Origin of the sequence: Terrabacter tumescens (assembly GCF_014646815.1) — a bacterium.
Lineage (GTDB): Bacteria > Actinomycetota > Actinomycetes > Actinomycetales > Dermatophilaceae > Terrabacter > Terrabacter tumescens.
Genome location: NZ_BMNZ01000002.1, coordinates 676812 through 726640, shown reverse-complemented (window position 1 = coordinate 726640; position 49829 = coordinate 676812). Strand labels below are relative to the sequence as shown.

Annotated in this window: 50 protein-coding genes (1 of these 50 only partly in view); 24 read left to right on the top strand and 26 right to left on the bottom strand. The window is 72.7% G+C overall.

From position 1 onward, the window contains the following. Positions 1-117 precede the first annotated feature (117 nt). Genes IEY30_RS07390 through IEY30_RS07375 form a run of 4 tightly spaced genes read right to left on the bottom strand, consistent with a single transcriptional unit; the run spans position 118 to position 3266 of the window. Positions 118-1407, bottom strand: a complete 1290-nt coding sequence (locus IEY30_RS07390) for a glycosyltransferase (protein WP_052358852.1) — start codon at positions 1405-1407, stop codon at positions 118-120. A gap of 1 nt (position 1408) precedes the next feature. Then, positions 1409-2443 carry an LLM class flavin-dependent oxidoreductase gene (locus tag IEY30_RS07385; protein ID WP_030201670.1) on the bottom strand — a complete coding sequence of 345 codons (1035 nt, stop codon included), beginning with the start codon at positions 2441-2443 and terminating at the stop codon, positions 1409-1411. Beyond that, positions 2440-2982 carry a 2'-5' RNA ligase family protein gene (locus IEY30_RS07380; RefSeq protein WP_030201666.1) on the bottom strand — a complete coding sequence of 181 codons (543 nt, stop codon included), beginning with the start codon at positions 2980-2982 and terminating at the stop codon, positions 2440-2442. The genes IEY30_RS07385 and IEY30_RS07380 overlap by 4 nt, the downstream gene beginning before the upstream one ends. 2 nt (positions 2983-2984) lie before the next feature. Beyond that, positions 2985-3266, bottom strand: coding sequence for a hypothetical protein (locus IEY30_RS07375; RefSeq protein WP_030201664.1), 282 nt, complete (start codon positions 3264-3266; stop codon positions 2985-2987). Positions 3267-3360: 94 nt separating this feature from the next. Here IEY30_RS07375 and IEY30_RS07370 point away from each other — a divergent pair, with 94 nt between their 5' ends. After that, a complete protein-coding gene (locus IEY30_RS07370) occupies positions 3361-3969 on the top strand; it encodes a hypothetical protein (RefSeq protein WP_030201660.1) in 609 nt (202 codons plus the stop codon). Here IEY30_RS07370 and IEY30_RS07365 read toward each other — a convergent pair. Continuing rightward, positions 3917-4363 (bottom strand): MarR family winged helix-turn-helix transcriptional regulator, encoded by a 447-nt coding sequence (locus IEY30_RS07365; protein ID WP_030201657.1) that lies wholly within the window; start codon positions 4361-4363, stop codon positions 3917-3919. The two genes, IEY30_RS07370 and IEY30_RS07365, sit on opposite strands and share 53 nt — an antisense overlap. 91 nt (positions 4364-4454) lie before the next feature. Here IEY30_RS07365 and IEY30_RS07360 point away from each other — a divergent pair, with 91 nt between their 5' ends. From IEY30_RS07360 to IEY30_RS07350, 3 genes are all read left to right on the top strand, one after another. Beyond that, positions 4455-6323, top strand: coding sequence for an ABC transporter ATP-binding protein (locus tag IEY30_RS07360; RefSeq protein WP_030201654.1), 1869 nt, complete (start codon positions 4455-4457; stop codon positions 6321-6323). Positions 6324-6406: 83 nt separating this feature from the next. Further along, complete coding sequence (locus IEY30_RS07355; protein WP_052358851.1) at positions 6407-6925, top strand: PH domain-containing protein; 519 nt, start codon at positions 6407-6409, stop codon at positions 6923-6925. Continuing rightward, the gene (locus IEY30_RS07350) at positions 6922-8403 is read left to right on the top strand and encodes a PH domain-containing protein (protein ID WP_030201647.1); all 1482 of its coding nucleotides are present in this window, start codon (positions 6922-6924) and stop codon (positions 8401-8403) included. Before IEY30_RS07355 ends, IEY30_RS07350 begins: the two co-directional genes overlap by 4 nt. A 98-nt stretch (positions 8404-8501) precedes the next feature. Here IEY30_RS07350 and IEY30_RS07345 read toward each other — a convergent pair whose 3' ends face one another. Next, on the bottom strand, positions 8502-8879 hold the full coding sequence (locus IEY30_RS07345) for a hypothetical protein (protein ID WP_030201644.1): 378 nt from the start codon (positions 8877-8879) through the stop codon (positions 8502-8504). A gap of 167 nt (positions 8880-9046) precedes the next feature. On the opposite strand from IEY30_RS07345, the gene IEY30_RS07340 reads away from it, so the two are divergent. The 3 genes from IEY30_RS07340 to IEY30_RS07330 are packed head-to-tail and all read left to right on the top strand — an operon-like array spanning position 9047 to position 10882. Then, positions 9047-9580 (top strand): class I SAM-dependent methyltransferase, encoded by a 534-nt coding sequence (locus IEY30_RS07340; protein ID WP_052358850.1) that lies wholly within the window; start codon positions 9047-9049, stop codon positions 9578-9580. A gap of 5 nt (positions 9581-9585) precedes the next feature. Further along, complete coding sequence (locus IEY30_RS07335; protein WP_030201639.1) at positions 9586-10173, top strand: DinB family protein; 588 nt, start codon at positions 9586-9588, stop codon at positions 10171-10173. After that, the gene (locus IEY30_RS07330; protein ID WP_052358849.1) at positions 10166-10882 is read left to right on the top strand and encodes a hypothetical protein; all 717 of its coding nucleotides are present in this window, start codon (positions 10166-10168) and stop codon (positions 10880-10882) included. The genes IEY30_RS07335 and IEY30_RS07330 overlap by 8 nt, the downstream gene beginning before the upstream one ends. An 18-nt stretch (positions 10883-10900) precedes the next feature. Here IEY30_RS07330 and IEY30_RS07325 read toward each other — a convergent pair whose 3' ends face one another. Both IEY30_RS07325 and IEY30_RS07320 read right to left on the bottom strand, forming a co-directional pair. Then, on the bottom strand, positions 10901-12202 hold the full coding sequence (locus tag IEY30_RS07325; protein ID WP_229674883.1) for an ankyrin repeat domain-containing protein: 1302 nt from the start codon (positions 12200-12202) through the stop codon (positions 10901-10903). A 5-nt stretch (positions 12203-12207) separates the two neighbouring features. Beyond that, complete coding sequence (locus IEY30_RS07320) at positions 12208-13164, bottom strand: SMP-30/gluconolactonase/LRE family protein (RefSeq protein ID WP_030201632.1); 957 nt, start codon at positions 13162-13164, stop codon at positions 12208-12210. A 137-nt stretch (positions 13165-13301) separates the two neighbouring features. On the opposite strand from IEY30_RS07320, the gene IEY30_RS07315 reads away from it, so the two are divergent. Together IEY30_RS07315 and IEY30_RS07310 are read left to right on the top strand one after the other, a co-directional pair. Beyond that, the gene (locus tag IEY30_RS07315; protein WP_030201629.1) at positions 13302-14495 is read left to right on the top strand and encodes a sensor histidine kinase; all 1194 of its coding nucleotides are present in this window, start codon (positions 13302-13304) and stop codon (positions 14493-14495) included. Next, a complete protein-coding gene (locus IEY30_RS07310) occupies positions 14488-15132 on the top strand; it encodes a response regulator (RefSeq protein WP_030201626.1) in 645 nt (214 codons plus the stop codon). The genes IEY30_RS07315 and IEY30_RS07310 overlap by 8 nt, the downstream gene beginning before the upstream one ends. 49 nt (positions 15133-15181) lie before the next feature. Here IEY30_RS07310 and IEY30_RS07305 read toward each other — a convergent pair whose 3' ends face one another. Next, complete coding sequence (locus IEY30_RS07305; protein WP_030201623.1) at positions 15182-17017, bottom strand: BCCT family transporter; 1836 nt, start codon at positions 17015-17017, stop codon at positions 15182-15184. 272 nt (positions 17018-17289) lie between these two features. Further along, entirely contained in the window at positions 17290-18696 is a 1407-nt protein-coding gene (locus IEY30_RS07300; RefSeq protein WP_043417168.1) for a cation:dicarboxylate symporter family transporter, read from the bottom strand. A 123-nt stretch (positions 18697-18819) separates the two neighbouring features. On the opposite strand from IEY30_RS07300, the gene IEY30_RS07295 reads away from it, so the two are divergent. Both IEY30_RS07295 and IEY30_RS07290 read left to right on the top strand, forming a co-directional pair. Next, the gene (locus tag IEY30_RS07295) at positions 18820-20460 is read left to right on the top strand and encodes a sensor histidine kinase (protein ID WP_229674882.1); all 1641 of its coding nucleotides are present in this window, start codon (positions 18820-18822) and stop codon (positions 20458-20460) included. Then, positions 20453-21151, top strand: a complete 699-nt coding sequence (locus tag IEY30_RS07290) for a response regulator (RefSeq protein ID WP_030201614.1) — start codon at positions 20453-20455, stop codon at positions 21149-21151. The genes IEY30_RS07295 and IEY30_RS07290 overlap by 8 nt, the downstream gene beginning before the upstream one ends. Before the next feature lie 4 nt (positions 21152-21155). Here IEY30_RS07290 and IEY30_RS07285 read toward each other — a convergent pair whose 3' ends face one another. After that, complete coding sequence (locus IEY30_RS07285) at positions 21156-21740, bottom strand: TIGR03086 family metal-binding protein (RefSeq protein WP_030201611.1); 585 nt, start codon at positions 21738-21740, stop codon at positions 21156-21158. A 51-nt stretch (positions 21741-21791) separates the two neighbouring features. Between IEY30_RS07285 and IEY30_RS07280 the strand changes: the two genes are divergently transcribed. Next, the gene (locus IEY30_RS07280) at positions 21792-22634 is read left to right on the top strand and encodes a helix-turn-helix domain-containing protein (protein WP_030201608.1); all 843 of its coding nucleotides are present in this window, start codon (positions 21792-21794) and stop codon (positions 22632-22634) included. A 208-nt stretch (positions 22635-22842) separates the two neighbouring features. On the opposite strand, the gene IEY30_RS07275 is transcribed toward IEY30_RS07280, so the two are convergent. Genes IEY30_RS07275 through IEY30_RS07265 form a run of 3 tightly spaced genes read right to left on the bottom strand, consistent with a single transcriptional unit; the run spans position 22843 to position 26838 of the window. Then, positions 22843-24294 carry a carboxyl transferase domain-containing protein gene (locus IEY30_RS07275; RefSeq protein WP_030201605.1) on the bottom strand — a complete coding sequence of 484 codons (1452 nt, stop codon included), beginning with the start codon at positions 24292-24294 and terminating at the stop codon, positions 22843-22845. Next, positions 24294-25502 (bottom strand): CaiB/BaiF CoA transferase family protein, encoded by a 1209-nt coding sequence (locus IEY30_RS07270; RefSeq protein ID WP_030201601.1) that lies wholly within the window; start codon positions 25500-25502, stop codon positions 24294-24296. The genes IEY30_RS07275 and IEY30_RS07270 overlap by 1 nt, the downstream gene beginning before the upstream one ends. Before the next feature lie 4 nt (positions 25503-25506). Then, positions 25507-26838: an SLC13 family permease gene (locus IEY30_RS07265; RefSeq protein WP_030201598.1), complete on the bottom strand. Its 1332-nt coding sequence runs from the start codon at positions 26836-26838 to the stop codon at positions 25507-25509. A 119-nt stretch (positions 26839-26957) separates the two neighbouring features. Between IEY30_RS07265 and IEY30_RS07260 the strand changes: the two genes are divergently transcribed. Further along, entirely contained in the window at positions 26958-27656 is a 699-nt protein-coding gene (locus tag IEY30_RS07260; protein ID WP_030201595.1) for a FadR/GntR family transcriptional regulator, read from the top strand. After that, positions 27653-28426 carry a sulfite exporter TauE/SafE family protein gene (locus IEY30_RS07255; RefSeq protein WP_030201592.1) on the top strand — a complete coding sequence of 258 codons (774 nt, stop codon included), beginning with the start codon at positions 27653-27655 and terminating at the stop codon, positions 28424-28426. The genes IEY30_RS07260 and IEY30_RS07255 overlap by 4 nt, the downstream gene beginning before the upstream one ends. Positions 28427-28573: 147 nt before the next feature. Here the strand turns inward: IEY30_RS07255 and IEY30_RS07250 are convergent, their stop codons facing one another. From IEY30_RS07250 to IEY30_RS07235, 4 genes are all read right to left on the bottom strand, one after another. Continuing rightward, the gene (locus IEY30_RS07250) at positions 28574-29059 is read right to left on the bottom strand and encodes a gamma carbonic anhydrase family protein (RefSeq protein WP_052358863.1); all 486 of its coding nucleotides are present in this window, start codon (positions 29057-29059) and stop codon (positions 28574-28576) included. Between the two features lie 31 nt (positions 29060-29090). Continuing rightward, positions 29091-30635: a peptide MFS transporter gene (locus IEY30_RS07245; RefSeq protein WP_030201590.1), complete on the bottom strand. Its 1545-nt coding sequence runs from the start codon at positions 30633-30635 to the stop codon at positions 29091-29093. 78 nt (positions 30636-30713) lie between these two features. Then, positions 30714-32384, bottom strand: coding sequence for a 5,6-dimethylbenzimidazole synthase (gene bluB, locus IEY30_RS07240; RefSeq protein WP_030201583.1), 1671 nt, complete (start codon positions 32382-32384; stop codon positions 30714-30716). 10 nt (positions 32385-32394) lie between these two features. Beyond that, entirely contained in the window at positions 32395-33258 is an 864-nt protein-coding gene (locus IEY30_RS07235) for an SDR family oxidoreductase (RefSeq protein ID WP_030201579.1), read from the bottom strand. Positions 33259-33414: 156 nt separating this feature from the next. Here IEY30_RS07235 and IEY30_RS07230 point away from each other — a divergent pair, with 156 nt between their 5' ends. The 5 genes from IEY30_RS07230 (at position 33415) to IEY30_RS07210 (ending at position 37606) form a co-directional block, all read left to right on the top strand. Beyond that, positions 33415-33990 (top strand): TetR/AcrR family transcriptional regulator, encoded by a 576-nt coding sequence (locus IEY30_RS07230; protein WP_030201577.1) that lies wholly within the window; start codon positions 33415-33417, stop codon positions 33988-33990. 73 nt (positions 33991-34063) lie between these two features. Further along, positions 34064-34906 (top strand): alpha/beta fold hydrolase, encoded by an 843-nt coding sequence (locus tag IEY30_RS07225; protein ID WP_030201574.1) that lies wholly within the window; start codon positions 34064-34066, stop codon positions 34904-34906. Between the two features lie 28 nt (positions 34907-34934). Then, positions 34935-35951, top strand: coding sequence for an NADP-dependent oxidoreductase (locus IEY30_RS07220; RefSeq protein ID WP_030201571.1), 1017 nt, complete (start codon positions 34935-34937; stop codon positions 35949-35951). Between the two features lie 186 nt (positions 35952-36137). Then, entirely contained in the window at positions 36138-36695 is a 558-nt protein-coding gene (locus IEY30_RS07215; protein WP_030201569.1) for a SigE family RNA polymerase sigma factor, read from the top strand. Next, on the top strand, positions 36692-37606 hold the full coding sequence (locus tag IEY30_RS07210; protein WP_030201566.1) for a hypothetical protein: 915 nt from the start codon (positions 36692-36694) through the stop codon (positions 37604-37606). The genes IEY30_RS07215 and IEY30_RS07210 overlap by 4 nt, the downstream gene beginning before the upstream one ends. 25 nt (positions 37607-37631) lie before the next feature. Here the strand turns inward: IEY30_RS07210 and IEY30_RS07205 are convergent, their stop codons facing one another. Further along, positions 37632-38144: a MarR family winged helix-turn-helix transcriptional regulator gene (locus IEY30_RS07205; RefSeq protein WP_030201563.1), complete on the bottom strand. Its 513-nt coding sequence runs from the start codon at positions 38142-38144 to the stop codon at positions 37632-37634. Positions 38145-38277: 133 nt separating this feature from the next. Between IEY30_RS07205 and IEY30_RS07200 the strand changes: the two genes are divergently transcribed. Then, entirely contained in the window at positions 38278-39585 is a 1308-nt protein-coding gene (locus tag IEY30_RS07200; protein WP_229674881.1) for an MFS transporter, read from the top strand. A 51-nt stretch (positions 39586-39636) separates the two neighbouring features. On the opposite strand, the gene IEY30_RS07195 is transcribed toward IEY30_RS07200, so the two are convergent. Next, positions 39637-40446 (bottom strand): DUF5995 family protein, encoded by an 810-nt coding sequence (locus tag IEY30_RS07195; RefSeq protein ID WP_030201557.1) that lies wholly within the window; start codon positions 40444-40446, stop codon positions 39637-39639. 178 nt (positions 40447-40624) lie between these two features. On the opposite strand from IEY30_RS07195, the gene IEY30_RS07190 reads away from it, so the two are divergent. Beyond that, a complete protein-coding gene (locus IEY30_RS07190; protein ID WP_030201554.1) occupies positions 40625-40921 on the top strand; it encodes a hypothetical protein in 297 nt (98 codons plus the stop codon). 77 nt (positions 40922-40998) lie between these two features. Here IEY30_RS07190 and IEY30_RS07185 read toward each other — a convergent pair whose 3' ends face one another. Then, positions 40999-42144, bottom strand: coding sequence for an aminotransferase class I/II-fold pyridoxal phosphate-dependent enzyme (locus tag IEY30_RS07185; protein WP_373286681.1), 1146 nt, complete (start codon positions 42142-42144; stop codon positions 40999-41001). A gap of 144 nt (positions 42145-42288) precedes the next feature. Here IEY30_RS07185 and IEY30_RS07180 point away from each other — a divergent pair, with 144 nt between their 5' ends. The 3 genes from IEY30_RS07180 to IEY30_RS07170 all read left to right on the top strand — a co-directional run bounded on the left by IEY30_RS07180 (position 42289) and on the right by IEY30_RS07170 (position 44881). Further along, positions 42289-42822, top strand: coding sequence for a phosphoribosyltransferase (locus tag IEY30_RS07180; protein WP_030201546.1), 534 nt, complete (start codon positions 42289-42291; stop codon positions 42820-42822). An 89-nt stretch (positions 42823-42911) separates the two neighbouring features. Continuing rightward, a complete protein-coding gene (locus tag IEY30_RS07175) occupies positions 42912-43979 on the top strand; it encodes an alpha/beta hydrolase (protein ID WP_030201543.1) in 1068 nt (355 codons plus the stop codon). Positions 43980-44008: 29 nt separating this feature from the next. After that, positions 44009-44881, top strand: a complete 873-nt coding sequence (locus IEY30_RS07170) for an LLM class F420-dependent oxidoreductase (RefSeq protein WP_030201540.1) — start codon at positions 44009-44011, stop codon at positions 44879-44881. Positions 44882-45053: 172 nt separating this feature from the next. Here IEY30_RS07170 and IEY30_RS07165 read toward each other — a convergent pair whose 3' ends face one another. The 5 genes from IEY30_RS07165 to IEY30_RS07145 form a co-directional block, all read right to left on the bottom strand. Next, a complete protein-coding gene (locus tag IEY30_RS07165; protein ID WP_030201537.1) occupies positions 45054-45980 on the bottom strand; it encodes a DUF2705 family protein in 927 nt (308 codons plus the stop codon). Further along, positions 45977-48838 (bottom strand): alpha/beta fold hydrolase, encoded by a 2862-nt coding sequence (locus tag IEY30_RS07160; RefSeq protein WP_229674880.1) that lies wholly within the window; start codon positions 48836-48838, stop codon positions 45977-45979. The genes IEY30_RS07165 and IEY30_RS07160 overlap by 4 nt, the downstream gene beginning before the upstream one ends. Positions 48839-48911: 73 nt before the next feature. After that, a complete protein-coding gene (locus IEY30_RS07155; protein ID WP_030201532.1) occupies positions 48912-49178 on the bottom strand; it encodes a hypothetical protein in 267 nt (88 codons plus the stop codon). Positions 49179-49180: 2 nt separating this feature from the next. Then, positions 49181-49582 carry an ankyrin repeat domain-containing protein gene (locus IEY30_RS07150; RefSeq protein WP_030201530.1) on the bottom strand — a complete coding sequence of 134 codons (402 nt, stop codon included), beginning with the start codon at positions 49580-49582 and terminating at the stop codon, positions 49181-49183. Beyond that, on the bottom strand, positions 49579-49829 hold the 3' end of the coding sequence (locus tag IEY30_RS07145; protein WP_052358846.1) for a ceramidase domain-containing protein. The gene runs 433 nt beyond the window's last position; 251 of the gene's 684 nt are visible here — the last part of the coding sequence; the start codon falls outside the window, past its right edge; it ends in the stop codon at positions 49579-49581. The genes IEY30_RS07150 and IEY30_RS07145 overlap by 4 nt, the downstream gene beginning before the upstream one ends.

Genomic DNA, 49829 nt, shown 5'->3' with positions numbered 1-49829 from the left:
CCTCCACAAAGCCGTGTTGCGCAGACGATCTGAGACCGCCGACGGGAAGTCGACGTCGAGTGCTCACTTCCGCACGTCGAGAAAATGGGCACTCGACGGGAAGTCGACGTCGAGTGCTCACTTCCGCACGTTGCAGAGGTAGGTGTCGACGAGTCGGGCTGCGTCACCGACGCCGTCCTCGGCGCGCACCCGCTCACCGAGGGCGTATGCCGTCTCGCGGGCTCCCGGGGACAGGGCCACCTCGAGCGCCCGCTCGAACCGCGCCGGCGTCAGGTCCTTGCGGGCGATCGGCGGCGGCGCCACCCCGAGGTCGGCCATCCGCCGCCCCCAGTAGGGCTGGTCGGCGGCGTGCGGCACGACGACCTGTGGCACGCCGGCCCGGACGGCAGCAGCGGTGGTGCCCGCTCCCCCGTGGTGGACGACGACCGCGCACCTGGAGAACAGGGCGTCGTGCGGGGCCGGTCCGACTCCCAGCACCTCTGCTGAGCGCTCGACCCTCAGACCGGCGAGGCCCTCGCTCACGACGCCACGCACGCCGAGGCGTCCGAGCACGCTGACGACGTCGCGCGAGACCCCGGCCGGGTCGGGCGTCGGCATGGATCCGAAGCCGACGTAGACGGGGGCGTCACCGGCCGCGAGGAAGGCCTCGAGGGCGGCGTCCAGCGACCGGTCCGGCGACCCGGTGGCCGCGTCGCGCACCCAGTAGCCCGTCTGCCGCAGCGCGGGCGGCCAGTCGGGGGCCGGCGGCACGATGTGCGGGCTCGCGGCCAGAATCGTCGGAGTGCGCTCCGCTGCGGCGACGTAGTCACGGAAACGCTTGCGCGGCAGTTCCTTCCGCTTGCGGACGAGATCTCCCGCAGGACGGAAGAGGTCGAAGGCGACCCGTCCGGCGGTCCCGCTCCAGGCGCGGTTCACCCACGACGTGGCGCGTGGCCTCAGCGCCAGCGCGACCGAGTCGCCGTGGGCACTGGGCCACACCGGGGCGAAGACGGCGTAGAGGTGCGGCTTGGCAGGTCGACCGCGACGGTCCCCCGAGGCGAGCAGCGCGTCGACGAGGTCGAGGGTCAGCGCGCCGGACACGACCGCGTCAGCCCGGTCGACGAGGCGCGCGACGTCCGCGGCGAGCGCGTCGGCGGTCTGCGCCATGACGTGCCGCATGAGCCGGGCCTCCCGCACCTGGGTGCGGGCCGACCCCCGGAGCGAGTCGCGTCCGAGCCCCTCCCTCAGCGGCGCCTCGAGGTCGAACGACAGGGGCTCGAAGTCGACTCCACTGCCCGCCACGACGTGACCGAGGTCGGCGGGCGCGGCGAGCGACACGGCATACCCCATCCGCCGCAGGCGCTGGCCGAGCGCGACGAGCGGTTGCACGTCGCCGCGGGATCCCATGCCCAGCAGCAGGATCCGCACGTCAGTCCTCGCCGAGCTGCGCGCGGACGCGCGGCACGACCTCCTCGGCGTAGAGCCGGATGCACTCCATCCGCTGGTCGTGCGGGAGGGTGCCGAAGGAGTACTTCAGCTGGAAGCGCGAGAGTCCGAGCACCTGCACGGTGTCGACGATCTTGGCCGCGACGGTGTCGGGCGACCCGCAGTAGACGGCGCCTCCGGGGCCGAGCTGCTGGAGCGCCTGCTCCTTGCCCATGGGAGCCCAGCGCCGCTCGCGGCCGAGCTTGTTCATGTAGGGCAGGAAGTGCGGCATGAACTCCTCGCGGGCCTGCTCGTCGGTGGCGGCGACGTAGCCGGGCGAGTGCACACCGAGGGGCAGCTCCGGCTTGCCCATCTCGGACAGCGCGCGGCGGTAGAGGTCGGCGAGCGGCGCGAACTGGCGGGCCGATCCGCCGATGATGGCGATGACGACGGGGAAGCCGTAGTGCGCGGCCCGCACGACGGACTGGGGCGTGCCACCGACGCCGACCCACACGGGCAGGTGCCCGGACTCCGTCGCGGGCATCACCTTCTCGACCTGGACCGGCGGGCGGATCGAGCCCTCCCACCGCACGGGCTGCTCGGCGACGATGGCTGCGAGCAGGTCGAGCTTCTCCTCGAAGAGGGTCTCGTAGTCGCCGAGGTCGAGCCCGAAGAGCGGGAAGGACTCGATGAACGAGCCTCTGCCGACAGTGATCTCGGCGCGTCCGTGGCTGATCGCGTCGACGGTGGAGAAGCGCTGGAAGACGCGGATCGGATCGTCGCTGGAGAGCACCGTGACCGACGTGCCGAGGCGGATGTGCTCGGTGCGCGCGGCCAACCCGGCGAGCAGCACGTCGGGAGCGCTCACGGCGTAGTCGTCGCGGTGGTGCTCGCCGACGCCGAAGAAGTCGAGGCCCAGCCGGTCGGCGAGCTCGCCCTCGGCGAGGACCTCCCGGATCACCGTCGCGGGATGGAGCGGGGCGCCGTCGGGACCGTTGGCGATGTCGCCGAAGGTGTCGAGGCCGAGTTCGAGGCTCATGACCCCATCGTAGGTTTGCCGCCGACGCGCCACGTGCGGCCGGCGTCGGGGTCCCAGCGGCGGACGGACTCGATGCCCCCGTCGAGCGGGCGAGCGCGACCGAGGACGGCGAGCGCCTCGCCGACCTGCCGCGAGCCGAGGCCGCGCGCGATGGTGACGTGCGGCGTCCACCGTCCGGGGCGGACCTGCTCGGGGACGTCGGGCGCACCGACCATCGCTGCGGCGAGGGACTGCTGGAGCGCGAGGAGGCCGGGGTTCGGGACGACGAGCCGGGCGAGGACGAAGCGGCGCGATCCCATGACGAGCAGCGAGCCCAGCCGGACCGGCAGCGTCGCGAAGTCCTCGACCGCCCGGGAGATGCGCGCCTCGACGTAGTCGGGGACGGCGCCCGCGAGCGCCAGCGTCACGTGGGGGGCGTTGGTGGAGCCTTGGTGCTTGGCCTGGCTCGGCAGGCCGGCGTCGGCGAGGACCGCCCACTCGCGCCGGATCTCCGCGTCGGTGGCGGCATCGAGCAGCCCTTCGACCGCATGCAGCGGCATGCTCAGGCGACCGGCAACGTGTCGGGCCGGCCCGCTCGGGGCATTCCCCGAACGAGGCCGAGGTGGTCGGCGAGGAAGGCGCGCACGGCGGCCTGCTCTGCACGACGGCTCGCCTCACGCCGGCTCGGGCCGACCGCGACCATGAGGACCGGAAGGCCGGCGTCGCTGATCGCTTGAACCACCTCGAGCTCCATCTCCCGGCGCAGGCGCATGAACTCGACGTAGCCGTCGAAGCCGACGAGCCCGCGGCGCAGCCCCAGCCCCCGCTCCGTGTGGTAGCCCACGACGAAGTCGAGCCATTCGGCGGGGCGCTCCGCGGCGGCGCGCTCGAGGAAGGGACGCGGGTCGCCGGTGTCGAGGTAGACGAGGGCGGGGGGCGTGCGACCGGACGGCTCCGACGAGCTCGGTGACGTGCCGCTCGAGCACCTCCAGCGGCTGGTCGGCGCGGGCGACGAGCGCGCAGACGGGGTTCTGGAGCAGCACGCACTCCCAGACCTGCACGGCCTCGGCTCGCCTTCCGGCCCCGACCCCCGTCCCGGTCACCGACGCGCCGTGGCGGCGCCAGCTGTCGACGAGAACGGCCGAGTGCAGCTCGGGCGGGACGTCACCGTCGTAGGCGTCGTGACGACGGAGTCGCTCGACGAGCTCCGCCGGGAGCGCCGGGTGGTGCTGGGAGCGCACGAGCCAGACGTCACCGGAGGGCTCGGCGACCTGGTGCAGCACAGGCGCTGCGTCGGGCCACTGCGACGCGACGGCGGCGAGGTCGTCGGCGCGCAGGACTGCGACCTGCTCGAAGTCCACCGGATGGTCGGTCGCACCCTCGGGCCAGTGCTCCACCTCGACACCTTCGTCGACGAGCCAGGCAGCGATGTCGTGGGCGGTCGTGCTCTTGCCCGACCCGGGCAGTCCCTCGACGAGGACAGTCCCCCTCACGTCACCTGCCCGCTCGGCCGGAGGTCGAGGCCTCGCGCGGGTCGAGACGCGTGAGGATGCTTGCGAGAGAGGCGCCTTCGTGCTCGCTGAGGGCGCCGAAGAAGTCGTCGGCTCCGGCGCGCCGCGCGGCGTCGACCTCGGCGAGCACCGACTCGCCCATCTCGGTGAGGGTCACGGTCATGGCCCGTCGGTCGTCGGGGTCAGGCGCCCGGCTGACGAGGCCGCGGGACTCCAGCCGGTCGACGACGTCGGTCGCCGAGCGGGGCGCGATCCGCAGACGGTCGGCGACGACGCCCAGGCGCGTCGGGCCGTGGTGACCGATGACGCGCAGGGCGCGGGCGTCGTGAGGGGCGAGGTCCGGCCCGAGGCCGGCCGCCCAGCGACGCCGCAGGGCGCGAGCAGCGCCCATCAGCAGCTCGTCGAGTGAGGGCTCGTCGGCGTCGCGCATGCTCGAAGCATACGTCTTTTGCCTCCACATCCCCTCATAGTGAGGTAACCTCATCACAGTCGCTTGGGGGAGCACTTTCAGGGGGAGACACATGAGCGATTTCAGCAACCCCTTGGTCCCGGGGGCCGGAGGTGGCGGGGGCGGCAAGGCCAAGAAGATCGACCCGCTGGACCGCGCCCAGCTGGCCGAGTCACCCGTGTCGATGCGACGCGTCGCGCGCCTGTTCCGACCCCACGCCCGCACCGTCGCCGTCGTCGTCGCGCTCATCGTCGCGACGTCGGTCATCTCGATGGGCCAGCCGTTCCTGCTGCGCGCCGTCATCGACGACGCCCTCCCTCACCACGACGTCCACCTCCTGCTGCTGGCCGTCGGCGGCATGCTGGCCGTCACGGTCGTCAGCCAGCTCCTCGGCGTCGTGCAGACGTGGCTGACGACCACCGTCGGGCAGCGCGTCATGCACGGCCTGCGCACCGACGTGTTCCGCCACGTGCAGCGCCAGTCCATCGCCTTCTTCACCCGCACGCGCAGCGGCGAGGTGCAGTCCCGACTCACCCACGACATCGCCGGCATGCAGTCCGTCATCACCTCCTCCGCGACCGGCGTCGCGAGCAACCTCACGACCGTGGTCGCCACCGCGATCGCCATGGTCGCCCTGAGCGCCCGGCTGTCGCTGCTCTCGCTGCTCGTCATCCCGCCGGCCGTGCTGATGACGCGCAAGGTCGCCCTGGTGCGCCGCGACATCACGACGCTGCGCCAGCGCCGGCTCGCCGACCTGCACAGCCAGGTCGAGGAGGGCCTCACCGTCAGTGGGGCGACGCTCATCAAGACGCTCGGAGCAGCCCAGGCCGCGGCCGACCGCTTCGCCGCGACGTCCACCGACCTCATCGACCTCGAGCTGCGCTCGCAGCTCGCCGGCCGCTGGCGCATGGCGACGATGCAGATCATGTTCGCCGCGATCCCGGCCCTCATCTACCTCGCCGCGGGGCTCCCGGCGACGGCGGGCGCCATGACCATCGGCACGCTCATCGCCTTCACGACCTTGCAGACCAGCATCTTCCGGCCCCTCATGGGGCTGCTCGACATCGGCGCCCAGTGGGTCACCTCGATGGCGCTGTTCAGCCGGATCTTCGGCTACCTCGACCTGCCCGTCGAGGTGGCGCCCCCTGCCGACCCCGTCCCGGTGCAGCACGACCGGCTGCGCGGGGAGGTGCGCTTCGAGAACGTCACCTTCAGCCACGAGCCGGGAGCCACCGAGACGACGTATGCCGTCGACGACGTGTCGCTCCTCGTCCCCGCCGGCACGACGCTGGCGCTCGTCGGCGAGACGGGGTCGGGCAAGTCGAGCCTGGCCGGCCTGCTCGCGCGCCTGCACGACCCGCAGTCCGGACGCGTCACCATCGACGGCCTCGACCTGCGTGACCTCGACCCGGCGGACCTGTCCCGCATCGTCGGCGTCGTCTCGCAGGACGCCTACCTCGTGCACGCCTCGATCCGGACGAACCTGCTGCTCGCCGACCCTGGTGCCTCCGAGGACCAGCTGTGGGAGGCCCTCGCTGCCGCCCAGGTCGCGCCCCTGGTCGCCAGCCTCCCCGACGGTCTCGACACCGTCGTCGGCGCTCGCGGCCACCGGTTCTCGGGCGGCGAGAAGCAGCGGATCGCGATCGCCCGCACCCTCCTGCGCAACCCGCGCGTCCTGATCCTCGACGAGGCGACGAGCGCGCTCGACAACGAGACCGAGCGGGACCTGCAGGTCGCCATCGACCGGCTCATGGCCGGCCGCACCACCCTGACGATCGCGCACCGCCTGTCGACGATCCGTGACGCGGAGCAGATCGCGGTGCTCGACCACGGCCGCGTCGTCGAGCTCGGCGACCACCCCGGTCTCATGGCCCGCGGCGGACGCTACGCCCGGCTGGTCGCGGCCCGTGAGACGTCGGCTCGCGAGGCCGCCGCCGCCTGACCGCGCGGAGCAGACCAAGGGCGGAAGGGCGGCATACCTTGGTCGGTTGCCGTGCCCCGGCGTCCGTGTGGCACGGTGGGGCCGTGGAACCCGCCGACGTGCCCGTCGACCCGTCGCCCGTGCTCCGCGAGCCGGCCCACCGGGTCTCGCGCCGGGCCGTGCTCATGTGGACGCTGCAGGCCGTCGTCGTGCTGGCCGTGCTGCTGGCGGGCCAGGTCGCCTGGTGGTTCGTCGACGACGCGCCGTCGCGCACCCCCCACTGGGTGGTCGGTGCCGTGTGGCTCGTCGCCGGCGGGGCGTATGCCGTGGCGATGCCGCAGTGGCGCTACCGCGTGCACCGCTGGGAGGCGACGCCGCGCGCGATCTACACCCAGAGCGGGTGGCTCTGGCAGGAGCGCCGCATCGCGCCGCTCAGCCGGGTCCAGACGGTCGACCTCGAGCGCGGCCCGGTCGCGCAGCTGCTCGGGCTCGCGTCGGTGACGATCACGACCGCGTCGGCGGCCGGACCCGTCACCATCCACGGGCTCGACCTGCCGGTCGCCCGCGAGCTCGTCGACGCCCTGACCGCGGCCGCCGTGACCGAGGCGGGCGACGCGACGTGACCGAAGGCTGGCGCCGGCTCGACGCGCGGATGCTGCTCGTTCACCCGCTCGAGACGCTGGTCCGCTTCCTCCCGGCGCTGCTGGCGATCGTCGTCTTCCGGGCAGGCTCCGACGACAGCGACCGGTGGGAGCTGTATGCCGTCCCCGTCCTCGTCGCCTTCGGGGTGCTGCGCTGGGTGACCACGCGCTACCGCATCGCCGACGGGCAGATCGAGCTCCGGCGCGGCCTGTTCACCAAGCAGACGACGACCGCGAGGCTCGACAAGGTGCGCACCATCGACCTCACGGCCCAGCTGCACCACCGTGCGCTCGGGTTGGCCAAGGTCGAGATCTCCACGGCAGGGGGCCAGCACGACCGGCTCGTGCTCGACTCGTTGAGCGTCGACGCCGGTCGCCGGCTGCGCGCCGAGCTGCTGCACCGCGTCGACCCCGCCGTGACCGGGCTGCCCTCTCCCACAGGCACGCCCGTGGCGGTCGATGTCGTGCCGGTCGACGCGCCGCCACCGGTTGGCGACGAGCTGCTCGTCCGGCTCGACCCGTCGTGGATCCGCTACGCGCCGCTCACCGTGACGGGTCTGGCGAGCGCGGCCGCCATCGTCGGCTTTGCGTCACAAGGGCTTTCGCGCTTCTCGCAGGAGCGGTCGGTCTTCCGCGACGGCGCCTCGTGGGTCGCGCGGCTCTCGTGGTGGGTCGACGTGCTGCTCCTGCTCGGGGTCGTCTCGCTCCTCGCGGTCGGGGCATACGTCCTGACCTTCTGGGGCTTCCGCCTGACCCGCAACCGGCTCGGCACCCTGCACACCCGTCGCGGTCTTCTCACGAACCGCGAGACGAGCATCGACGCCGCGCGCGTGCGCGGCATCCGGCTCGACGAGCCGCTCGGGCTGCGGCTCGCCGGGGCGCGCCGGCTCAAGGTCGTCACGTCCGGGCTGCTGCGCGAGCAGGGCGGATCCGACTGGCTGTGCCCGCCGGCGCCGGCCGGCGTCGTCACGCCGCTCGCCCTGCGGATCCGTCCCGACGAGGCTGCCGTCTCGGGCCCGCTCCGCTCGCACGGCCCGGCTGCACGGCGTCGCCGGCTGACTCGCGCCCTCGTCCCTGCAGGCGCCGTGGCCGCGGCGCTCGTCGCGGCGCGTCTGCTCTGGGACTGGCACGGCTCCCTGCTCGTCCTCGTGCCGCTGCTCCTCGTCGGCGCAGTCGCACTCGGCCGTGACCGCTACCGCGCGCTCGGCCACACGGTCACCCCCGACCATCTCGTGTCACGGCACGGCTCGCTCGACCGGCAGCGCGTCGTGCTCGACCGCGACGGCATCATCGGCTGGAAGGTCGAGCAGTCGTTCTTCCAGCGACGCGTCGGCGTCGCGACGCTCGTCGCCACCACGGCCGCCGGCGCACAGCACTACGACGTCGTCGACGTGCCGCTCGAGCAGGCGTATGCCGTCCTGGCGCAGGTCAGCCCGGACCTGCTCGCCGACTTCGCCTGAACAGCAAGCACGCTCGCCGCCCTTCATTCGAGTGGCCGCGTCGCCACACGCGACGTGGACCTCACCTGAGCAGCCGCCGACGGGTGCCCCTCATCGAATCACCGCTTCCTCCGGGTCTTCAGATCGGTGACCGGGATGCGAACGTCGAGGAACGAGGACCGAATCATGCCGGCCTCCTCGTCGGTCACGTTGAAACACACCGAGGCCCCCGTGTCGGAGAAGTACGCCACCCACTGCATCGCATCGTCGTAGAGCTCGACGCCGATGGACCACGACGCAAAGGCTCGAAGCAGGCGAACGTGGTCGCCCCGACGAACATCCACGTCGATACCCATGCCGGCATCTCCGCTGCCACGAGCGTGTCCCATCCGTAGGAGAGCGTCCTGAGCCTCACGAGCTGCCTCGGGCAGGTCACCCTCATCTGAGTACGCGTCGATCCACGCGGTGTCGACGCGGGCAAGGACGACGTCAAGCACGGCCTGACAGGCGAACTCGGACTCTCCCCGGTCGACGAGATCTCGAATACGACCGAGTCGCAGAGCCGTACCTGGCCCTCGTCAGGGAGGGGATCGCGCACCTCCCCCTGGAGTCATCCCTGGTCAGCCACTTCGCGGCGCAGGTCCAGACCACGGGCGGACGACGGGTGATCGACCTGGGCTGCGGACCCGGACTGCTGACGCGCCATCTGGCTGCCCTCGGTCTCACGACGGTCGGGGTCGATGTGTCACCGGAGATGCTGCGCATCGCAGCGAGTCTCAACCCCGGCCTGGAGTTCATCGAGGCCTCAGTGACCGAGCTGCCGGTGGAGGCGGGTTCCGCGGGGGGCGTCTTCTGCTGGTACGTCGCGCACCACATCCCCGACGACGCTCTGGGCCAGGTGTTCACGCAGATCGCCCGGGCGCTTCGGCCCGGTGGCCGGCTGATGCTCGGAGGTCACGTCGGAGCCAGCACCCAACTCAAGACGGAGGGCTACGGGGGTCTGCCGATGCACGTGCTGTTCGCGCGGCGCAGCATCGACTCCTACGCCGGGCTCGCGGCCGCCGCCGGGCTCACCGTCGATGCGACCATCGCGCTGGGCCCGGACAGACCGGCAGCGCCGCGATACTGCTGGCCCACAAGCCCCTCCAGACGTGAGGCGCAGACGCTCGATCCGACGTCGGATGGCGTGACAGGCTGACGCGCATGGTCGATGCACCCAAGGACGTGTTGAGGGACTATCTGCAGGGCGCGCGGGACGTGCTGCTCTGGAAGCTCGAGGGCCTCTCCGAGCGCGACGTGCGGTTGCCTCGCACACCGACGGGGACCAACCTGCTGGGACTCGTCAAGCACGCGCTCAACACCGAGGTGGTCTACTTCGGCCCGACCTTCGGCCGGGAGTGGCCCACCCCGGACGAACTCGTCTCCCCCGACGAGCAGGATCCGCTGGCGGGCTGGTACGCCGCCGAGGCCGAGACCGCTGACGGGCTCGTCGACCTCTACCGCCGCGTCCAGGCCTTTGCCGACGAGACGATCGACGCCCTGCCGTTGGACGCGGTCGGACACGTCGCGCACTGGGGTGGCAAGGCAGTCACGCTCCACGAGGTCATGGTCCACACGATCGCGGACCTCCAGCGCCACGCCGGCCACGCCGACATCCTGCGTGAGCAGATCGACGGGACGGTGGGCCTGCTGCCGCAGCACAGCAACCTTCCTGACGTGGCGGACTGGTCGGGACACACGGCCAGGCTGACGGACCTCGCCGACCGGTTCGCCACTGCTGACCGTGGCTGACTGGGCGACGCTCGAGCACGCCTACGGGAGCGCGCGGGACGTCCCCGACCTGCTGGCCGCAGCCGAGCACGCGTCCGAGGAGACCGGGCCCGAGTGGGACGACCTGTGGAGCCGGCTCTGCCACCAGGGCACCGTCTACACGGCCAGCTATGCCGCCATTCCCGCGCTGGACGCCATGGCCACCCGCCATGCGCCGGCCGGATACGTCGCCGCCCTGCAGCTGGCCGCCTCGATCATCGCCTCGCAGGACGGCCCGCGGCCCGGGGCCGACGTCCGTCGCGACCACCCCGAGCACGTCGCGAACCTGCGCGCCCTGGCGGAGTCCAGCCTTGCCCTCGCGGACGACGACACCGAGTTCGTCTACGGCCTGCAGGCGCTGATGGCCTTCGAGGACGGCGGGGTCTGGCAGCGATGCCTCGACCACCTCGCCGACGGCGAGATGCCCATGACCTGTCCCGCCTGCCACGCGACGCTCGTGCTCGATCTCTCGAGTGAGGCGTCCACGCTCGCGGACCTGCACGATGGCTCCGTCCCGCCCACCTATGTCGAACCAGGCCGTGCCGCCCCGGGCACCGTCGAGGAGCGGCTGCTCGCGCTGGCCACCGCTCACGGTCGCGACGTGGTGGCCACCCAGGTGCAGCGCCTCCTCGGGGAGGCCGACTGCCCCCGCTGCGGCCACCACTTCACCGTGACCGACGCCCTCTACTGAACGGAGGTGCGGCTCACCTCAGGACTGCTCCAGGATCCCGGTGATGGCGACATACCCCTTCCGGCGGGCGTGCTCGAGAGGCGTGACGCCGTCCCGGTCGGCGATGGTGCGGTCGGCTCCTGCACCGAGGAGGATGCGGACGATCTGCTGATGACGATCGCCGCCGTCGCCGAGGATGACCGCCTCGAGCAGCGCGGTCCACCCGAGGTCGTTGACGTGGTTGACGTCGATGCCGGTCTGCACCACGCGCCGCACGTAGTCGACGTGGCCGCGCTCGCTCGCCGGGATGACCGAGACCCCGCCGTAGCGGTTGCGGATGGTCGCGTCGGGCCTCGCGGGCAGCAGCGCCTCGAGCATCGCGACGCTTCCGGTGACGCCGGTGACGAGCCACGGAGTGTCGTGCCGGTCGTCGAGCGCGTCCGGGTCGGCGCCCATGGCGACGAGCAGCCTTGCGGCGTCGACGTGGTCGCCCGTCGCGGCGAGCAGCAGCGCGGTGCGCTCCTTGCCGTCACGGGCCTCGATGTCGGCACCGGCCCGCAGGGCGAGCGCGACGGCATCGGCGTCGCCACGAGCAGCGGCCGCCAGAAGTGCGGCGTCCGGTTCCTTCACAGGGTCGGAAGTCGTGGCCTTCATGAGAACTCCTGTCAGTCGGTCGAACCCGCGCTCGCGGGCCATCTGGAGCGGGGTGAGTCGTTCGCCGCGGGAGGGCGTGGTCAGCTGGACGCCACCGGCCACGAGTGCACGCACGGTGTCGACGTACGTCGTCGAGTCGCGCCTGAGCCAGACGGCCTCGTGGATGGCCTGGTAGCCGATGCGGTTGACGTGGCCCCGGTCGATGCCGGCCTGCAGCAGGGCACCGACGACGAGCGCGTGCCCGCGCTCGGCCGCCCGGATCAGGGCGGTGCCGTTCCAGCTGTCCTTGTCGTCGACGCGGGCGCCGTGGGCGAGCGCCAGCCTCAGCAGCCCGAGGCGGCCCTCGCTCGCCGCGATGAGGTATGCCGACTGCTGGGTCTCGTCCTTGGCGTTGACGTCCGCTCCCCTGGCGACCAAGGTGGTCGCGCGCGGCAGGTCGTCCTCCCACGCCGCGTCACGCAGCCCCGCATCGAGCTGCCTCCTCGTCCCACTCGCCGTCCCACTCGCCGGCACACGCGGCGTCGCACTCGAGGCTGCACTCGTCGCGACAGTCGTCGTGGTGCCGGGTGGGAGCGGAGGAGTCGGCGAGGTCGAGCGGCCACTCGACGTGCAGCCCACGAGGGTGGCGACCGTGACACCGGCGGCCACGGCTGCCGCCACCGCTCCCCCGTGTCCGCCTCGCCGCATGCGACTCATCGTGCCAGCGGGTCGGTGACCACCTCGTACGGCCCGGCCGCCACCGCCTCGTCGAACTTGCTGTCGACGTAGAGCGTGCGGCCCCGCAGCACCTTGGCCGTCGTCAGCACCCGGGCGGGGTCGGTGGCCTGCTGAGACACGAGTCGCGCCGCACGGCCGTCGGCCCGCAGCTCGAGCGTGGCGAGCATCCGGGCGAAGTTGCGCACGACGGCGAGGCGCGAGCCCTGGCGGACGAGGCCGTCCGCGTCGGTGAGCACGGCGTTGCCGGTGTCGACCCGCGACACCACTCTCGTCCGCAGGTCGAAGTGCCACAGCGCTCCGGCGTTTCCCTGGGCCACGACGAGGGCCGAGCGGTCGGCACTGACGACGATGCCACCGAGGTTGAAGCCGGCTTGCTGCTCGACCACTCCGGTCGCGTCGGCCCAGCGTGTGACACCCCAGCTGCCGCCCTCGGACGAGACCCGGTAGACCTGCGGCGCGTTGGAGTTCGTGAAGTAGGCGGCGCCGTCCGGCCCGATGGCGACGTCGTTGAGGAAGACGTCGTCGCCGGGCGCGCGCAACGCGGCCAGCAGCTCACCGCGGGGCGAGTAGACCCAGAGGTCGGGCCGACCGGTGCCGATGCCGTTCGGACCCCCCGCGACGTAGACACGACCGGCGGCGTCGGTCGTGATGCCGCGCGCCGTGAAGCGCCCGTCGGTGCCGTCGCCGGCCAGCCACTGCTCGGTGCGCGCCGTCCCGGCCCATCCGCGGTGGATCTCGCCGCCGGTCACCTCGCTGACGTAGAAGGTGCCGCGCCGCTCGTCGGTGCCGATGCCCTCGAACTTCGAGCCGCCGGGGTCGCCCTGCAGCTCGTACGTGCCAGGGCGCCCGCTGGCCGTCGCCGACGGCGGAACGGCGAGGGGCAGGGTGGCGGCGACGGCGAGGGCGGCGAGCACGGCGCTGGTGCGGTTCATGGTGGTCTCCGGGTTCGGTGGTGGTGGTCCCACCACTTTCACCGGGCGGTCGGTGCGCGCGCGTCGGGCGACCGGCCAGACCGGAGTAGCCGATCGGATGATGCCGCGGCACCCCTGCCGTCCCTAGGCTGCGGGTCATGGAGGAGGGCATCCTCGCGCCCGTGGCGCGACTCGACCGGTGGCTCGACGCCGTCCTCGTCGCGCTCCTCGTGACGTGTTCGGTGCGCTACCTGCTGCGGCACGACCTCGACGGGACCGCCGTCCTCGTGCTCGCCGGGGCGGCCGTGCTCGGCGCCGCCCACCTGACGCGGCGCCGCGTCGCCGACCGCGGAGCGTGGCCCACCGTCTGGATCGCCGTCGTCGTCGCCCTCTGGGTGACGTTGACGCTCGTGGCACCGTCCTTCGCCTGGACCGCGGTGCCCGTGGCCTTCGCCGTGCTCCAGGTCCTCCCCTTCGCGTATGCCGTCACCGTCGTCGTCGGCATGACCGCCGTCGTCAGCGTGGCGTGGAGCCGCATCGCCACGGACCTCGACCCCACGGTCCTCGTCGGTCCGGTCGGCATCGCCCTGGTCACCGTGCTCTCCTACCGCGCCCTCGACCGCGAGGCGCGCACCCGGCAGGCGCTGCTCGACGAGCTGACCGAGGCACAGGCCGATCTGGCTACGGCCCAACGCCGTTCGGGTGCCCTCACGGAGCGCACCCGCCTCTCGCGCGAGATCCACGACTCGGTCGGTCAGGGACTGTCGAGCATCACCCTGCTCCTCGGGGCGGCCGAGCAGGACTGGGACAAGAGGCCGCTCGCTGCTCGGGACCACGTCACGGCCGCCGGCGCCGCCGCCCGTGACGCGCTCGACGAGGTGCGTCGTGTCGTCCGCGACCTCGCGCCTGCCGACCTCGAGGACGACACGACGGGCGACGCCCTCCCGGCCGCGCTCGCCCGCGTCGCCGCGACCGGCTCCCACGGCCTCGACGTCCAGGTCCGCGTTCACGGCGACGCGGTCCCCGTCCCCTCGACCGTCGCCGGCGCGCTCGTGCGGTCAGCCCGTGGCGCGCTGGCCAACGTCGTCGAGCACGCGCACGCGACACGGGCGGTGGTCAGCCTGACCTACCTGCCCGACGAGGTCCTGCTCGACGTGCGCGACGACGGGCAGGGCTTCGACCCCGCCGAGCCGACCCCGTCCGGGCCCGGCGGGGACCGCGGGCACGGGGTGGACGGCATACGTCGTCGGGCGGCCGACCTCGGCGGACGCGCCGAGGTCGAGAGCGCACCCCGTGAGGGCACGACCGTCTCGGTCCGCTTCCCCCTCGGCACAGGAGACCGTCATGGCTGACCCCGGCGCCCCGGTGCGCGTCGTCCTGGTCGACGACCACCCCGTGGTGCGCGCCGGCCTGCGTGCCCTCGTCGGCGGCCAGGACGGCATCGAGGTCGTCGGCGAGGCGGAGGACCTCCCCTCCGCCGAGCGCGTCGTCGCCGCCGAGCGACCCGACGTCGTGCTCATGGACCTCAGCCTCGGCGACGGGCCGGGCGGCGCCGAGGTGACCGCCCGCCTGCGGGCGATGCCGCACCCCCCGAACGTCCTCGTCCTCACGACCTACGACACCGAGGCCGACATCCTGCGCGCCCTCGACGCGGGCGCGCTCGGCTACCTGCTCAAGGACGCCCCGGCCGAGCAGCTCTTCGCCGGGATCCGCTCCACCGCGCGCGGCGAGACCGTGCTCGCCCCGTCCGTGGCCGCACGGCTCGTGCGCCGCACCGCCTCACCCGGGCCGGTCGTCACCGAGCGCGAGGTCGAGGTGCTCGAGCTGCTGGCGCGGGGGCTCGGCAACCGGGAGATGGCCCGTGAGCTGCTCGTGTCGGAGGCGACCGTCAAGTCCCACCTCAGCCACGTCTACACCAAGCTCGGCGTCGACACGCGTGCCGGCGCGGTGGCGGCAGCGATCGAGCGCCGCATCATCCGGTCAGGATGATGCGGCGCTCGACGTGACCGCGTGAGGGTCCCGAGGGCCAGACGCGCGGTCAGAGGCGCATGGAGGCGCCGACCTTCTCGGTGTGCTCGCCGACCTCGTGACCGTGGCCGTCGTCGGCCGTGACGTCCTCGGTCGTGACCTCCTCGGTCACGGCGGAGTCGCCGAACGGGTCGGTCTGGACCATCTCGCCGACGCCCTCGCCCGGTGCGGTCTCCTCGAACGTCAGGGCGAAGTCGTCGCCGTGCTCGCTGACGCCCGCGACGACGGCATGCTCGACGGCCGCGACGGCATACTGCCTCCGCACGACCTGCGGGTCGCGCGACAGGTCCTTCACGAGCGCGACCGCGAGCCCGACCATGATGACGAGGAAGGGCAGCGCCGCGACGATCGTGACGTTCTGCAGGCCCGACAAGGCGTCCTCACCGCCGATGAGCAGCATGACCGCGGCGACGGCGCCGGTGGCCGCCCCCCAGAAGATCACGGTCTTCTTCGACGGCTCGAGCGTGCCCTTCTCCGACAGCGTGCCCATGACGATCGAGGCCGCGTCGGCACCCGACACGAAGAAGATCGCGACGAGGAGCATGACGATGACGGCGGTCACGGTCGGCCAGGGGAGGTTGCCGAGCATCGCGAAGAGCGAGCCCTCGGGCGTCGACTGGCCGGCGATGTCCTGGCCGCCCTGCTGCTGGGAGATGCCGGCGCCACCGAAGATGGCGAACCAGATGAGCGAGACGACCGAAGGCACGAGCAGCACGCCCGAGACGAACTGGCGGATCGTGCGGCCGCGCGAGATGCGGGCGATGAACATGCCCACGAACGGGGTCCAGCTGACCCACCAGGCCCAGTAGAAGATCGTCCAGCCGGCGAGCCAGTCCTTCATGCCGTTGCCGCCCGCGGCGTCGGTGCGGGCCGACATCATCGCGAGGTCCTTGAAGTAGGACCCGATGGTCGTCGGGACGAGGTTGAGGATGAAGACCGTCGGGCCCACGACGAAGACGAAGAGCGCCAGGGCGAGCGAGAGCACCATGTTGATGTTCGACAGCCACTGGATGCCCTTCTCGATGCCGGACACGGCCGAGAGGATGAAGCAGACCGTCAGCACCGTGATGATGCCGATGAGCACGCCGTTGCCGACCTTGCCGATGCCGCCGACGATCTCGAGGCCGGAGCCGATCTGCAGGGCGCCGAGGCCGAGCGAGGTGGCCGAGCCGAAGAGCGTCGCGAAGATCGCGAAGATGTCGATGACCTTGCCGGCCGGGCCGTTGGCGCGCTTCTCGCCGAAGAGCGGCGCGAAGGCGGAGCTGATGAGCAGCGAGCGGCCCTTGCGGAAGACGCCGTACGCGACGGCGAGGCCGACGACGGCGTAGATGGCCCACGGGTGCAGCGACCAGTGGAACATCGTCGTCGCCATCGCGGTCTGCACGGCCGCGGGGTTGCCTGCGGCGCCCGTGCCGGGCGGCGGCGTGACGAGGTGCGTCAGCGGCTCGGTGACGCCGTAGAACATCAGGCCGATGCCCATGCCGGCGGAGAACATCATCGCCACCCACGACGACGTGCGGAACTCGGGAGCCTCGCCGTCACCGCCGAGCGGGATGTTGCCGTACTTGCTCGCAGCCAGCCAGATGACGAAGACGACGAAGCCGGAGGCGACGAGCGAGAAGAGCCAGCCGGTGTTGTGGACGACGAAGTCGAGGCCGGCGGAGGCGCTCGTGCTGAGGCTCTCGGTGCTGAGCGCTCCCCAGAGCACGAAGCCGATGGCGACTGCGGCGGCGACGCCGAAGACGACCTTGTCGACCTTGGAGCGCGGAGCGTCCTCGTGGTTCACGGGTGGTGGCTCGAGCGCGGGGTGCAGCGCGTCGTCGGGACTCTTGGTCAGTTCACTCATACGTCATGACGGCACCCGACGTAGGTGCCGTCTGTCTCCTCACGGTTACGTGTCACAGATGTCTCGATGAAGCGTCCACTGTGTCGAACTCGGGGGGACGAGCGCAAAACGAGGTCGTCGGACGGAGGCGGCTCACGGCATACGACCTCGTCAATCTCGTTGAACGGCAAAGGTTCCCGCCACACAAGACTATTCAGGGTGAGATGGGCCACCGCACGCCGAAGGGCCACGGACCGTGACGGTCCGTGGCCCTTCGAGGGGGTGTGTCCGCGTCAGCGTGAGGACCCGACGAGCTCGGGCTCGCGGCCGTCGGCACCCTCGACGCGCGGTGCGTCGTCCGGGACGACCTCGTCGTGGTCGAGCATGCTCGACTCGTCGAAGCGGTCCTGGCCGGAGAGGACGCGGCCGGCCTTGTCACGGTCGATCTCGCCGACCCACGTGCCGATGAGCACCGTCGCGATGGCATTGCCGGCGAAGTTCGTCAGGGCGCGGGCCTCGCTCATGAGGCGGTCGATGCCGACGATGAAGCCGACACCCGGGACGAGGTCGGGGCGGTGCGACTGCAGGCCACCGGCGAGGGTGGCGAGGCCCGCGCCGCTGACGCCGGCGGCGCCCTTGCTCGCGATGATCATGAAGACGAGCAGGCCGATCTGCTGGCCGATGCTGAACGGCTTGTCCATGGCCTCGGCGATGAAGAGGCTCGCCATCGTCAGGTAGATCGCGGTGCCGTCGAGGTTGAACGAGTAGCCGGTCGGCACCGTGATGCCGACGACCGGGCGGGAGACACCGAGGTGCTCCATCTTGGCGATGAGGCGCGGCAGGGCCGACTCCGACGACGACGTCGACAGGATGAGGAGGAACTCGCGGCCGAGGTAGCGGAAGAGCGAGAAGACGTTCATCCCGGTGACGACCTTGAGGATGCTGCCGAGGAAGCCGAAGACGAAGATCGCGCACGTCGCGTAGAAGGCGAGCATGAGCAGGCCCAGGCTCCTGAGCGAGCCGATGCCGGTCGCGCCGACGAGGGCGGCCATGGCGCCGAACGCACCGATCGGGGCGACCCACATGACCATCGCCATGAGGCGGAAGACGAGCCGCTCGAGGTGCTTGATGCCGACGAGGATCGGCTCGCCCGCGCGGCCCATGCTCTGGAGCGCGAAGCCGACGAGCAGGGCGATGAGCAGCGCCTGGAGCACGGAGCCCGACGTCAGGGCGGAGACCAGGGTGTCGGGGATGAGGCCTAGGACGAACTCGACCGCACCCTCGGACTTCTCGGCGATCTGCGCCTGGCCGGACTTGGCCACGGCGTCGGTGAGGTCGAGGCCGGCGCCCGGCTTGACGATGTTGCCGACGACGAGGCCGATGCCCAGCGCGACGGTCGACATGGTGACGAAGTAGGCGAGCGCGAGGCCGCCGACCTTGCCGACCTGCGCGGCACGGCGGACCGAGCCGATGCCGAGCACGATGGTGCAGAAGATGATGGGCGTGATCATCATCTTGATGAGGGCGACGAAGCCGGTGCCCAGGGGCTTGAGGCTCTTGCCCACCTCGGGGAAGGCCCAGCCGACGAGGATGCCGGCGACCATCGCCACGATGACGGCGATGTAGAGGAAATGGGTGCGGTCGCGCTTCGGAGCCGAGCCTGGCTGGGCGTCGACGGCGCTGTCGGCGGTGGAACTCACGGTGACCTCCGTTGGCTGGGTCCTCGCGCTGGGCACGGGACCGGTGAATGTGACGAGGCTGCCGCGGCCAGTGGCTAGGGTCACCTTTGTGTTCATTGAGTTCTCGCGGCCGGAGGTATGCCGTTGAGCTCGCTCCCGACGACCGTGACCCGCGTGCTCGGCGCGCCGGGGCGGTGGAGCGTGGCGGCGCAGACCTTCGCGCTGCAGGTGCTCATCGCCGTCCTCGTCGTGGCCGCCGGGCTCGTCGGCGCGTACGGGCAGGCGCAGCGCGCTGGGGACGAGCAGGCGATCGCCCGCGCCCTGGCGGTGGCCGAGACGATCGCGACCACGCCGGCGGTCATCAGCGCGGTGCAGGGGCCCGACCCCTCGCCGGCGCTCCAGCCCTATGCCGAGCGCGTCCGCGTCGAGACGCGCACCGACTTCGTCGTCGTCATGAGCCGCGACGCGATCCGCTACACCCACCCCGACCCGGCCCAGATCGGCAAGAAGTTCATCGGCCACACCGAGGAGGCGCTCGCGGGCGGCGTCGTCCAGGAGGACTACACCGGCACCCTCGGCCCGTCCTCGCGCGTCGTCGTGCCGGTCACCGACGCCGGGAAGGTCGTCGCCCTCGTCTCCGTCGGCATCCGCAAGTCGGCCGTCGGTGAGCGAGTGCGTGCCCAGCTGCCGGGGCTGCTCCTCGCCGGCCTCGTGGCCGCGTTGCTCTCCGGGCTCGGGACGGCGCTCGTCTCGCGGCGCATCCGCCGGCAGACGCACGGCCTGGGCGAGCAGCAGCTCCGCGAGATGTACGAGTACTACGACGCCGTCCTGCACGCCGTCACCGAGGGCCTCATCATCACCGACCTCGACGGCCGCCTGCGGCTCGCCAACGACGAGGCGACCCGGCTGCTGGCCCTGCCCGCCGACGCCGTCGGCCGGCCCGTCTCGGAGCTGGGGCTCACGCCGTCGCTCACTGCCGCGCTCACCGACGAGGACCCCCACGAGGACGAGCTCCACGTGACGTCCGCCCGCGTGCTCGTGCTCAACCGCGGCCCCGCCCGCTGGCAGGGGCGCCTGCTCGGCCACGTCGCGACGCTCCGCGACCGCACCGACCTCGAGGCCCTGACGGGCGAGCTCGACTCGGCCCGGGGGCTCACCGAGGCGCTGCGCTCGCAGGCGCACGAGTCGGCGAACCGGCTGCACACCATCGTCAGCCTCATCGAGCTCGGTCACACCGATCGTGCCCTCGACTTCGCGACGGACGAGCTCCAGGTCTCCCAGCTGCTCACCGACCGGGTCGTCGGCGCGGTCGACGAACCGGCCCTGACCGCAGTGCTGCTCGGCAAGGCCGCCGAGGCCCACGAGCGCGGGATCGCCTTTGCGATCGAGCCGGGGTCGCACTGGCCGCAGGGCGTCGCGCCGACGCGCGACGTCGTGACCATCGTCGGCAACCTCATCGACAACGCGCTCGACGCCGTGACCGCCGAGGCCGAGCCGACGGGCGTGCCGCGGGGCGAGCGGGATGTGCGCTTCGCCTCCAGGGTCGAGGGGGCGTATGCCGTCCTCCAGGTCTCCGACGACGGGCCGGGGCTGCCGCCGGGCGCGGTCGAGGACGCCTTCCGGCGTGGCTGGTCGACCAAGGAGCAGGGCAGTGCCGGCCGGCGCGGCATCGGCCTGGCTCTCGTCGCGCAGACCGTCGAGCGGCTGGGCGGGACCCTCGAGGTGTCCGGGCCTCCCGGCGCGACGTTCACCGTGCAGCTGCCGGTCGGGGGCGAGCATGACTGAGGCACAGGCCAACCGGGCGTTGCGCGTCCTCGTCGTGGAGGACGAGCCGATCGCAGCCGAGGCGCACACGGCCTATGTCGGCCGGGTCGACGGCTTCCAGGTCGTCGCGACCGTCGGCACGTCCCAAGGAGCGCTGAAGGTGCTGCAGGACAAGGAGATCGACGTCGTCCTGCTCGACATGAACCTCCCCGACCGGCACGGGCTCGACGTCGTGCGTGCCATGCGCGCCGCCGGTCACCGGGCCGACGTCATCGCGGTGACGTCGGCTCGGGACCTCGACGTCGTGCGCGCCGCCGTGTCGCTCGGGGTGGTGCAGTACGTCCTCAAGCCCTTCGTCTTCGCCACCCTGCGCGAGCGGCTGCTCGCCTACCGCGCCTACCGCGAGCAGGTGACGAGTGGCGCCGAGGTCGGCACGCAGGCCGAGGTCGACGAGGTCTTCGCCGGCGCCCGCGTGGCGGGCGAGGTGCGGCTGCCCAAGGGGATGGGTGAGGAGCTGCTCGCCAAGGTCGCCCGGCTGCTGCGCGAGTCCGACGACGGGCGCTCGGCCAGCGAGCTCGCCGAGGCGCTCGGCGTCAGTCGCGTCACCGCGCGCCGCTACGCCGAGCACCTCTGCGAGACGAGGGTGGCCGTGCGCCGGTCGAGGTATGCCGGAGCGGGCCGTCCCGAGGTCGAGTACCTCTGGGCGCGCTGACCTCTCAGGCCCGCGCGGGCACCCGACGGCCGAGGCGTGCGAGCACGCGCTCGTGGCGGTCGGCGCCGTCGGTGACGGGCAGCGCGGGCGCGCAGACGCCGTCGTCGTAGAGGTGGTCGCCGAAGCCGTCGGCCGAGCGTTCGATCATGTCGAGCTCGTCGTCGGTGAAGGGCTCGTCGAGCCCGGCTGCAGCGGCGATGTCCCAGCGGTGGACGACGAGGTCGAAGCCGTGGAAGGCGACGATCGAGGCGCCGACCGTGGTGGGGCCGAAGACGCCGTCGTACTCCATCCCGGCGACAGCCGGGTCGGCGAGCAGCTCACGCATCCGGTCCAGGTGGGCGCGCCAGGCCTCGACGGGGTCGGCGCCCGGGTCGGCGTCGAGGTCCACCGAGGTCGTGGCGTCGACGCCGCGGTCGGCGAGGAAGGTGCGCTGGCTGTGGATGACGTGGGCCAGCACGTCGCGGGCGCTCCAGCCCTCGCACGGGCTCGGGGCGTCCCAGCCGGCGGTGGGGACGCGGGCGACGACGGAGCCGAAGGGTTCGGCGAGGCGGAGGTAGGAGCCGAGGGTGTCGGCGGTCGATGAGGTCATGCCCTCACGGTAGGGAGCCGCCCGTCGGTGGGTCTTGATACTTTCCGACACGTGACGACGTCTCCCGGGGCCGGGCGCACGGCGGCCCGCGACGACATCGAGCGGGCCCACCTGGTCGACCCCACCGACCACACGTGGTCCATCGCCCGGGCCTCGGTCTCGCCGGACCTCGGCGACCTCGCGCGACGCTTCTGGATCCCCGTCTGGGACGTGCCCGAGGGACGCGACTCGGTGCAGCGGGTGCTGCAGTACCCCGTCTGCCTCATCGTCGTCTCCGACGGCTACACGCGCTTCTACGGCGTCGTCTCCGGCCTGTCGCACACGATGCTGACCGGTCGCGGCTGGGCCGTGGGCGTCATGCTCCAGCCCGCGGCCGGGCACCTGCTGACGCGCGAGCCGGTGCGCCGGATGACCGACCGGTTCGTCGACCTCAGGACGGTGCCCGCCCTCGACGGCTCCGCGCTGACCCGGGGCGTCCGCGCCCACATGCGCCCCGACCCGACGTCGGCCGACGCCCAGGCGCAGGCACGCGAGGTCGTCGAGGACGCGCTACGGCCGCTGCTGCCGGTCGACGACGAGGGCCTGCTCGTCACCGCGATCGTCGAGGACGTCGAGACTTCGCCCGAGCTGCTCCGCGTCGACGACCTCTGCGCGCGCTTCGACATCAGCGAGCGCACCCTGCAGCGCCTGCTGCACAAGCGGATCGGGCTCGGTCCGAAGTGGCTCATCCGGCGCCGGCGCCTGCAGGAGGCGGCCGACCGGCTGCGTGACTCCGACGCCGAGCTGGCCGGCATCGCCGTCGACCTCGGCTATGCCGACCAGGCCCACTTCACGCGCGACTTCCGCCGCGCCACCGGCCTGACGCCCGGCGAGTTCGCGTCACGCTTCCGCTGACGCCCCGCGCCGCACCACCGTCGAGTGCTCACTTCTCGACGCCCCAAACTGGGCACTCGACCTGACCCCCGCCCCCAACCACCGTCGAGTGCTCACTTCCCGACGCCCGAAACTGGGCACTCGACCTGGCCCCCGCCCGCACCACCATCGAGTGCTCACTTCCCGACGCCGAAACTGGGCACTCGACCTCCGTGGCCGACGGGACCCGTTAGCTCGCGAGGACGTGGGCCCGGCCGTGGGTCTGGCGGCGCAAGGCGGCCGCGCACTCGGCGGCGACCGCGACGGCGAGAGCCGCAGCGGTGTCGTCGGCGGGCTCGGGCACGATGCGGCTGACGATCCCCTGCGCGGCCAGGTCGGACACCCCGACCTGCTGCAGCTCGGCCATCTCCGCGGCGTGCGAGACGTCGCCGTGGACGATGACGCTCGCGCCCTCGGGCGGCAGCGGTGACAGCCACGCGTGCTCTGCGGCGATGACCTCACGCGCAGGCAGGAGCGCGAGCGCCCCGCCGCCACACCCCTGGCCGAGCACCACCGACACCGTCGGCACCGTCATCGTGGTCAGCGTCGCGATGCACCGCGCGATCTCGCCGGCGATGGCGCCCTCCTCGGCGTGCACCGACAGCTCGGCCCCGGGGGTGTCGATGACGGTGACGAGCGGCATGCCGAGCTCCTCGGCCAGGCGCATCGCGCGGCGCGCCTCGCGCAGCGCCCCCGGCCCCATCGGCGTGGTCGGCGACTGCCGCGAGCGGTCCTGGCCGACGAGGACGCAGGGCTGCCCGTCGAGGCGCGTCAGGGCGACGAGCATCGTCGCGTCCCGCTCCCCCTCGTCGGTGCCGTTGAGCCGGAGCGTGCCGGAGGCGCCGTGGCGCAGCAGCTCCCGCACGCCGGCGCGGTCGGCCCGGCGGGTCACCTCGATCGACCCCCAGGCGGACAGGTGCCCGCTCGGCTCGCCCTCGCGCCGGTCGAGCCGCGGCAGGGTCGGGGCGTCGACGAGCACGCCGAGCGCCCGGTCGACGAGCATCGGCAGGTCCTCGGCCGCCACGACGGCGTCGAGCACGCCCTTGGCGGCGAGGTTCTCGGCGGTCTGCACGCCGGTCGGGAACGGCTCGCCGTTGAGCGCCTCGTAGACCTTGGGGCCGAGGAAGCCGACGAGGGCCCCCGGCTCCGCGACGGTCACGTGCCCCAGGGACCCCCACGACGCATACACCCCGCCTGTCGTCGGGTGACGCAGGTGCACGAGGTAGGGCAGCCGGGCGGCGCGGTGCGCCATGAGCGCCCGCGAGATCTCGACCATGTGGATGAAGGCGGGCGTCCCCTCCTGCATGCGCGTGCCGCCCGACGCGGTCGAGGCGAGCACGGGCAGCCCCTCGGCGGTCGCACGCCTCACCGCGGCCGTGATGCGCTCGGCCGCGGCACGCCCGATGGAGCCGGCGAGGAAGCGGAACTCGTTGACGACGACGGCCACCGGGCGACCGCGCACGAGCCCGCGTCCGGTGAGCACCGACTCGTCGGTGCCCGCCCTGGCCGCTGCGGCCTCGAGCTGGAGCCGGTACGCCTCGGGCTGGCCGCTGATGTCGATCGGCTCGTCCCACGACTCGAACGACCCGGCGTCGAGCACGAGGTCGAGCAGCTCGTGGGCGGTCCACGGTCGGCGTCCCATCACTCCTCCTTGAGCCAGGCGCGGATGGCGGCGCCGTCCTCGTCGAGCGTCGGCGGGGCGTCGTGGTGGCGACGCGTCACCTCGGTGCCATCGCCCTCGAAGAAGCGCAGCGGCGGACCGGGAAGCGTGAGCGCGCCGAGGGTCGGGTGCTCGACGTCGACGAGCAGGCCTTGGCTCGCGGTCTGGTCCCACGCATACACCTCGTCGAGCGTGCGGACCTTGCCCGCGGGCACGCCGACCTCGGCGAGGCGCGCCAGCAACGGCTCGGCGTCCCAGTCGGCGAAGGCCGCCTCGACGACCTCGATGACCCGGTCACGGGCGGCGACGCGCTCGGCGTTGGTCGAGAGCCCCTCGGCGGCGGGGTCGAGACCGAAGGCCGCGCACAGCCGCTGCCACAGGCCCTCGCTGCCGACTGCGATCTGCACCGACCCGTCGCGGCAGTGGAAGAGGCCGTAGGGGCTGATCGACGGGTGGTGGTTGCCGGCCGAGCGGCCGACCTCACCGGCCACCGTCCAGCGCGTGCCCTGGAAGGCGTGCACGCCGACGACGGCTGCGAGCAGCGACGTGCGCACGACGGCGCCGACCCCGGTGCGGTGGCGCTCGTTGAGGGCGGCGACCACGCCGTAGGCGCCGTACATCCCCGAGAGCAGGTCGGCGATCGGGACGCCGACGCGCTGCGGGTCGTCGGGGCCGGACCCGGTGAGCGACATGAGGCCGGCCTCGCCCTGGGCGATCTGGTCGTAGCCGGCGCGGCCACCCTCCGGACCGTCGTGGCCGAAGCCGGTGATCGACAGCACGACGAGGCGCGGGTTGCGCTCCATGAGCGACTCGATGCCGAGGCCGAGGCGCTCGAGCACGCCGGTGCGGAAGTTCTCGACGAGCACGTCCGCACGGTCGACGAGCGCGAGCAGCACGTCGCGGTCGGCCTCGTCCTTGAGGTCGAGGGTGATCGACTCCTTGTTGCGGTTGGCCGACAGGAAGTAGGTCGACTCGCGTCGCCCCTCCGCACCGACGAAGGGCGGCCCCCAGCCGCGGGTGTCGTCCCCCCGGCCCGGTGCCTCGACCTTGATGACGCGCGCGCCCTGGTCGGCGAGCATCATCGTCGCGTGCGGCCCCGCGAGGGCTCGGGAGAGGTCGACGACGAGGACGTCCGAGAGCGGCCCGGCCGAGCGGGTGGACTGTTCGGGCTGAGACGACTGAGGGGTCATTCGGTCACCATCCGGGGAGGATCAGGGCGGCCCACACGAGCAACGGGCCGGCGAGGACCACGATGACGCTGTAGGTGAGGATCTGCTTGTAGTACACCGGCTCGGTGATCGTGTCGGGCCGGTTCGCCAGCATGAGGGCGCCGTTGGTCGAGAACGGGCTGACGTCGACGATGGTCGAGCTGATCGCGAGCGCCGCGACGAAGGTCGCCGCCCCGATGCCGCCGCTGCTGATGAGCGGCACGGCGATGGGGATGATGACCGGCAGCAGCGCCGTCGAGGAGGCGAACGCCGACACGACACCACCGACGTAGCAGAGCACGAGCGCGCCGATGACGACGGCGCCCAGGCCTGCGGCCCAGTTGCCCACGAACTCGGGCGCCTTCGCCTCGGTCAGCACGGCGGCATACGTGCTCACACCGGCGACGAGGAGGACGGTCGGCCACGCGACCTGCTTGACGGCGTCCTTGTGCTGGATCGGCGAGAGGATCGCGAGGATGACGGCGGCCGTGATCGAGACGAAGCCGATGTTCTTGTCGAAGGCGAGCGCGACGACGGCGACGAGGGTGAAGGCGACGAGCGTCAGCACCTGGTCGCGCTTGACGCCGAGGGCCTGCGTGCGGGTCGCCGTGACGGTGCCGGTGCCGCGCGTCATGACGCCGACGCCGCCGTGGTGCAGCTCCTCGGTGAGCTCCTCGTCGGCGAGCTCCCCGTCGATGTCGTCGGCGCGCAGGCTCATGAGGCGGCGGCCGCCGAGGACGACGAAGAGGATGACGGCCATGAGCAGGTTGACGGCGAGGCTCGCGAGGAACACCGTCATCTCGCTCGACGGGAGGCCGTTGTCCTTCATGACGGAGTTGGTGATCGTGCCGTAGATGCTGATCGGCGAGAAGCCGCCGCCCTGCGCTCCGTGCACGACGAACATGCCCATGAGGAGCGGGTTGATCTTGTAGCGCGCCGCGAAGCCGAGCGCGATCGGCCCGATGATGGCGCACGCGGCCGGGCTGGCGGCGCCGATGGCCGTGAGCAGCGCCGTCACGAAGAACATCACCCAGGGGATGAGCGCGACCCGGCCACCGACGGCCTTGACCGCCGACCTGACGATGAGGTCGACGGTGCCGTTGTTCTTGGCGATGGCGAAGAGGTAGGTGACGCCGATGAGCGTGAGGACGAGGTCACCGCTGACGCCGGCGAGGATCTCCTTCTCGCTCAGGCCGAGCGAGTAGACGCCGACGAGCCAGGCCGCCACGTAGGCGAGGGCTCCCATGTTGATCGGCAGGAGCGTCCCGATCACGAAGAGTGCGACGAGCGCGATGATGGAGACCCATTCCGGTCCCATTGGTGTCCTCCGTCGGTCACGGCCAGCTCGCCTGGTTCCACGCCCTTGTGACGAGGCACATGGCTGGCTCAGTGGCCTAGCCAATAGGTCAATGGTCCGACTGTCAATACTATGTCCCCATGTCAGCATCGGGGCTGCCGCGCCTCACGAGGACCCGGCTCTACGAGCAGGTGGCCGAGCAGATCACCGCCTGGATCCGAGCCGACGGGCTCGCGCCGGGCGACCGGCTGCCCCCGGAGCGCGAGCTCGCGCAGCGTCTCGGCGTCAGCCGCGCCACCCTGAGCCAGGCCCTCGTCGCCCTCGAGGTCATCGGCGTCGTCACCGTCCGCCACGGGGACGGCACCGTGCTCGCCGAGTCGCCCGGGCCGCGCCGGATCGTCGAGGCGATCCGCGCCCATGCTCACCGGCTCCCCGAGATCATCGACACCCGCGACGCCCTCGAGACGAAGATCGCCGCCCTCGCCGCCGAGCGCCGCACAGCCGACGACCTCGCCCGCATCGACGAGGCGATCGCCGAGATGGCGCGCGACGTGGAGGCAGGCGGGCGCGGGGTCGAGGGCGACGAGCGCTTCCACGGGGCCGTCACGGCCGCCGCCCACTCGCTCCTGCTCGCCCGCCTCATGGACGAGATCCGCGACCTCATCCGCGAGACGCGCATCGAGTCGCTCTCGCAGCCCGGCCGTCCCGCCGACTCCCTCGCCGGTCACCGGGCCATCGCCGACGCGATCCGCTCGGGCGACCCCGAGGCCGCCGCCGACGCGATGCACGCCCACGTCGCCATGGTCAGCGACGTGGCGGTGCTGAGAGACGGGACGTGACGCCGGTCGGCACGCTGCCCGAGGTGCTCGCCGTCCTCGGCGCGGGTCTCGCGGCCGGGGTCCTCACCTCGACGGTCGGGGTCGCCTCGCTCGTCAGCTTCCCGATCCTGCTCGCCGTCGGACTGCCGCCGGTCGTGGCCAACGCGTCCAACACCGTCGGGCTCGTGCCGGCGGGGGTCAGCGGGTCCTACGGCTACCGCGCCGAGCTGCGCGAGCACCCGCGGGTCGCGTGGACCGTCGTCGTCACGTGCGCGATCGGCGCGGTCGGCGGCGCGGCGCTGCTGCTGGCGCTGCCCTCGAGCGTCTTCGAGGCCGTCGTGCCGTGGCTCATCCTCTTCACGTGCCTGCTCGTCGGCGTGCAGCCGTGGGTCGCCCGCTGGCTGCGCTCGCGCGTGGGCGACGACGTCGGACCGCGCACGCGGATGGGTCCGGTGACGACGTTCTTCGCGCTGCTGACGGGCGTCTACGGCGGCTACTTCGGCGCCGGGTCGGGCGTCATGATGGTCGCCGTGCTCGGGCTGGGCCTCGACATCGACCTGCGAGTCGTCAACGCGCTCAAGACGCTCGCGATCTTCGCCGGCAACGTCGTCGCGGGGCTCGTCTTCGTCACCGTCGCCGACCTCGACTGGCGGGCCATCGCGCTGCTCGCGGCCGGGTCGGTCGTCGGGGGCTACGTGGGGGCGCGGGTCGGCCGGCGCCTGCCGCCGACGCTCTTCCGGGTGCTCGTCGTCGTCGCCGGCGTCGTGGCCGCGGTCCTGCTGCTCCGCTGACCGCCCGTTCGAGGTGATGGCGGCACCCGCGTCGCTCGCGCGATCACCTCGAACCAGAGGGTCGTGCTGCGCGGTCGAGGTGATCGCGGCAGTTGCGTCGCTGTCGGGATCACCTCGAACCGAGGGCGTATGCCGGGTGGCCGGCTCTCAGGCGCGCGTGGCCTCGCGGTGGCGGCGGGCGAGCTCGAGGTAGACCTCGGCGTTGGCCTGGATGCGGGCGAGGCCTGGGTCGTCGATCTCGCGGCGGACCTTCCCCGGCACGCCGGCGACGAGCGACCTCGGCGGGATGACGGCTCCCTCGGGCACGACGGCGCCGGCGGCGACGAGGCTGCCCGCGCCGATGTGCGCGCCGTTGAGCACGACCGAGCCCATGCCGATGAGGCAGTCGTCCTCGATGGTGCAGCCGTGGAGCACGGCGCGGTGACCGACGGAGACGCCGGCGCCGATGGTCGTCGGGTGCCCGGCGTCGGTGTGCACCACGACGCCGTCCTGCAGGTTGCTGCGCTCGCCGAGGACGATCGGGTCGAAGTCGGCGCGGAGCACCGCGGTGTACCAGACGCTCGAGCCGGCGCGCAGGTCGACGGCGCCGACGAGGTCGGCGCTCGGCGCCACCCAGGCGGTCTCGTGGACCATTGGGATGACGCCGGCGAGGGTGATGATCACGTCAGTGCGCCGAGACCGTGTCGGAGGTCGCGGCCGAGGTCGCGTGCACCTCGGCGGTCGACATCTTGCGATGGATCCACGGCACGAGGGCGAGGAGCACCCCCGCCACGACGAGCGTGATGACCCCGTTGACGAGGTAGTACGTCGCGTCGCTGAGACCGCCCATCGCCTGGATGAGCTGGGCGGCGATGGCCTGGCCGGCCGCGCTGCCGAGGAACCACAGCGCCATGGCCTGGCTCGCGAAGGCGCGGGGGGCGAGGCGCGTCGTGGCCGAGAGGCCGACCGGCGAGAGGCACAGCTCGGCGACCGTCTGCATGACGAAGACGCCACCGAGGATGTAGACCGGCGCGGTGTTGCCCTGGAACGTCGCGAACGCCCACGACATGGCGAGCGCCGACAGGCCGATGATGGCGACACCGAGGACGAACTTCATCGGGGTCGACGGCGAACGGCCGGCGCGCTTGGTCCAGATCCAGCCGAAGATCGGGGCGAGCAGCACGATGGCGAGCGGGTTGATCGACTGGAACCACTCGGGGTTGACCGTGATGCCGGCCGTCTCCTTGACCGTGTTGTTCGCGGCGAAGAGCGCCATCTTGCCGGCTGCCTGCTCGAAGATCATCCAGAAGAGCATCGCGCCGATCCACAGCGGCAGGTAGGCGGCGAGGTGCGACCGCTCCTCACGCTCGACCTTGGGGCTGCGGAACATCATCGTGAAGTAGGCGATCGGGGTCAGCACGGCCACGATCGAGATGGCGTCGATGACCTGGTCGAGCACGGTGTCGCGCCACAGGCCGGCCAGCACGACGACGAGCGCGAAGGCGACGACGGCACCGACGGCGAGGGCGGTGACGCGGCCGCGCTCCTCCGGGGCGAGCGGGTTCGGCACGTCGTCGACGGCCCGGCCGAGCGCCTTGCGGCCCACGACGAACCACACGATCGCGATGGCCATGCCGACCGCGGCGGCGGAGAACCCGGCGTGGTAGCCGTAGTGCTCGCGCAGCCAGCCGACGACGAGTGGCGAGAAGAACGAGCCGATGTTGATCGACATGTAGAAGATCGAGAAGCCACCGTCGCGGCGGGCGTCCTCGGGCTTGTAGAGCGTGCCGACCATCGCGGAGACGTTGGGCTTGAGCAGACCGGTGCCGAGCGCGACGAGCGCGATGCCGAGCCAGGCCGTGGCCGCCGTCGGCAGGGCGAGGCAGACGTGGCCCGCCATGATGACGACGGCGCCGTAGAGCGTCGAGCGCCGGGCACCGAAGAGCCGGTCGGCGGTGAAGCCACCGATGATCGAGAGCAGGTAGACGGACGCGCCGTAGATGGCGACGACCGCGGTGCCCGTCGTCTCGTCGATGCCGAGGCCGCCGTTGGCCGCGGTGTCGATGAGGAAGTAGAGCAGGATGGCGCGCATCCCGTAGTAGGAGAAGCGCTCCCACAGCTCCACGAAGAAGAGGGTCGAGAGGCCCTTGGGGTGTCCGAGGAAGGCGCGGTCGTCGGCGCCTCCGCCCACGTTCGGTGTCGGCGGTCGGCCCTGGGTCTGTGTTGACATGCGGTTCTCCCAGCCCCTCGTGAGGGCAGTTCGGCAGTTGGACAACCACCCCAAACTAGGCGGGAGGTCCCGCCTGACTCAAACCCGGGACGTGCGCGCGACGCCTCGGCGCAGCTCGAGGGCGTCCTTGAGCAGGCCCGTCGCGAGCACCGCCCCGACGCCCTCTCCCGCACGGATCCGCAGGTCGAGCAGGGGCTCGAGGCCCAGCTCGCGCAGCACGAGGGCGTGGGCCTTCTCACGCGACCGCTGCCCGGCGACGAGGTGCGCGGCGACGGCCGGCTCGAGGCGCACCGCGGCGAGCGCGCACACCGACGTGGCGAGCCCGTCGAGCACGACGACACCGCCGGCCTCCGCGACGCCGAGCACCACCCCGGTGAGGACGGCGAGCTCGCCGCCGCCCAGTCGCCGGACGGCATCGGCGGCCGACACCCGACCCACCCGGGCGAGCGCCCGCTCCACGACGTCGTGCTTGCGCTCGATCATCGCGGCGTCGGCGGACGACCCACGACCGACGACCTCGCCGGCCGGGACCTCGAGCAGCGCCGCGGCCAGGGCGGCCGCCACGGTCGTGTTGCCGACGCCGACCTCGCCGAGCGCCACCGGTCCGGATCCGGCCAGCGCGCGGCCGCGCTCGCGTCCGAGGGCCAGCAGGCCGGCATACGCCATCTCGTCGAGCGCGTCGGTGGTCACGAGATCGCCTCTGCGACAACCGATCCCGGCGTCGATGAGCTCGACGTCGAGGTCGGCGGCGCGGGCGGCGACGGCGCCCATCGACGTGCCCTCGCGGGTGGCGCGGGCGACGTCGGCGGTGACCGTCGGGTCGAAGGCACTGATGTCGTATGCCGTGACGCCGTGGTCCGCGGCCGCCACGACGAGGGTGCCCCGACCGTCCACGGCGGTCAGCGCGGTGACGCGGTCGAGGACGGTGTCGAGGACCCCGAGCGAGCCGGGCACGGTGAGCAGGTCGTCCGAGCGGTCGCGGGCGGCGACGACGTCGGCGGGCTCGGGCGCGCGCAGGTGGGAGGTTGGGGCGTCGCGCTCGGTCCAGCGCTCGCGCATGACGACCTGGTCGAGCGGCAGGCGCCGGCTCCACCCGGCGCGCTCGAGCCCGGGCTCGGGCGGTCGCTCGTCGGGCCAGCCGAGGCAGAGCCAGCCGAGGGTCTCGACGCCGTCGGGCAGGCCGAGCAGCTCGGCCAGCTCGGCCGGCTCGAAGAGCGTGACCCAGCCGAGGCCGAGCCCGTGGGCGCGGGCGGTGAGCCAGATGTTCTCGATGGCGGCGGCGCACGACCAGAGGTCGGCGTCGGGGAAGGTGGCGCGGCCGAGCACACCGGCGGCCGGGGTGCGCCGGTCGCAGGCCACGACGATGCCGAGGGGCGCCTCGCGGATGCCCTCGAGGCGCAGGTCGAGCAGGCCGCGTGCCGACTCCTCGGCCATGCCGGCGGCCTGGCGCAGGCGGCAGCGGTCGGCCATCAGGGCCGCCGCGTCGCGGGTGGCCGCCTCGGTGACGACGACGAAGCGCCACGGCTGGCTGTGCCCGACCGACGGGCCGCGATGGCCCGCGGTCAGCACGGCGGTCAGCACGTCGTCGGGCACCGGGTCGGGCCGGAAGCGGCGGATGTCGCGGCGGGCGCCGACGACCCGCTCGAGCGAGGCGAGGTCGTCGCGCAGGGCCCAGGCGTCGGGCGCCGCAGCCCGCTCGGCGGCCGACGACGGGTCGCCGATCGTCGGGACGGGCCTGCGGTAGCTCACCCGCCAGAGCCTAGTTCGGGGCGGGCTCGATCCAGGAGCGGGTCGCCCCGAGCACGCGACTGCCGTCCGTGTCGGCGAGCGACATCCCGACGAAGGCCGTGGCGCCCTCGGAGGTCTGCCAGCGGAAGCGGTAGTCGGTCGAGGTCGCGGCGTCGGCGATGGCCACGGCGGCGTCGCGCGAGGACTGCGCATTGGCGAAGGCGCCCGCGGACCGCGCGAGGTAGGCGTCGAGCTGGGCGGCATACGGGTCCCTGGAGTCGGTGGACGCGGGGGCCTCGGGACGGGCCACGTTGCCGACGAAGTCGCTCGCGACGGCGGCAGGCTCGATGACCGAGACGTGCACACCGTGCGGGAGCATGACGACGGCGAGCGACTGCATGAAGCCCTCGACGGCGAACTTCGCGCCGCAGTAGGCGTCGGCGAACGGCTGGCCGACGGCGCCGCCGACGCTCGTGACCGTGAGGACCGTGCCGGAGCCGGCCTCGCGCATGCGCGGCAGGACGAGCTTGGTCAGCGCAACGGGGCCGAGGTAGTTGACCTCCAACTGGTCACGGATCTCGTCGAGGCTCAGCTGCTCTGCCGTCGCGACGGTACCCCGGCCGGCGTTGTTGACGAGGACGTCGAGGCGGCCGTGGTCGGCGAGGACGCCGTCGACACACGACCGGGCGGCCTCGTGGTCGGTGACGTCGAGGGCCCGCACGTCGAGCTCGACGCCGGCCTCGGCGGCGGCGTCGGTGAGGGCGGTGGCGCGCGAGGTGTCGCGCATCGTCGCGACCACCGTGAGGCCGCGGCGGGCGAGCTCGACGGCGGTGTGCAGGCCCATGCCCGAGGAGGTTCCGGTGACGAGGGCGACCGGCTGCCCGTTGCTGTTCATGGAGGGGACGCTACGCCCGGGGGATCCCTGACCACATGTGAGCGCCGGCCCGCTCCCGCGCACCCGCCGCACTCCACGCTCTCGATCCTTCGTATGACGATCGGCATACAATTGCGCCGCACGTGCGGCGGGTGCCGACGAACAGGAGGGTGACACGTGGCGAGGTACAGCAGTGAGCACAAGGCGGCGACGCGTCAGCGCATCATCGAGGCCGCGGGTCGACGCTTCAAGACGGACGGGATCGACGGGTCCGGCGTCGCGACGCTGATGGCGGACTCCGGACTGACCAACGGAGCCTTCTACGCGCACTTCGACTCCAAGGACGACCTCGTCGCGGCCGTCGTCGGGGACCAGGTCGGCCGACAGGTCACCGAGCTCAGCGAGCTGCCGCCCGGCCGGGTCGGGCTCGAGCTGTTCGTGCGCCAGTACCTCTCGCGCGCCCACCGCGACCATCCCGACGAGGGCTGCCCGTCGGCAGCACTCCTCGACGAGGTCGGGCGGTGCACCGGAGAGACCAAGAAGGCCTACACGACCGGGACCAAGGCCATCCTGCGCGAGATCTGCCTCCGCCTCTCCCCCGAGGATCCCGAGTCGGCGCGAGACGTGGCCCTGTCGCTGTTCACGATGCTCGTGGGCTCGATGCAGCTGGCCCGAGCCCTGTCGGACCGGCAGCTGTCGAACACCGTTCTCGAGGCAGGCATCCGAAACGCCCTGTCAGTCCTGGCCGCGTGACGACGAGCCACTTGCCCTCTCGGCACTCCCGCTTTAAAGTATGACCATACTTTTATTCGAGTCCGGGAGCGCCATGTCCGTCCACCCCACGCACCGCGAGGTCCCCACCCAGATGGTGGACGTCGAGGGCACCGCCTTCGCCTACCGGGACCTCGGGCCGAGGACCGGCACCCCGGTGATCCTGCTCAACCACCTCGCGGCCATCCTCGACAACTGGGACCCACGCGTCGTCGACGGCATCGCCGCGCACCGCCGCGTCATCACCTTCGACAACCGCGGCGTCGGCGCATCGGGCGGCCGGACACCGAGCACGATCGCCGAGATGGCCACGGACGCCGTCGCCTTCATCAGGGCCCTCGGCCTCGAGGAGGTCGACCTGCTCGGCTTCTCGATGGGCGGCTTCGTGGCCCAGGTCATCGCCGAGGAGCACCCGAACCTCGTGCGCCGGATGATCCTCGCCGGCACCGGCCCCGCCGGAGGCGCCGGCATCGACAAGGTCACGCGCCTCACCGCCCTGGACGTCGTCCGAGGGGCGCTGACGTTCCGCGACGCGAAGTACTACCTCTTCTTCACGACCACTCCTCACGGCAGGTCGGAGGCGCGAGCGTTCCTGGCACGGCTCGAGGAGCGGACCCACGACCGCGACACCGCAATCTCCGTCCCGTCGTTCCGGGCCCACCTCAAGGCCATCCACCGCTGGGGCGTGCAGCAGCCGACGGACCTCTCGCGCCTGCGGCTTCCGGTGCTCGTCGCCAACGGCGACCAGGACCGGATGGTGCCCAGCCACAACTCCGCAGACCTCGCACGTCGACTCCCCGACGCCCGGCTCGCGCTCTACCCCGACGCCGGACACGGCGGCATCTTCCAGCACCACGCCGACTTCGTCCCAGAAGCCGTGGCCTTCCTCGATGACTGACCACGACTCCGCGAGAGGACCACGACCCATGAAGGCATTCGTCGTCGACGCATGCGGCAAGGAGGGCCTGCGGGCCGCGGAGGTGCCCGAGCCCGTCCCGGGTCGGCGCGACGTCCTCGTCCGGGCCCGCGCGGCCAGCATCAACCCGTTGGACGCGCTGACCCGCGACGGCGAGTTCAAGCGACTGATCAAGCGCAGACGTCCGTTCGTGCTGGGTCACGACGTCGCCGGCGTCGTGACCGCCGTCGGCGCCGACGTCGACGGGTTCCGCGTCGGCGACGCGGTGCACGCGCGCCCGCGCGACCTCCGCATCGGCACCTTCGCCGAGTACGTCGCGATCGACCAGGACGACGTCGCACCGAAGCCGTCCTCCCTCACCTTCGAGCAGGCAGCCGCAGTGCCACTCGTGGCCCTGGCCGCGTGGCAGATCCTCGTCGAGCGTGCGCACGTGCTGCCCGGCCAGAAGGTACTGGTGCACGCGGGCGCGGGCGGACTCGGCTCGACGGTGATCCAGCTCGCCAAGCACCTCGGGGCCGTCGTCGCCACCACCACCTCCGGAGCGACCGCCGAGCTGGCCGAGTCCCTCGGCGCCGACCTCGTCATCGACTACACGAGGCAGGACTTCTCCCAGGTCCTGTCCGGCTACGACCTCGTCGTCGACTCGCTGGGAGGACAGAACCTCGAGAAGTCCCTGACCGTCCTCAAGCCCGGCGGCCTCGCCATCGGCGTGGCCGGACCACCTGACGCGCACTTCGCCGAGCAGCTCGGCGCGCCGTCCGCGCTCCGGGTCGCCATGAGCCTGCTGAGCCGGAAGGTGCGCCGGCAGGCGAAGGCGCTGGGCGTGCGCTACGAGTTCTTCTTCATGCGCGCTGACGGCGCCCGGCTGCGGGAGCTCGGCCGGCTGTACGACGCCGGGACGCTGCGGCCGGTCGTCGACCGGGTCTTCCCGTTCGACCAGACCCTCGAGGCGATGGCCCACGTCGGTCAGGGCCGCACCAAGGGTGGCAAGGTCGTCGTCACGATGGACTCCCCCGCCGACGCCTGAGCGCCCGACGACGCCGAAGGCACCGACCACCCTGGCGGCGGCCGCACGAACGACGTGCGACGGCGAGGCAACCGCGAGCGGCGTCGCTACGTTCAAGGGGTGACGGGCCCGCAGGGGGACCCGTCGGACGTCGGGCCGGCCACGGCAGCAACCGTGGCCGGCGCCGCACCGCAGCACAGGGGAGACATGTCTGAACGCGACGAGCAGTTCACGCGGTACGTCCAGGGCCGCCGTGAGCACCTGCGGCGTTCCGCCCTGGTGCTGTGCGGCGACCCCGCCACGGCCGAGGACCTCGTCCAGACGACGCTCACCAAGCTCTACGTCGCGTGGCCGCGCGTTGCGGCCATGTCCGCGCAGGACGCCTACGCACGACGGGTGCTCGTCAACGCGCACGTCGACCTGACCCGTCGACCGTGGTGGAGGCGGGAGCGGTCGGCCGGCGACGACCTGCCCGACCTGGCCGCGCGCGCCGACGGGGCTGCTGTCGAGGACCGCGACCAGCTGGCCGACGCCCTCGCTGCCCTGCCGCCTGCGATGCGGCGGGTCGTCGTCCTGCGCTACCTGTGGGACCTCGGCGTCGCCGAGACCGCCGACCTGCTCGGGATCTCGAGCGGGACCGTCAAGAGCCAGACGTCCAAGGGGCTGGCGCACCTGGCCAGGGCCCTGTCGCCGGCCGACCCGTCATCCGCCGACCAGCCCACAGACACGGAGCATGCGCTCGACCGGCAGGAGGTGCCGCGATGACCGACACGATCGAGAAGCAGGTGCGAGACGGGCTCGCACGCCTGCGTGACGCCGCCCCCGCGGAGCACTTCGACCCCGCCGACGACCTCGCGCGGGGTCGGGCCGCGCGCCGCAACGCCCGGTCGCGGGTGCTGGCCGGCGCCGCGGCGTCCGTCACCGCCGTCGCGGTCGCCGGCGGGCTCTGGGTGCAGGGCGGTGGGGCTCCGACGCCCGGCCCGGCCCGCTCGGCCGCCGCGACCGCCGCGGTCACCCGGAGCACGCCTCTCCCCGCGACGAGCACGCCGCCGGGCACCCCCGAGACCACCCCCGCGTCGCTGACGACCGATCTGCTGGGTGCCCGGATGGCCGCCGTCGTGCAGGCGCACGCCTCCGGCGCCGGCCGCTACCTCGGGGGCTGGGGTGACGGCTCGTCCGGCTCCGGCACCCGCACCAGCATGAAGGACTCGAAGATCGCGCGGTTCGAGATCACGATCGCCTGGGGGCGAAAGGGGTCCACGTCGCTGGGCGGCGTGCACGTCGGCTCGGCCAGCGCGCGCTTCCTGCGGGACGAGGGCCCGACGGCCACCCTGGACTGCGGCGGCGAGTTCACCGACTCGCCCTCCGTGTGCCGGCTGGTGCGCCGGGAGCCCGACGGGTCTCGCCTCCACTACGGCAGCACCGGCACGACCCGCGCCGCCAGTCTCACCTACGCCGACGGGCGCACGGCCTACGTCTCCGTGACGGCGCGCGAGGGGGGCAACTCGCTGACCGCGACGACGGCGCCCCTGCCGTCGAAGGCGGAGCTGCTCGCGATCGTCGCCGACCCGCGTCTGCTGTGGGACGCGCCGCTGCTGGACTCCTCGTCGGGCGACCCGGACGGGCGCATCCCGTGGTCCACGCCCCCGGCCGGCTCAACCGGCTCGACCCGGTAGGACAGCAGGGACTCCGCCAGACGGTTCAGGCCTCGATGTCGTCGAGTCCGGCGATGACGATCTCGAGCAGCCGGGCGAGCTCGTGGCGCTCGGTGTCGGACAGGTCGCGCAGCGTGTCGCTCTCGACGACGTTGGACTCGCGCACCGCGGCGCTGAAGAGGGCCCAGCCGTCCGTGGTCAGCGAGACGAGGGTGCGCGTGCGGTTGGACTCGTCGGGCCGCCGCTGGAGCAGGCCGCGCCCGGCCATCTTGTCGAGCCGGTGCGTCATCGACGACGGCGCGACGTTGGACAGGTCGGCGAGCTGGCTCGGCGTGAGGCAGGTGTCCCCGGCACGGGCCAGCGCGGCGAGCACCGACCACTCCCCCTGGGTGAGGTCGAGGTCGGCGAACTGCCGGACGTACCACTGGTCGAGCTTCTTGGTCACCGAGAACAGCGCGGTGATGACGCGCTGGACCGACTCCTCACCGCCGGCCGCGACATAGGTCGCGACGTCCGCGGCGTGCTCCTGCTGGGCGGTCCGTCGTCGCTTGGCTGCCATGGGAACGCATTGTCGCACTGACCGGGGCTGCTGCTACTCTTTCGAAGTCGAACTTCGATGACGAAATATTCGATGCCGAAGCTGCGTTGACTTCCCGGTCCGCCTTCCCCATCCCAGAAAGGGTGTGAAACCCATGCGCACCAAGCTGCTCATCCTCGCGTCGTCCATCGGCATGCTCGGATGGGGCACCGTGCTGCCCTACCAGTACGCGTATGCCGCCAACACCCGCGGGTGGGGCGCGCTCGCTGCCGCTCTGGCCAGCACCCTCTTCTCGGTCGGCGCCCTCGTCGCCGCGCCCTTCGCGGGTCGGCTGAGCGACCGCTTCAACCCGGTCGCCGTCGCCGTCGTGGCCAAGCTCCTCGCGGCCCTCGGCGTCGGTGGGCTCATCTGGGCGCAGTCGGCCCCCGCCTTCCTCGTCGGCATGTTCGTCTTCGGCTTCGGCCTGACCGCCGCCGGTCCGGCCGCGTCGGTGCTCGTGCTGCGCTGGGCCGGGAGCGACGACCGCCGCAAGGTCTTCGCCTACAAGTTCACGGCCGAGGCCATCGGCATGGCGGTCGGCGCCTTCGTCGCGGGTCAGTTCGTCGACCTCTCCCGCACCGACGGCATGACCTTCGCGTTCATCGCCGCCGGAGCCGGCTTCGCGATCTCGGCCGTGCTCATCCACGTCGCCGGCATCGGCGCGCCGAGCGAGGTCGCCCCCGACCTCGCCGCCGGTGAGGCGGAGACCCGCCTCAGCACGATGGACGCCCTCCGCCGCATCTTCGCCGTGCCGGCCCTGCGCTGGACCGCGGTCGTCGCCGTGGCCCTTGCGCTCGGCTTCTACGCGCAGTTCGAGTCGGGCCTGCCGGCCTACGCCCTGACCGTGCTCGACGTCGACGAGTCCGCCATCGGCCTCGCCGCCGCCGTCAACTGCGTCGTCATCGTCGTCCTGCAGGTCGTCGTCGTCCGGCTCACGGCACGCCGCAACGCCGCCAGCCTGCTCATGGTCGTCGGCGCCATCTGGACGCTGTCGTGGATCGTGCTGTCGGTCGCGCAGCTGACGCCCGAGGTGGCGTCGGCCCTCTTCGTCACGACGTTCGGCATCTTCGCCGTGGGCGAGACGATGTACGCGCCCGTCCTCAACCCGCTGACCGCGACCCTGGCGCCGCGCGGGCTCGTCGGCACGACGCTCGGCACCTTCACGGCGATCCAGACGACCTTCTCGGCCGTCGGTCCGCTCGTCGCGGGCGCCCTGCTCGGCATGGGCCTGGCCAACGGCTTCCTCGCCCTGCACCTCGTGATCAGCCTCGTCGCCGTCTACGGCGCGTGGCGGCTGCGGGCCGCGCTGCACACCCGCCGCGCCGAGGAGCGCCGTCCGGCCGCAGACCTCGCCGGCACGAGCACCAGCACCAGCACCGCCGACAGCACCGGCACGCTGACGCCGGTCCCCGTCAACGCCTGATCGGGCCAGGCCCGCGGGTCGAGGTGGCCCGTCGCGCTCCGGCGCGCGGTCTCACCTCGGCCCGCTGCCCGGCGCCTCGGGAGCGAGGTCCGCGACCGGCGTCAGCAGGTAGCGGCCCGCCATGCCGACGGTGCGCGAGAGCGTGGCGAGGAACTCGGTGCGCAGCGGCTCGGCGCCGTCGAGCGACCACAGCACCCGGGCGTTCGTCCACGCCGCGTCGCGCGCCCGGGTGATGCTCCAGCCGCTGACGAGGTCGGCGACCGGCCCTGCGAGCTGCCGGTCGACCGCGAGCGCCACCCCGTCGAGGAAGGAGCGCCGCACCTCCTCCTGGACGGCGGCGAGCAGCTCGTTGACGCGGCGGTAGTCGTCCTCGACGCCCGGGCTGTCCGGTGTCAGTCCGAGCTGGCGGCACGTCGTGACGACCGCGACCGGCAGGTCGTGGTTGATGTGGGCGTTCATGCCGGCGAGCGCGAACTGGATCGGCACCCGTCCGGGCTCGCGCCGGCTCGCGAAGAGCGGTGCCCACGACGGGTCGGGTGCGGCCGCGTCGACGGCGTCGAGGTAGAGCCCGGCGAAGACGAGGTCGAGGCGCGTGACGAAGGCCGGGTCGGTGAAGTAGCCCGCCACGAGGCGGTCGCGCACGAGCTCGGTGACGCGGAGGTACATCCGGTTGAAGTCGCCGACCCCGTCGTCAGGAGTCAGCGAGCCGTCGATCTGCCGCATGCGCGCGATGACGGCGTCGACGGACGCAGGCTGGCCGGGCTGACCCGGAGCCGGCGGGCTCGGTGCCGGCGGATCGGGGCGCGGCCCCGCGCCGGTCCGGATCCGGACCCACGCCACCACGTCGGTGAACCACCCCATGCGCCGACGCTAGCGGCTCACCGAGGGTCGGCGAGGCAGGTCGTCAAGTTCGGGACCAAGGCCTCTTACGCCCGCGCGGACGGCGAGACACGCTGGAGTCAGAGATGGAAAGGAGGTGACGACGATGTCGCAGCTCCTACAGAGTCAGACCACGAGGACTGAGCAGGGTCTGCCCCGGTTGTTCCGCAACCGCACGGTGGACTACACGCTCATCATCATCGGTGCCCTCGTCGCGGCGTTCGGCGCGTACACGTTCTTCGTGCCGGCGACGTGGATCCTGGCAGGCCTGAGTGCGGCCTGGTACCTCAGCAGCTGGATCGCGGGCGGCGTGCTGCTCACCGCAGGCTTCGCCCTGCTGGGTGCCAGCGTGCGCGACCGGGCCGGCCACTGGACGACCGGTGCCGTCCTGGGCTTCGTGCTCGGAACGCTGAGCCTCGCCGGAGCGGTAACCGCTGCGGTACTGCTCATCATCTAGTCATCGGGAAAGAGGTGACGAGAGGTCGGAGCCCCCGCCAGCCGGGGGCTCCGACGCGCGCCGGGCGGGAGCCGACGTCAACGCGCGTTGAACGCCTCGATCCGCCCGATCGCCTCACCGACCGCCGTCGCGCCGGCCGCGAAGCTGAGCCGGACCGAGTGCGCACCGGCACGGTCGTCGAAGTCGCCGCCGGGCGTGATCGCCACGCCCACCTCCTCGAGCAGGGCCTTGGCGTATGCCGCCGAGCCGCCCCAGCGACCGAGCTGGGGCCCGAGGTCGGCCCAGTAGTAGAACGCGCCGTCGGGTGGTGCGGACTCTCCCCAACCGAGACGGGGAGCGTTGTGCAGCAACAGCTTCCGGGTGCCGGCGAACTCGGCGACGGCCTCGTCGCACTCACGGTAGGACTCCTCCGCGAAGGCCGACACCGCGGCATACTGCGCCGGCGCGGGAGGGCACAGCGCGACGTTGCCGGCGAGTGCGTCGACGGGGCGCACGAGGTCCTCGGGCAGCAGCATCCAGCCGAGGCGCCAGCCGGTCATGCCCCAGTACTTGCTGAACGAGGAGATGACGATCGAGGTGTCGTCGGTCTCCCACGCGCAGACGCCGCGCGGGTCGGGCGCACCGGGCTCCGGATAGGTGACGCCGTGGTAGATCTCGTCGCTGACGAGGCGCACCCCGCGGGCGGCGCACCACCCCGTGATCGCGGCGAGCTCGGCGCGGTCGACCATCGTGCCGGTCGGGTTGGCGGGCGAGGCCACGATGAGTCCGGCGAGCCGGCCGTCGGCCTGCGCGGCGTCGAGCAGCGCCGGCGTCGGCTGGTAGCGCGTCTCGGGGCCGCAGTCGATCTCGACGACCTCGCAGCCGAGCGATGTGAGGATGTTGCGGTAGGCCGGGTAGCCCGGGCGGGCCAGAGCCACCCGGTCGCCCGCCTCGAAGGCGGCGAGGAAGGCAAGCACGAAGCCGCCGGAAGAGCCGGTCGTCACGGCGACGCGCGCCGGGTCGACGTCGAGGCCGTACCAGCGGCCGTAGTGGGCGGCGATCTCGGAGCGCAGCTCCCGGATGCCGAGGGCCGAGGTGTAGGTCAGGGCGCGGCCGGACCCGTGGATCCGCGCAGCTGCCTCGGACACGAGGCTCGGCGCGCCGCCCGACGGCTCACCGGCGCAGAGCGACACGACGTCGCGGCCCTCGGCCCGCAGGACGGCGACCCGGTCGAGCACGTCCATGACCTGGAAGGGCGCCACCTGCGAGCGCCGCGAGGGCTGGAGCGGTCTGGCCGGGCGGGTGGTCTCGGGGGTCACCCGTTCAGTCTGCCCGAAGCCTCGGCTCCCGAGACACGGCGCTCCCCCGACGTCGCTAGCCTCGTCCGCATGACGACCGCCCACCACGCAGACGCCTCGACCCTCGTCGACAAGGAGGTGCTGACGTGGGACGGCTTCGGCACCGCCGTGCGTGAGCTGGCCCAGCTCGTGGCCGACTCGAGCTTCCGCCCGGAGATCCTCGTGGCCGTGGCCCGCGGCGGCCTGATCCCCGGCGGCGGCCTGTCCTACGCCCTCGGCGTCAAGCTCACCGACGCCATCAACGTCGAGTTCTACACCGACGTCGAGGAGACGCTGCCCGACCCCGTGCTGCTCGCCCCGCACCTCGACACCGACAGCCTCAGGGGCCGCCGGATCCTCGTGGTCGACGACGTGGCCGACTCCGGCCGCACGCTCGCCCTCGTGCTCGAGCTGCTCCAGAAGCACGGCGCCGAGGGTCGCAGCGCGGTGCTCTACGGCAAGCCGCGCTCGATCGTGGCCGCGGACTACGTGTGGCGCCAGACCGACCGCTGGATCGTCTTCCCGTGGTCCGCCCAGCCGCCCGTTTCCGGCTCGCAGCTCAAGGCCACGGCCGACGACGCCTGAGCCGGCGCCGGAAGGCGTGGTCCGACCACACTGACCGAGCGCTCCCGCGGTGATAGACAGGGCAGGTCGCCCCCGTCGAGAGGACCGCCATGACAGAGTCGTCGTTCACCTGCAGCCTCGTCGAGACCTCGCGGCTGACCACCAACGTGTGGTCGAGCGGCCCCGAGGACGGCGTCCCGATCCTGCTCCTGCACGGCAACCTGTCCACCGGCGGCTACTGGCGCTACGTCGCCGACGCCCTCTGCGAGCTCGCCGACGACGTCCGGGTCATCGCGCCCGACCTCCGCGGTTTCGGCCGCACCGACGCCCTGCCCATCGACGCGACCCGCGGACTCGGCGACATGGTCGAGGACGTCCATGCCCTCCTCGAGGCACTGGGCCTGGCCGACGAGTGCCGCGTCATCGCGGCCGGCTGGTCGATGGGCGCAGGTGTGCTCGAGCAGCTGATGATCGAGCACCCCGACGATCTCGCGAGCGTCGTCCTCGTGGCACCGCTGTCACCGCACGGTTTCGGCGGAACCGTCGACGCCGCAGGCACGCCCGCGTCCGACGACGGCGCGAGCACCGGTGGTGGCGCGGCCAGTGCCGACTTCGTGCGGCGCCTCGGCGAGAAGGACGCCGGCGACCAGGACCCGCAGAGCAGCCCGCGCGTCGTCATGCGCACCTACTACGGCCCGGGCGCCAACGCCGACAACGTCGACGAGGACTTCCTCGTCGACGAGCTGCTCCTGACGCGGACCGGTGACGACTTCTACCCCGGCGACTCGACACCGTCGGAGAACTGGCCGGGTCTCGCGCCCGGCAACCGGGGCGTGCTCAACACCATGGCGCCCACGCACTTCGACGCCACGGCGATCGTGGACCTGGAGCGCAAGCCGCCGGTCACGTGGGTGCACGGCACCGCCGACCAGGTCGTCAGCGACACCTCGCTCTTCGACCTCGCGACGCTGGGCTCGCTCGGCGCCGTCCCCGGCTGGCCGGGTGCCGAGGTGCTGCCCCCGCAGCCGATGGTGGCCCAGATGCGGGCCGTCCTCACGCGCTACGCGGCGGCCGGGGGCGCCACCCGGGAGGTGGCCCTGGAAGGGATCGCACACGGCATACCCCTCGAGGTTCCCGAGGTGCTCGCCCGCGAGATCGAGGCGCTCATCACGGACTGATCCCAGCGGGCAGTCGTAGTGTGCAAGGCATGGACCTCGGACTGCACATCGCCAACTTCACGTGGAGCGGCGGCTCGGCCACCTTCGTCGACGACCTCCGGCGCACCGCCAGGACCGCCGAGGACGTCGGCTTCACGAAGATCTCGGTCATGGACCACGTGTGGCAGATCGGGATGATCGGCCCGCCCGAGCACGAGATGCTCGAGGCCTACACCGCGCTCGGCTACCTTGCCGCGGTCACCGAGCGCGTGCAGCTGCTCGCGTGGGTCACGGCCGCCGTCTACCGCGAGCCGGGCCTGCTCGCCAAGGAGGTCACGACGCTCGACGTGCTCTCCAAGGGCCGGGCGATGCTCGGCATCGGCGCCGCCTGGAACGAGGAGGAGTCCGTCGGGCTCGGCCTGCCCTTCCCGGGCACCGCCGAGCGCTTCGAGCGCCTCGAGGAGACCCTGCAGATCTGCCTGCAGATGTGGAGCGACGACGACGGGCCGTATGCCGGCAAGCACTACCAGCTCGGCCGCACCCTCAACTCGCCGCAGTCCGTCCAGCGCCCGCACCCGCCGATCCTCATCGGCGGCGGCGGCGAGAAGAAGACGCTGCGGCTCGTGGCGCAGTACGCCCAGGCCTGCAACCTCTTCGACAGCCCCGACCTCGCGCACAAGCTCGACGTGCTCCGCGGGCACTGCGAGGCCCTCGGCCGCGACTACGACGAGATCGAGAAGACCGTCATGGGACCGGTCGACCCGGGCCCGAACGGCGAGAAGGTCGACGCGACGCTCGAGCACCTGCGCGACCTCGCCGCGCTCGGCGTGACGCACGTGCAGCTCGGCATCGGCGACGGCTCGAGCACCGAGGTGCTCGAGCTCATCGGTGAGCGGATCATCCCCGAGGCCGCCAAGCTCTGACGCCGCGCGCGGGAGGTCGGCCGCCGACCGACGACCATTGGTCCACCGAGGCGGCCGTCGCCGCGCGTCGGCAACGCGTGTCGCGGGTCGCCCACCAGCAATGGTCGTTCGTCGGCGCAGCCGAGGGCGTATGCGTGTGGCCCGGCCGGGTGCGTCCCGGCCGGGTGGGCGGCTAGCTGAGGATGTCGCTGCGGCGGAAGCGGCGGTAGGCGAGCATCGTGAAGCCGACCGCCCAGACGAGCGCCCACAGCGCGCCGTGCAGCATGTCGGTCCAGTCCGGCGACACGGCGAGGGCGTCCTGCCAGGCCCGGGAGTAGTGCCCCGGGAAGGCGTTGCGGTAGGGGTCGAGCGCGTCGAGCTGGTCGAGGATGTTGAGCAGGATGCTGACGAGCACCGCTCCGCCGACGGCGGCGAGCGGCGCGTCGGAGCGCGTGCCGAGCCAGAAGGCGATGGCCGCGATGGGCAGCAGCGTCACGAAGATGTAGGCCATCGCCAGCGCGAGCCGCGGCAGGAACTGCCCCCACGTGAGGTTCTCGCCGAGCGGGTTGGTCAGCGGGTCCCAGCCGTAGGCGATGCCGCCGACGAGCAGGCCCCACGCCGGCAGCAGCACCGTGGCGAGCAGGGTCGAGGCGATGCCGATCACGAGCTTGCTCGTGAGCAGCCGGGCCCGCTGGACCGGGGCGACGAGGAGGTAGCGCAGCGACGACCACGACGCCTCCGAGGGCACGGCGTCACCGCAGAAGAGCGCCGCGAGCAGCACGAGAAGCAGCTCGGAGGCGAGGAAGACGAGCACGAGGCTGAAGTTGGCGGCGCCGCTCTGGGCGAGGTCGAAGATCCGGCTCGAGGCGCTGCCCCGGCCGCTGTTGCCCGACCGCTCCCCGAAGGCGAACGACCCCACGAGGACGAGCGGCAGCGCGAGCAGCAGGCCGAAGGCCCAGATCGTGCGCCGCCTGCCCCACTGGCGCCGCAGCTCGGACCGCCACGAGAGCGGGCCGCGCACCTGGTGGATCTCGTTGCCCGCGGCGGCCGACGTCGGCTCGATGACCTCGAGCAGCGCCTCGCCCGCCACGTGCTCGGGCTTGTCGGGGGTCTGGCTCATCGGGCCCTCACCTGCCTGAGTCGTTCGACGAGGGACTCGCCATCGTCGGCGGGCTCGGCGCCCGCCGCAGGGGCGGAGGCCGACGAGATGACCCCGAGGAAGACCTCCTCGAGGTGGCGGCGGCTGCTGACGCCGACGACGGGCAGCCCCGCCGTCACGGCGGCCGCGACGACCTCGGCCCGGCCGCGGTCGGCGACGACGACGATCCGGGTCGGGGTGTCGACGCGCACCTCGGTGACGCCGTCGGCGGCCTCGAGCGCGTGCACCCCGGCACTGACGACGTCGTGGTCCACGTGCTCGGGCAGGTCGAGGATCGTCGTGTCGTCGCTGTCGACGAGCTCGGCGACGGGGCCCTGGGTGATGACCCGCCCGGCGTGCATGACGACGACGTGCGTGCACGTCATCTCGACCTCGGCCAGCAGGTGGCTCGAGACGACGACGGTGCGACCGGTCTCGGCGTAGCGGCGCAGGATCGGGCGCATCGCCGCGATCTGGGGCGGGTCGAGACCGTTGGTCGGCTCGTCGAGGATGAGCAGCTCGGGCAGCCCGAGCATGGCCTGCGCGATGCCGAGGCGCTGGCGCATGCCCTGGCTGTAGGACTTGACCGGCCGGTCGACGGCCCCGCCGAGGGCGGCGACGTCGAGCGCCTCGTCGAAGTGGGCGTCCTCGGGCGCCCGGCCCGTCGCGGACCAGTAGGCCTCGAGGTTCTGGCGCCCGGTGAGGTGCGGCAGGAAGCCCGGCCCCTCGATGAGGGCGCCGACGCGGCCGAGCACGCGCGAGCCGGCCGAGACCGCCTCGCCGAGCACGTGGACGCTGCCGGCGTCGGAGGAGATGAGGCCCATGACCATGCGCATCGTCGTCGTCTTGCCGGCGCCGTTGGGCCCGAGCAGCCCGACGACCTGGCCCTTCTCGGCGCGCCACGTCACGTCGTCGACGGCGCGGTGCCCGTCGGCATACGTCTTGACGAGGCCCTCGACGACGAGCGGGATGTCGGCGAGGTCCGGTCGGGCCGGGAGGTGGCGGCGCCGGCGCCGGCGGACGAGCCAGCCGCCGAGCGCGAGGAGCAGGAGCAGCACGAGGGCACCCGACGCGAGGAGCGTCTCGGTGTCGACGCCGCCGGCGACGGCACCACCGACCGCGGCGCCGGTCGCGACGGGCAGCGTCAGGGCGGAGGCGTCGGAGATGCGGATGGCGGCGGGGGTGCGCGAGTTGGAGTAGGTCGACTCGGTGCTCGTCAGCAGCACGCGCCACCGGGTGCCGGCGGGCAGGTCGTAGGTTGCCGCCGGCAACGAGATCGTCACGGGCGTCGGGCGGCCCGGCGTCACGGCGAGGCGCACGGGGGCAACGAGAGGGTTGGTCAGCGTCACCGACCCACCAGTCACCCGCCACACCGAGGCGAAGAGCGTGACGTCGGGGGTGTCCGAGGTGACGGTCAGGCGCAGCGTCGGCGACCCGACGACCGTCGTGGCCTCGGCGACGGGCTCGGTGTCGAGCGCCGTCGACTGCCCCGGCAGCGCCGCGATCTGGTAGGTCGAGAGACTGACGCCGAGCGCCGCGAGACCGGGCACCGCGATGAGCGACGCGGGCTGCCCACCGGGCGGGTGCAGCAGCGTCCCCGAGGTCGTCGACAGCGGCAGCTGACGCGTCTGGAGCGGCGCTCCCGACAGGCCGGGGTATGCCGTGAGCGTGTGGAGCGTCGTCGGCTGGCCTGCCCGACCGGCGGGCGTGCCGTAGGTGAAGGCCGCCGTGGGCAGGGCCGACTCGCTCCGGCTCGCCGAGGCCTTGTCGCGGACGTAGTGGTCGAGCCACGTGTAGGAGGCGTCGAGCTCCTCCGTCTCGTGCGTGCTCGCGGCGTCGTGGCCGCCGTCGCTCCACCGGACGGCATACGGCGTCCTGCTGGCAGCGAGCGCCGACACGTTGGCGTCGGCCTGGTCGAGGCCGAAGAGGGAGTCGCCGACGCCCTGGACGATGAAGGTCGGCGCGGTGACGGCGTTCATCGTCGGCTTGGGGCTGTGCGCCCGCAGCAGGGCGGTCAGCTGGGGCGAGGCGGTGCCGGTCTCGGAGGCCTGGACGAAGAGGCGGCAGATCGTCGGGTCGAAACGGCCGCAGCGGGCGGCGCCGGCTGCGGCGCCGCCGGACTGGCCGCCGGCCTGGGCACCCTGTGCGCCTTGGGCGCCCTGGCCACCGCCGCGCAGGGCGGACAGGAAGAAGTTCGTTGCCCAGACCTGCTTGAACGGCCCGGCGACGTCGATCGGGGACCGGCCGGCCGCGGTCGTGGCCGGCCTCGTGACGGCGGCCTGCGGGAAGAACGCGTCGGCGAGGTCGTTCCACGTGATGGCCGAGACGACGCCGTCCACCCTGCGGTCGGACCCGGCCAGCATGAGGCCGAGCGCGCCGCCGTAGGAGGCCCCCATGACACCGGACCGCGGGTCTCCCGGGGCGTCGAGCTCGACGTCGGGACGCTTGGCCGCGAGGTCGAGCAGCGTTCTGGCGTCGGCGATCTCGTAGGCCGGGTCGTTGAGGTGGATGCGGCCACCGGACTGGCCGTGACCGCGGGCGCTCCAGGCGATGACGACGTAGCCACGGTCGTGCAGGTCGTTGGCCTGGCTCGTGACCGAGTCCTTGGTGCCCCCGAAGCCGTGGGCCAGCAGGACGACCGGGTGCTTGCCGCTCGCCTGCGGCCACACCGAGACGTCGAGGCGCACCGCGGTGCCGTCGGGCTCGGCGCCGACCGGCACCGAGATCGCCTGCGGCGTCACGGGGTCCGCGGCCGCGGCTGCGTGGGCCGCCGGGGCGGCCGCCATCGTCAGGCTCGAACCGACGACGAGCGCGGCGAGGAGGGAGGCCCGGACCGACATGCCCACATCACATCACGGGCTGGTCCCCGGACGGTCATCGTCCGTCCAGCCTTGGGCCGGCCGCGGGACGGGGTCAGTCGCGGGTGAGGCGCTTCTCGAGGAGGTAGGCGACGACGATGCACACGACGAGCACCATGGCGGGCGGGAGGAAGCGCGCCGCCCCCTCGAGCCGCAGCCACTCGTAGGGCGCCACGGTGAACTCGAAGAGCGACAGGTCGAGCAGGTAGCGCACGATCGGCAGCACGCCGAAGAGGAGGCCGATGACGCCGACGAGGTTGATGACGAAGCGTGATCCCGCTCCGGTGTCCTGCGGGCGCTGGGGCTGGCGCGAGTCGGCCATGGTCACTCCTGTCCGTCGATGAGGTGCTGCTGCCCGAACATGCGGGCCGTCTCCCGGGCCGTGGGCGAGCCGGCATCGAGGTCGGCGCCGGCCGCGACGAGCGCCCGCACCACCTCGTCCTCGCCCTTGAACATGGCGCCCGCGACGGGAGACTGGTCGCGGTCGTTGCGCCGGTCGACGTCGGCGCCGCGCCCGACGAGCGACCTGACCGTGTCGAGGTGCCCGTGGTAGGCCTCGAGCATGAGCAGCGTGTTGCCCGCCGGGTCGGGCAGGTCGACGGGGTAGCCGTGGTCGAGGAACTCGGCGAGCTCGGCCGTGCTGCCGTCGCGCGCCAGGTCCATCGCGACCGAGACGATCCGCGCGTGCTGCTCCAGCTGCTCCGGCGTGGGCGGCGACTCGGTCATGGCACCAACCTACGGCCCGACCAGTGCCGGGCCAGGCACCACCCGGCGAGGGCGCCGAGCACGTGCCACGCCGCGTGCCCCTGGAGCGGGCTCCCCGGGTCGCACCACAGTCCCGCCTGGTCGAGCACCCACAGCAGGTATGCCGTGACGAGCAGTCCCAGCCCGACGTGCAGCCAGCGTGCGCCTCCTCCCGCACCACGCCCACGACCCGCACGCCCCGCACGGACGAGCTCGAGGACGATGCCGG

Coding starts and splice junctions, on each gene's coding strand:
- IEY30_RS07305 (WP_030201623.1), bottom strand. CDS start 17,017: ATGAGTGAACTGACCAAGAGTCCCGACGACGCGCTGCACCCCGCGCTC.
- IEY30_RS07245 (WP_030201590.1), bottom strand. CDS start 30,635: ATGTCAACACAGACCCAGGGCCGACCGCCGACACCGAACGTGGGCGGA.
- IEY30_RS07360 (WP_030201654.1), top strand. CDS start 4,455: ATGAGCGATTTCAGCAACCCCTTGGTCCCGGGGGCCGGAGGTGGCGGG.
- IEY30_RS07380 (WP_030201666.1), bottom strand. CDS start 2,982: ATGCCGCTGCATGCGGTCGAAGGGCTGCTCGATGCCGCCACCGACGCG.
- IEY30_RS07185 (WP_373286681.1), bottom strand. CDS start 42,144: ATGGACGTGCTCGACCGGGTCGCCGTCCTGCGGGCCGAGGGCCGCGAC.
- IEY30_RS07175 (WP_030201543.1), top strand. CDS start 42,912: ATGACAGAGTCGTCGTTCACCTGCAGCCTCGTCGAGACCTCGCGGCTG.
- IEY30_RS07335 (WP_030201639.1), top strand. CDS start 9,586: ATGGTCGATGCACCCAAGGACGTGTTGAGGGACTATCTGCAGGGCGCG.
- IEY30_RS07260 (WP_030201595.1), top strand. CDS start 26,958: ATGTCAGCATCGGGGCTGCCGCGCCTCACGAGGACCCGGCTCTACGAG.
- IEY30_RS07365 (WP_030201657.1), bottom strand. CDS start 4,363: ATGCGCGACGCCGACGAGCCCTCACTCGACGAGCTGCTGATGGGCGCT.
- IEY30_RS07150 (WP_030201530.1), bottom strand. CDS start 49,582: ATGACCGAGTCGCCGCCCACGCCGGAGCAGCTGGAGCAGCACGCGCGG.
- IEY30_RS07195 (WP_030201557.1), bottom strand. CDS start 40,446: ATGGGGTGGTTCACCGACGTGGTGGCGTGGGTCCGGATCCGGACCGGC.
- IEY30_RS07265 (WP_030201598.1), bottom strand. CDS start 26,838: ATGGGACCGGAATGGGTCTCCATCATCGCGCTCGTCGCACTCTTCGTG.
- IEY30_RS07160 (WP_229674880.1), bottom strand. CDS start 48,838: ATGTCGGTCCGGGCCTCCCTCCTCGCCGCGCTCGTCGTCGGTTCGAGC.
- IEY30_RS07215 (WP_030201569.1), top strand. CDS start 36,138: ATGTCTGAACGCGACGAGCAGTTCACGCGGTACGTCCAGGGCCGCCGT.
- IEY30_RS07250 (WP_052358863.1), bottom strand. CDS start 29,059: ATGGTCCACGAGACCGCCTGGGTGGCGCCGAGCGCCGACCTCGTCGGC.
- IEY30_RS07290 (WP_030201614.1), top strand. CDS start 20,453: ATGACTGAGGCACAGGCCAACCGGGCGTTGCGCGTCCTCGTCGTGGAG.
- IEY30_RS07170 (WP_030201540.1), top strand. CDS start 44,009: ATGGACCTCGGACTGCACATCGCCAACTTCACGTGGAGCGGCGGCTCG.
- IEY30_RS07285 (WP_030201611.1), bottom strand. CDS start 21,740: ATGACCTCATCGACCGCCGACACCCTCGGCTCCTACCTCCGCCTCGCC.
- IEY30_RS07155 (WP_030201532.1), bottom strand. CDS start 49,178: ATGGCCGACTCGCGCCAGCCCCAGCGCCCGCAGGACACCGGAGCGGGA.
- IEY30_RS07205 (WP_030201563.1), bottom strand. CDS start 38,144: ATGGCAGCCAAGCGACGACGGACCGCCCAGCAGGAGCACGCCGCGGAC.
- IEY30_RS07235 (WP_030201579.1), bottom strand. CDS start 33,258: ATGAACAGCAACGGGCAGCCGGTCGCCCTCGTCACCGGAACCTCCTCG.
- IEY30_RS07220 (WP_030201571.1), top strand. CDS start 34,935: ATGAAGGCATTCGTCGTCGACGCATGCGGCAAGGAGGGCCTGCGGGCC.
- IEY30_RS07325 (WP_229674883.1), bottom strand. CDS start 12,202: ATGCGGCGAGGCGGACACGGGGGAGCGGTGGCGGCAGCCGTGGCCGCC.
- IEY30_RS07385 (WP_030201670.1), bottom strand. CDS start 2,443: ATGAGCCTCGAACTCGGCCTCGACACCTTCGGCGACATCGCCAACGGT.
- IEY30_RS07310 (WP_030201626.1), top strand. CDS start 14,488: ATGGCTGACCCCGGCGCCCCGGTGCGCGTCGTCCTGGTCGACGACCAC.
- IEY30_RS07315 (WP_030201629.1), top strand. CDS start 13,302: ATGGAGGAGGGCATCCTCGCGCCCGTGGCGCGACTCGACCGGTGGCTC.
- IEY30_RS07225 (WP_030201574.1), top strand. CDS start 34,064: ATGTCCGTCCACCCCACGCACCGCGAGGTCCCCACCCAGATGGTGGAC.
- IEY30_RS07270 (WP_030201601.1), bottom strand. CDS start 25,502: ATGACCCCTCAGTCGTCTCAGCCCGAACAGTCCACCCGCTCGGCCGGG.
- IEY30_RS07275 (WP_030201605.1), bottom strand. CDS start 24,294: ATGGGACGCCGACCGTGGACCGCCCACGAGCTGCTCGACCTCGTGCTC.
- IEY30_RS07180 (WP_030201546.1), top strand. CDS start 42,289: ATGACGACCGCCCACCACGCAGACGCCTCGACCCTCGTCGACAAGGAG.
- IEY30_RS07165 (WP_030201537.1), bottom strand. CDS start 45,980: ATGAGCCAGACCCCCGACAAGCCCGAGCACGTGGCGGGCGAGGCGCTG.
- IEY30_RS07200 (WP_229674881.1), top strand. CDS start 38,278: ATGCGCACCAAGCTGCTCATCCTCGCGTCGTCCATCGGCATGCTCGGA.
- IEY30_RS07210 (WP_030201566.1), top strand. CDS start 36,692: ATGACCGACACGATCGAGAAGCAGGTGCGAGACGGGCTCGCACGCCTG.
- IEY30_RS07320 (WP_030201632.1), bottom strand. CDS start 13,164: ATGAACCGCACCAGCGCCGTGCTCGCCGCCCTCGCCGTCGCCGCCACC.